The organism is Actinomycetota bacterium (assembly GCA_018333515.1).
In the GTDB taxonomy this organism is placed as follows: domain Bacteria; phylum Actinomycetota; class Aquicultoria; order Aquicultorales; family Aquicultoraceae; genus Aquicultor.
The window spans coordinates 1-57671 of sequence record JAGXSZ010000033.1; the positions used below are offsets into that span (position 1 = coordinate 1).

Sequence of the window (57671 nt, forward strand, 5' to 3'; positions counted from 1 at the left end):
AACAGGCGAGCACGTTTCTCGCTGCACGGCATCAGCGGCTTCTTTCTGCGATCCAAAACAAACACTGCCATCGAAAACTCCTTTTGTTCAGCCCTTACGGGCCCTGTGACGCGCCCCTTGCGAGGCGTCTCCCCTCGGGAATGTCACCAACCGGCTCCTGCTTGTCAGCAGCGACCCGAACCTTCGGCGCTTTACCTTTCGCCAGCATGATCCGGGTCTTGCAGAGCAGCGAACTGAGGAAGCATTCGCTGGTGCGTCTTAACGACCCGTTGGTAACGGAGTTTGATGTGGTTTACATCTCACTCTCCCTGGTCAACTTAAGCTTGCTTTCACAAGCTCCGCCCTTTAGTGCGGGGTGGTTGACTCGACCGATATCTCATCTTTGAGCGCATCGAACTTCTTCTGACCGATGCCGTCGATTTGCATGATGTCCTCGACACGCCTGAAAGGACCATTTTTCGTGCGGTGGTCGATGATTTTCTTGGCGGTCACCTCGCCCACCCCCGGCAAGGAATCGAGCTGCTCGGCGGTGGCCAGGTTTATGTTGACTTTGCCGCCCGCGGATGTCGGGTCACCGATGACGCCGGAATCAGAGCCGGCGCTCACCCCGGCTACAGGCCGCGGTACTTCTCCTTTTTTCGGCACGTAGACCCGTTGTCCATCGATAAGCTCGGCGGCGAGGTTGAGTGCGTCTTCATCGGCATCGGGCGCACCGCCTCCCGCGACCCCAATGGCATCCACGATGCGACTCCCATCTTTGAGCACGTAAACACCGGGTTTGGCGACCGCGCCCGCGACATGGATGTGGAGTTGGACCGGTTCTTTCGCGGACGTCGTCTTCGGCTCCTCTCGTTGCTCTCGGGACGTCGTTCGTTCATCCGCTTTGACTACGACTACCGGCTTCGGCCTGGAGTTTATATAGAACAACGCGCTGCCGACGACCGTCACTATGAGCAATACTATAATCGCGGCCAACTGGCGGTTGTCAATCGAAAACCCGCGGCTCTGGAGCTTATCGCATATGTCTACGACGATTTCTTCCGCTTTACGCTTGTCCCTGGGGTTGTCTGTCGTACCGTTGTGCTTTTGCATAAAAGCGTTATTCGATGGAGTGGAGGCGGTTCCCTGCTGAGAGATTAAGAATTTTTGCTTACGACTGCTCGATCACAATATTGACGAGCTTGCCCGGCACGATGAAGATGTTTTTAATATCCGCGTCCCCGACGTAGGTATTGACCTTGTCCGAGGCGAGCGCTATCTCCTTCATCTCGCCTTCGGCGATGTCGGCGGCGACGGTGATTTTGTCTCTCACCTTGCCGTTTATTTGCACGACAAGAGTCACCTCTTCGGCTTTGGCGAACTCGGGGTCGAACGCCGGCCAGGCCTGCAGGTGGACGCTGTCGGCATTGCCCAACCCCTCCCACAACTCCTCAATGAGATGCGGCGCGAACGGCGCGAGCAGCAGCACCAGACTATCGATAGCTTCGCGCATAACCGCGGGGTTACGCTGAGCGGACTCGTTATATTTATACAGCGTGTTTACCAGCTCCATGACCGCGCTTATCGCGGTATTGAAGCTGAACCGCCCGATGTCTTCGGTCACGCGTTTTATGGTGCGGTGGACCATGAAGCGTACTTCGCGATCGTGCTGACCTAAGCCATCAGCAGAGCCGGCACCCGCCGCAGGTGCATCGTGTGCCTGTCTTGAAAAATTGAAAGTTGCTTCATTGCCGGCTCCTGCCTCTACAACCAGCGCTTTACTATCCTCGACCAGTCGCCACACCCGGTTCAAGAAGCGGTACGAGCCCTCTACGCCCCGGTCGCTCCACTCCAGCTCTTTTTCCGGGGGTGAGGCGAAGAGAATAAAGAGGCGCGCGGTGTCCGCGCCGTAGCGGCTGATGATTTTGCCGGGGTCTACGACATTCCCCTTCGATTTCGACATCTTAGCGCCGTCTTTTATGACCATCCCCTGCGTAAGCAGGTTGGTAAAGGGCTCGATGACGCCGACAAGCCCCATATCGCTCAGAACCTTGGTGAAGAAGCGCGAGTAGAGCAAGTGTAAAACAGCGTGCTCGATGCCTCCGATATACTGGTCGACCGGCATCCAGTAGTCTACCGCATCTTTCGTAAACGGCAGCGTCTCATCGTGAGGGCTGCAGTAGCGCAAGAAGTACCAGGATGAATCGATAAAGGTGTCCATGGTGTCGGTTTCGCGCCGCGCCGCGCCGCCGCATGCCGGGCAAGCTGTGTGAATAAATGACTCGTGGCGCGCGAGCGGGGAACCGCCCGAACCGGTTATCTCCACGTCGTCCGGTAGCTTAATCGGCAGGTCTTCTACTTTTGCGGGCACGACGCCGCAGTTATCGCAGTAGACCATCGGTATCGGGTTGCCCCAGTAGCGCTGGCGCGATATGAGCCAGTCACGCAGGCGGTAGTTGACCGCCGCCTCGCCGAGACCCCGCTCCTTCAGGTACCCGGTGACCCCTGTAACCCCCTGGGCCTGCGGCATGCCGTCGAACGGCCCGGAGTTGACCATAACCCCTTCTCCCTCGTAGGCTTGCGCCATCGTCGAGGAAGCCAGCTGCTCACCTTCCGGCTGGATAACAACTCGGATTGGCAGGTCGTATTTCGTAGCGAACTCGAAGTCGCGCTGGTCGTGCGCGGGCACCGCCATGACCGCGCCGGTCCCGTAACCCATAAGCACGTAATCCGCGAGATAAACCGGGATGTCCTCCCCGTTAACCGGGTTTATAGCATAGGCTCCCGTAAAGAAACCGTTCTTCTCTTTCTCGGCCGAGGTACGGTCGATTTCGGTCTCGGACGCGACTTTATGGCGAAACTCCTTCGCGCCGGCCTCATATTCAGTGCCCGCGACGAGTCTATCGACCAACGGGTGCTCGGGCGCCAGCAGGAAGAAAGTCGAGCCATATAAAGTATCCGGCCTGGTAGTAAAGACAGAGACCTTCTCGCCGCCGCCTTTTATCTCGAAGTCGACATAAGCGCCTTCGCTCCGGCCTATCCAGTTGCGCTGCATTATCTTGACGCGTTCCGGCCATCCGTCGAGGTCGTCCAAATCATATAGCAAACGCTCAGCGTAATCGGTTATCTTAAAGAACCATTGCTCCAACTCGCGCTGCTCGGCAACCGTACCGCAACGCCAGCACCCCCCAGCCTCCACCTGCTCGTTGGCGAGGACAGTCTCGCAGCCCGGGCACCAGTTAACGGTAGCTTTTTTGCGATACGCCAGGCCGCGCTCGTAGAACTTGAGAAAGAGCCACTGGCCCCAGCGGTAGTAGTCGGGGCCGGCCGTGTTTACCTCGCGGCTCCAATCGTAGCTCAAACCCATCTGCTTGAGCTGAACCCGCATGCTTTCGATATTGCCGAAGGTCCATTTCTTCGGGTGGATGCCGCGCGCTATCGCCGCGTTCTCGGCCGGCATGCCGAAGGCGTCGTAGCCTATCGGATGGAGCACGTTATAGCCGTTCATCTTATTATACCTGGCGACGACATCGCCTATCGAATAATTGCGAACATGGCCCATATGGAGCGCGCCCGATGGATAAGGGAACATCTCGAGGATGTATTTCTTGGGTTTTGAGTTGTCCTCATAGGTGCGGTAGATGTCCCGCTCCGCCCATCTATTCCGCCATTTGGCTTCGATTATTTTGTGGTCGTACCGGTCGGCCATCTTCATCCTCCATCTGCATATTCGAAAAAAGCCACCCGCAAAGGGTGGCTTTTCTGTGGAGCCAGAGGGATTTGAACCCTCGACCCCTTGGCTGCCAGCCAAGTGCTCTCCCGCTGAGCTATGGCCCCATTCGTCTACGCGCACTCAATTATTATAGCGAGTTCGCGCCGTTATGCCTAGCCCGCGCATCCTTGCGCATCTCAAATTTTCGTCTATTTAATGTCAACCGAGATTTGTTACTGTTCGAGATGCTCAAACCATTCCGCTACGCTTCATTGAGCATACTAAAGTATTAGCCGGCCGGCCCTTGACATCCCGCCGGCTCTTGTATTATAATCAGTAATAGTTTGCATAATCTTCTATTGTTACTGCTTCGCGCAGCTTACTTCTAAGAAAGGAGCTTTGCATGAAAAAATCTATCTTTTTTGTCGCCTTGCTTTTAGTAGCCGTTTTAGTGTTGGCGGCGTCATCCGGTATGGCATCCACCCCAAAACCATCGATAAGCGTCGATTTAGACGCGCTTACCATCGATGGGGTTGGCTTTGAGCTTTCGACCACCGGCACAGTCGAGCAATTTTCCGGAACACAAGCTACGAAGGAAACCTATGATTTTGAGGTTGATACCGACACTACTTTCTACCTTGAGCTGGTTGGGCTTGAAGAGAACGACACCCTAAGCATTCGCACTGGCGGCAAGCAAATCATTTCCATGAATATTCCTCGTCTTACCGCCAAGGCGGATTATGCGGCCCTAGGTCATGGTGGCCTACGGGACAAAAATATTTATCCCGCACTAAAAATCACAGGTTTTGGCCCGCCCCAGGCGCAACTTATTGTAACTATTGAAGAAGAAGATATCGTTAAGTACCAAGAAAAGATAAAAACGGAAGCAAATGGCGCCTACGCGTTCCTAGTCCCTAAAAGCTGGTCGATAGGTAAAACAGCCACCGGCAAAGTAGCATATGCGCACAGCTCAGGGGGTACAATTACTAAAACTTTCAGTATTCCGCGCTTTCGCGATATTCCGACGGGCTACTGGGCCTTCAAAGAAATAGAAGCGCTTGCCGAGTGGGGCGCAATTTCGGGGCACACGACAGCGCCAAACACCAGGATATTCCAGCCAAATCTTCCGATCAACAGATCACAGCTCGCCAAGATTTTGCTTATAGCGCTCGATGAAACCACAAGTGTTACCCATGAGAAAGCCTTTTCGGACATTCCGGCGACTCATGGGTCTTGGCCCCATGTGGAAGCGGCAAACAAGCTCGGCTTTATACATGGATACCGGGTTGGCTCTAAAAAAGAGTTTCGCCCGGAAAAAGCGGTATCGAGAGCGGAATTAGCAGCCATTTTAGTGAGGGCGGCCGGTTTGCTCGATGAGGCGGAACAAAGTATGAACACAAAAACAGCCTTTAAGGACGATTCAAGTATTCCGAAGTGGGCACGCGGTTATATTGTTATTGCCGCAAAACATGGAATAATCAAAGGCTCTCAGGACAACACTTTCAATGCCGCAAAGTCGACTTCTCGAGCGGAAGCAGCCGTCGCAGTGGCAAGACTGGTGCTGCAAGATGACCGATAAGAAGCTGAAAGGAGCAGGGCTGATGATTGATTCAAAGTTTAAAGGACGCAAATTTGTTTCTTTGATTTTGGTGGCCGCGCTTATCGCGACTATTGTGATAATTCCGGCGACGGCCGGGGTTGCGAATGCCCGCGAAGATAAAGTAGTCCTAAAAGTATGGGCGCCAAAGAGCGTCGATACGCAAAAAAGCGTTAAAGAAGCCGAGTTGCGTTTTCAAAAACAACATCCAAATATTGAAATAGTAAGAGAATCTTTTGAAGACCCCGTTGCGGGTAAAACCAAGTTCCTGGCGGCTATCAAAGCAGGAAACGCACCTGACGTCGGATTCGTCAACCTGTGGTGGCTGCCGGACTTTGCCATGAACGGCTGGCTGGTGCCGCTTGATTCTTTTGCGGACCAGCGATTAAAGGCCGACATTCTGCCTCCGTTCATTCGCTCCGCGTCCCATGGCGGAAAACTTTACGGCCTCTTCTCCGGGACCGATTGCGCGGTTGTCGTCTACCGAAAGGATCTGTTAAAGAAGGCCGGCATAAAGCCCCCGGCTCCGGGAGAAGCCTGGACACAGGCTCAATTTATAGCGGCGGCGAAAAAACTTACAAAGCCCGGCGTCTGGGGTCTTGGCATAAACGCAAAGCGCGAAGGGCCGACGACCTATACGCAACTCCCCTTCTTCTGGATGCAGGGCGGCAAAATATTGGATAAAAACGGAAAACCGGCCTTTAATAGCCCCGCCGCGGTAAAATCATTTCAATTCTATCATGATCTTGTGTATAAACATAAGGTCACACCTCCGGAGATAACCTCATACGGCTTTGATGACGTCGCGAGAGGCGTCGCCGCCGGACGATTTGCCATGGCCTTAATGGGAAGCTGGCAGCCGAGCAACCTCGAAAAGATGGGCAATCTGAAGGGCAAGATCGGCGTCATGCTATATCCTGTGCCAAAGAAGGGCATGCGCCCAACCACGATACACGGCGGCTGGCCCATGGTAATTCTTACCAAGGATAAGAAAAAGCAGGAAGCGGCCTGGAAATATATTAGCTATATGTTTTCTACCAAAGTACAATCCGACATGACTAAGGAACAGGGAAATCTACCGGTAAGGAAATCAATTTATCAGAATGACGCATTTTTCAAAACACGCTGGATGAAGGTATTTCAGGCGCAACTTATGAGCGCCAAGCATAAGCCCGGCGACCCGATCTATATGACGGTTCAGGACGAATATACAATCGCGCTAATCGAAGTTCTAATGAATAAGAAAACGCCCAAACAAGCACTAAGGGACGCCGAGGATAGAGTTGAAAAGAGAGCAAGGGCCGGGGGGCTTTGGCAGTGGTAGGCTGACGACAAATTTCAAGGGTAGCGGCATCTACATCTGGATGCTGCTACCTGTTATCTTATTAGAGACGGCAATCTCACTCTATCCCACGCTTTACACATTTTTTATGAGCCTTACAAACGCGACTCTCAGGTCAAACAATTTTGAATTCGTTGGCTTGTCAAACTATCTAAGGGCTATCGGCGATTCATTCTTTAGGCAATCATTTGTTCTAACGCTAATCTATATGGCGGCGGCTATCGTTCTCAGGCTCATCGCCGGTATTGGCCTGGCGCTCCTCCTAAACAAGAGGGCCGTTAGCGCCACTGTCGCCCGCGGCTCTATTCTCGTCCCCTGGATAATGGGAGAAGTGGTGGTAGCGGCTATTTGGCTGTGGATACTCGACCACCAAACAGGCCTGCTAAACGCGCTGTTACAGGTAGCCCACATCCCGCCGCAGGCCTGGCTGGCTTATCCAACGCTCGCAATTGCCTCGGTAGTATGGGTTGCGCTCTGGAGAAACCTCGCCTTTTCATTTTTTATACAGTTTGCCGCAATACAATCGATACCGCCGGATTTATACGAAGCGGCAAGAGTGGACGGAGCTTCTTATCTTTCAAGCCTTCGCTATATTACGATTCCTCTTATTAAAGTGCCGATTCTAATATCGTTCCTCAACGGCGAGCTGGGATACGGGGCGGCTTTATCCGGCCTAATACTATTAGGAAATTTAGCGCTCTGTCTAATATACTTGGCGGTTTTGCGTATATCGAAGTAGAAGGAGCTAATGTAGGTGCGCAGGCATAGAACAGAAAAAATAAGACAGTTTATAACCTGGGTATTGTCGGTGGCTATAATTACTATAATGCTTTTCCCCGTCGCCTGGACCTTTTTGACCTCTATAAAAGATCCGGCGGAAATCTTTGATTATCCCCCGTCATTACTTAGCGAGAATCCAACCTTGGTAAATTATATTTACGTCCTGACGCAAACAGCTATACCAAAGCAACTTATAAATAGCATCTTTGTCGCGATTGCGGCCATACTGATAACAATTATCGCCTCAAGCCTTGCCGGGTACAGCCTTGCGCGTAGCCGTCTTAAAGGCAAAAACGCCTTATCTCTTGCCATACTAGCTATTCATATGGTATCGGGAATCGGAAATGTTATCGCCTTGTACATAATCGCATACCAACTTAGACTGCTTGACTCACTTCCCTTTCTTGCCCTGATTTACGCATCCGCCGCTACGCCTTTTTCCGTCTGGTTTATGCGGGGATACTTCGAGAAGATTCCGACTGAGCTGGAAGACGCGGCCATGGTCGATGGTTGTAGTAGATGGCAATCATTTTTTAGAATATCTATTCCTCTCGCCGCGCCGGCCCTTGTCACTGTTTCACTCTATAGTTTTGCCATAGCCTGGAATGAATTTATAATCGCCTCTATTCTTTTATCGAGCGAAACTAAGAAAACACTTCCGCTTGGAATTTATTCTTTTGTTACTTTCCATGGTGGGTTTGAATGGGGCTACATAACAGCAACCGCGATTATTGGCGTACTGCCGGTGCTGGTGCTCTTCCTTTCGTTGCAAAAATATTTCCTGGCGGGATTAATGGGCGGCAGCCTGAAAGAATAGTAGAAGAGGGCTTGAATTGGGTGGCGTAAGATTCGATCGGGTAACAAAACTATACGGCCGCATTACCGCGGTCAAGGATGTAGATTTTGATGCGGCGGATGGGGAGTTTCTTGTTCTTCTTGGCCCTTCCGGCTGCGGAAAGACAACGATCCTTAGGCTTGCCGCAGGCCTTGAGCGGCCCACTCACGGAAGAGTCTACATCGATGATGCCGACGTTACTGATATTGAGCCGAAAGATAGAAATATAGCGATGGTTTTTCAGTCATACGCACTCTACCCCCACATGGACGTCGGTGAAAATCTATCTTTCGGTCTTAAGATGCGCGGCATCCCAACCGACGAAAGAGAGAAGCGGGTTAACGGAATTGCCGGCATGCTCGGCATCGAGCACTTGCTTAAGCGAAAACCGAAGGAGCTTTCCGGGGGCGAGAAACAGCGGGTCGCTGTTGGAAGAGCCATTGTTAGAAACCCAAGTGTATTTCTTATGGACGAGCCGCTAAGTAGCCTTGACGCAAAACTACGCGTACAAATGCGCGCCGAACTGCTCAGGCTTCACCGGGAACTCGGAACGACATTTTTGTATGTTACGCATGATCAGACCGAAGCAACCATGCTTGGAAACCGAATTGCCGTAATAAACAACGGTCAAGTACGGCAAATCGGATCGCCTGATGAAATCTATAGAAATCCCGTCAATCTTTTTGTGGCTGGTTTTATCGGCACCCCGCCAATGAATCTTGTCTCGGCAACTTTTTATCAGAAAGAAAAAACTTTCTTTAGTTTAGGAGAAGCACAGGTAGGGATCGATGACCGTGCGCATGAGGCATTGATAAGAAACGGCTTTCATGTAGGTGACAAAGTTGTTATTGGTATACGGCCGGGAGACATAAGCGCCGGGCTAATTGAAACAAAAGACGAGCCCTCTCTGAAAGGGACCATCGAACTAGTTGAAGTGCTCGGAACGGAGGTCTTCGTACACGTACAAACCCAGGTTGGTGTTTTGACCGCAAAACATGTAGGAAATTTATCGTTTAGGGTTGGCGACGCCATCCGGGTAAGCTTAAAACAAAACGCTATTCATATCTTCGACCCCGAAACCGGCAACCGTATATAGCGGGAACATTTGACTGGAGTTCCGCAGCCGATAGGCAAACGGGGCGATGGGGACAGTCAACGCCCCCCGCGCCCTGCCTAGCCCGTCTCCCAGGTGCGCCGCGGAGCGTCCGACCACAACTTCTCGAGCTGATAGAAATTGCGCTGCTCTTGCGTGAATACATGGACGATGACCGCGCCGAAATCGAGCAGTATCCAGCTCTTTTCTTTGTCGCCCTCCAGGCCGATTTTGCGCACCTTCAGCTCGCGCAGCTTGTCCTCGATGTTCTCGGCGATAGTCTGCACCTGGCGGCCGGTTTGGCCGCTACAAATCATGAAATAATCGGTGATGACGAAGATGCCGCTGACGTCGATGATGGATATGTCGGTCGCTAGTTTTTCCGCCGCCGCCTGCGCGGCTATCTCTACTATTTCTTGCGCTTCCAGTTTATGGCCTCCTAGTTAGTTGGTGCTCTTGAAATCCTTACCCACTATTATCGCGATTTCCGCCACATCCTGCGAGATAAGGTGCGTCGCCACCGTGCCGACGCCGAGTATCTGCTGGATGGTCTTGGCTCTCTCTTTATACTCCTCTTTATATACGACTATCTGGGTCTTAGTATAGCTGAAATTGCTGGCGTTCTTGACATCGGTGACCATGAATCCGTTCGAGGTCAGCCGCTGCGAAATCTCGCGCCCTATCCCCGGCGTCCCGGAACCATTCAAGACTATCACGCGGACCGTATCCGATTTGACTACCCTATTTATGCCCCACAGCGCGAAAACCAGCCGGTTTACCTCGTCGTTGTTGGGCTCATAATACGGCTCCCCGTTGATGCTGACAAACTTTACCGGCAACGGGATGATATCGGTATTGGCCGAATTTATCTTGCCTACTTCACGGCTGTAAGCCCGAACCTCGTTTTCGAAGAAACCGGTCTCCACGGATTTGTCGAAGACTACGTTGAAGCGCTTCTCATTGATAAGATATTCGAAATCGCCGTAGTGGAGCACGACATGGTTTTCAATCGGCACCTGCAGCAGGTCCTCAACGGCTTTGCGGGTCGAGTTCAGGCCGACATTGTACGATTGGCTAATCTGGTCGAGCCCGAGCCCCGGAATATTGAGATAGACTTTGTCGGGGATGCTGATCGCTTTAATCGAGCCGTTTTGAAAATCTACCTTGGCTAAGAGCAATCCTTTCGCGCTCTTGCGGCCGGCAGTCTCCTCCACGCCGATGACCAACAGATTCATCAGCTTTCGCGTCGCTGGCTGCCGCGGCTCATCGTCGGTCGAGGCCTGGGCGCTCTCGGACGCCACCTCGGCCTTAGGCTCGACCGCGCTTTGAGCGGCATTCTTGCCCGGTTCCTTCACCTGCGTCGCCGAACGCGCAAACATACCGCTGTAAATACCCCAAGCGATAAAGACGGCAACCGCCAACGACACTACCGCTAAAAAGAATAAAAAGAGGTTTCTCCGACGGCGCCTGCCTTTTTCCTTCTTGAGGCGGTCGGCACGCGAGGTAGCTCTATCGGTTTCCTGTGCTTCAAAGAAGTCGTCCATGTTCTTGCGCAACTAACCTATTCCATACTTCGACCGTTATCGGGTGTATCAATTTTCTCGCCCTAATAAGGTGTGCCAGCGAATGCGCGTACGCCTCGCGAAATACCTCATCCAGCCCTTCCAGCGCCATGTGACGGAGCCTATCCAGCCCGGGATACGCCCGGCCCGGCTCTATCATATCCGCTATATAGATTATCTTATCAAAGTCGGTCATCGAACAAGACCCTATTGTATGATACGCGATAGCATCGAGTATCTCCCGGTCGACTATTCCGAGTTCTTCTTTGACCATACAAGCACCGAGTTCAGAGTGCAAGAGATACGGCGCCTCTCTCTCGACCGGATTGGCCTCGATGCCGAATTTGGCCGCCGCCGCCAGCTGTTCGGCGCCGCTCATCGATTTAGCGTAATCATGGAGCAAGCCCGCGAGGTATGCTTTCTCCTCATCCAAGCCATAGGCGTGGGCCATATCAGCGGCCGTCCGCGCCGTGCCGAGACTATGCTCGAAATGTCGCGGCGTCAACCGTGTTTTTAGCTTTTCTTTTATGAATCCGACATCGTCCATGCTCGACCTTTTCAGTCCTTCCAAAACGCGGACTTCTTAATATAGCTCGCTACGCCTTCGGGAACGAGATATCTGATGGGCTGGTCTTCCCTCACCCGCCGGCGAATGTCGGTAGATGAGATGGCGAGCGCGGGTATCTCCATAATCGACACCCTTGGCCGACCGGGCTCTCTCCCCTCACCTTCGGGTAGAACATGGAGTTTCTTGAACTTCTCGAGGCTGTACCCTGGTCGCGTCGCGGCGATAAATTCGGTTAACTCGACGAGTTCTTCGGCGTTTTTCCAGGTAAGAATCTCCCAGACGGCATCCGCGCCGGTGATGAAGAACACCGTCGTGTCGGGACCGAATATCTGCTGCAGCTGGGCGAGTGTGTCTATCGTATAAGACGGCCCCTTCCGCTCGATTTCAAGGCGCGAGACGACGAAATCGGGGTTGGATGCCGTGGCTATGACGGTGAGAAGATATCGCTCCTCCGGCAAGAGGATTTCCCGGTCGCTCTTGTGCGGCGGGACGCCCGCCGGCATGAACATCACCTTGTCGAGTTTGAACTGCGATAGAGCCTCTTCCGCCGTGACCAGGTGTCCGTAGTGAATCGGGTTAAAAGTACCGCCCATGACCCCGATGCGCGATATTTTCTCTTCCATCGACATCTCTTCCCTTTCTCAAAAACCCGCCGGCGGGTCTTGCGTTTGCGGGCAAGTCCTTCGCTGTCAGTAATTATAGCAGCAAATAGGAGGCGCGAGAATCGCGCGAACTTGCGCGACCCCATGAAGCGGTTAAGGTACAATTAGTCGCTCGAATAAAAGTAGTAGCTAAACCCGTAATCGCCTATGCGAGCCTACAACCGCCTATGCGGACCCGTAATCGCCTCCGCGGGGAAGATGCTTGTTTAAACAGGTCGCTGACGGGGTAGAATTCGAGCATGAAAACAACAAGGTCGCCGACTCGTCACTACGCTGTTTACATCGTCTCGATGGTCGTCCTACTGCTAGCCGGATGTGCCCAACAGACGACGAAAACGACCACGACCACCGCGCCGGGCGACAGCGCCAACGGTGACGCCGCACCGAAATCCGCTTACCCGGCCGAGATAAAAGGCCTCGACTCCCCGACTTCGATGGCGTTCACGCCGGACGGCCGCATTTTCATAACCGAGAGAGTCGGTCGCATCCGCGTCTTCAAAGATGGCGAACTCCAGGATGAGCCCTTCGCCGTAATAAAAGTCCCGCGGATACTCGGGTACCACGAGACGGGACTCCTGGGAATCGCCATATCCTCCAACTATCAAGCTCTTCCTTATGTTTACGTTTACCACACGTACGATAAAGACGGCGCGCTCTTCAATAGGGTCGTAAGGTTTAAAGCCGACGGAGACGCTCAGCCCGGACCCGAAACCATAATGGACGACATCCCGGGCGGCAGAATTCACAATGGCGGCATCCTCGTCTTCGGGCCGAACGAAAGGCTCTTTATCTCGACCGGGGATGCCGGGGATGCCGGCCTCGCTCAGGATATAGAATCGACCGGCGGCAAAGTCTTGCGGGTGAACGCGGATGGTGAAATCCCATCCGACAACCCCTTCCCCGGGTCGCCGGTCTACTCGTATGGGCATCGAAACATCTTCGGGATGGCGATCGAGCCGGTCACAAATACGCTCTTCGTAACGGAGAACGGCCCCGCGGACAACGATGAGATAAACAAAATCGAAGCGGGCAAGAACTATGGCTGGCCCGAGGTGACCGGAGAGGCTCGTGACGCGCGATTCGTAGACCCGGTTGCGGTCTATAGTAAATCTATCGCGCCGACGCAAGCTATCTTCTACACCGGAGATCGCTTCCCCGAAATGCGCGACACCTTCGTTTTTGGCGCCTACAACACGCGCGAGGTGCGCGCTATCGAATTCGCCGGTCCCGATTTCGATACGGTCGTCGCCGATAACGCGGTCGTGAACTTCGATGAACAGGTCATCGGTGTCGCCCAAGCACCCGACGGCTCTTTCTATGTGATCGGCTCGAACACGATCGAGAGAATTGACCGGTTAGAGCGCTAACAACACGTAGGTCAAAGGTTGTTGCTCTTTGCTTCAAAAGTTATTGGATTTTCTCGCGCATGAACACCAGCTTGTCGAGTTCTTCACGCTTCCCGATAAGCTTGGCCGGCTCGGGATGGCCTACGGCGACCACCGCCATCAGCTCGTAGCTTTCGGGGGCGTCGAGACCCTGCCTTACCATCTCGGCCTTGGCGAGTATTTGGCCAAGCCAGCACGCGCCGAGACCCAGCCCATGGGCCTGCAGAAGCATGTTTTGGATGCAAGCACCCACCGCCTGGGCGTCTTTTATCTTATCGTATATGACGAGACGGTCGAGGAATACCGCTATCAGGGTGTCCGCGCTAAGAATTATAGTCGAATATTTTGTCGCGGCCGCGAGCCGTTTTTTCGTCTCCATGCCGCGTATAACCGCGAAACGCCACGGCTGGTTGTTGAGACCCGAGGGGGCCCACCTGCCCGCTTCCAGAAGCGTGTCGATATCCTTATCGCTGACAGGTTCACCCGTATATTTGCGCACACTTCTTCTTGTTTGTATGAGTTCAAGTATGTCCAATTATCCCCTCCCGCGATTAGCCTTATTGGTCTTCTTGTTCACTCTCTATTACTAAATTTATTAAATAACTAACTTAAACGAGCGGTGTTACTTTGAGATTTAGAAGTATCAAGGAGCAAACCATATATTAAATACAGGTCGAGATCTTAAATCGGTTTTTATCATACTGAATGGCTCAGATTAGAAGATATTATACGTTGTTGCCGATAAAACGTCTAGTATGCCTGGCTATAGTATAAGCAAGCGCAAGATCGGCCGGGCGAATCCCGCCGACACCCGCTTTATTGACGCACCGGCGTTATCGGGTCGCCATCGTCCGCACTTTGAATGCCGAGGGACAGACATCATTCAGCAAGCATCTGTCGCAACGAGGCTTTTTCGCATCGCAAACTGCCCGGCCATGCTCTATCATCAGATAGGTAAATCCAAACCAATCGCCGTTTGGGACAACCTCCATCAGGTCACGCTCTATCTTGTCGGGGTTATCATTCTCGGTGAGTCCGAGGCGCCGGGACAGGCGCTTCACGTGGGTGTCGACCGCGATTCCGACGACCACGCCATGAGCGTTCCCGAGGACTATGTTGGCGGTCTTGCGCGCCACGCCGGGCAGCTCTAAAATCTCATCCATCGTCGATGGGATTTTCCCGCCGAATCTATCGAGCACCACCACCGCGGCGCCCTTTATGCTCTTAGCCTTGTTTCTGAAAAAACCGGTCGGCCTAACATCCCGCTCCAACTCCTCGAGGCCGGCCCGCGCATAATCGCCGACATCCCTATATTTCTTGAAGAGTTCCGCGGTGACTTCGTTTACCTTCTTGTCGGTACATTGGGCCGAGAGAATGACCGCCACCAACAGCTCAAAGTCGTTAGAATAATTCAGGACTATGCCCGCATTCTTGTATTCTTCTTTCAATCTCCCGATGATTTCTCCGGCGCGCTCTGCTATTTGGGTTCTCTTCACTTATCACCGCCTCGTCTGTCTATCAATCTATCTATCTGTCTTAGCGATCATGAGCTTGGCACTTGGTTATTTTGAGGCCCGCTTATCGATTAGTTTGATCGCGCCCGTGGGGCACTCCTCCGCCGCCTCTTCACAGCAGCCCTCCTCCTCGCAGTCGGCGCCTTTGATGACGTGCGATATCCCGTCGTTATGGACGGTAAATACGCGCGGGCAAAGCAGTTCGCAGTTTCCGCATCCGATACAAAGACCGGGGTCTACCTTTGGTATCATTCATATCCTCCATTGTTAAAGCGACGCCACTGAAGACAATTGTAGCAAAAACCGTAGGCCATGACCGCCAAACATTTGATGCCGCGACATCGCGCCGAAGGTGTGAGAACCACGCTTTCCGGGTAAAGACGAAGGTAAATCGCACCTATGCGCCCGTTCAGGTTGTAAGGGGCAAGACTTAAGGAGGAATAATCATGGCCGCAGTGGAACGCAAAGAATATTTCGAAGAAGGCATCGAGAAGTGGCTTAGGCTCGAAGACGATACGATAGCGAGCTGTGAAAAGATCATCGACGCGAGCGATAACGCCATGGTGAAGTTGATGGCCGGACTCGTAAAGACCGACTCCCGGAAACACATCGAGATTCTCAACTTCATCAAGGAAGCGCTCGACGGAACCATTACGCTGACTCCGGAGGAACTCGGAGATATCTCGGAGCTGCTGGATGCGCACATCCAAATCGAAAAAGACTCGATAACCCTTGGGGAAGCCGAGTACGAGGAGAGCCGGCACTTCGTCGTCCGCCACCTTCTCTCATACTTAATCATGGATGAAACGAAGCACTTCAAGATATTTAACCAGCTGCGGGACTACAAGAGAAAGCTCTACCCGTACGTTTAGGCTATCGGCATGCCGGTTTCGTCGGCGCTATCTCGCGCGCGCCCTGTATCGTTGCACTCGCCTGCCCTATCCGGTTGGCCCTGCTCGGCACGGGGGGCAAATTAGCCGAGCGCTTGGTATAATATCTAATGATCTTCGTCGAACTTAATCTTTAGGTCGATTTCATAGGGGTCTTAAGAAAGGAATGATGTTAGTGGAACGAGCGTACTGTGACGCGCTGCGCGTAGCTTTCGAATTCGAGCACAACGGTGAGTTGTTTTACCGTCAACTTATCGACAAGGTAACCGATCCTTTTGCGAAGAAAGTCCTTATTTTTCTCGCGGACGAAGAGGTCGAGCACGTACGGAAAATCACGGCGTTCAACGACCACCTCTTGGGGAACGGAGACTTCGACATCGCGACCGAGTGCCGCCTAGACCTCACCGACCGCATTCAAGGACTCGTCGCGGAGCGGATGAAAAGCACCGAAAAAGGTGTCGAACCGTTGGCCGACGATATCGACATATACGATATCGCGCTCACGATGGAGACGCGTAGCTACGAACTCTATGAGAAGGCGCTGGAGGAAGCCGAAGATGAGCGCGTGGAGACTTTCTTCCGCTTCATGGTCGCCGAAGAGCAGCAACACTACGACCTCCTCGCCAACTCCAAAAAATACCTTACCGACCCCGCCTATTATTTCGAAGAGTACGGCGGCTGGATTTTCGGCTAACCAAGCGTTGTCAAAGGGCTCGACACGAGCCCTTTTTATTTTGCCCGCGCCTCGGGCCAAGCACGTCCGAAAATTGACATAACAGCACTTTAGCGATAGGATATAGAACCAGACAATATAAGCAATCAGACTAATCGGGGCGAGAACCCGGTTTTTAAGTTGAGCCTGATTTTTACGAGAAAGGATTCGATTATGCTTATCAAAAAAGGGTCGACGGTGACATTCGCATACAAGCTTTTCCACGATGAGACCCTGATGGATGAGACCCTCGACGGCAAGCCCATGACCTACACGCAAGGCGAAGGCAGCCTTATAGTCGGCCTCGAAAAGGAGATGGACGGCCTAAAGCGGGGTGACAAGAGATCGATAACCGTCACTCCCGAAGACGCCTATGGGATGCACACGGAGGAAAGAATAATCCGCGTGCCGCGCAAAGAAATCCCCAAAGAAGCGGACGTACACGTCGGCGACAAGGTTCCCGGCAAGGACCCGGAAGGTGAAATGCTCGTCGGCACTATCGTCGAGATAAACGATGAGTTCGTCAGCATCGATTTCAACCACGAGCTGGCAGGTAAAGAGTTGCGCTTCGAGGTGGAGGTAATAGAGGTCGCGAACTAGCCGAAGACATACTTGGGAGCACGGCATGATTTGGCCGCGGAATCATGCCGTTAAAAAGACAGCGACTCGTGTGAGCCGCTGTCTTTTGTGTTTTATTAAAGCCTATCGAGTGCCTACTTCTGCGTATCTTCAGCGCTAGCCTTCGCCGGCTCGGTAGATGTTATCTTTTGGCTGGTCACTTGTCCCTGATGGTTCGCCTTGCTGAGAGCTTCGATAATTTTGTCCTCGCTCACCTTGCTCCCGTCATATTGTACTTCACATAGCTGGTTATCGTAATCGGCCCTTACTTGGCCGATGCCGCCGGTAGTCCCAAACTGGGCCGCGATGGTCTCCAAACAATCGGTACCCGCCAACTCGACCAGTTTAAACGTGGCCACTTTTGCCTTCGACGCGTCGATTGTGCCGACCGTCTTTACCTCCACGCCCGTCATCGGCGGCGATAGCGGCTGATTCGAATTGACAGGAGCCACTTCGGCATTGTTCGCCGCCTGATTCGTGTTACCCGGTTGGAGCGCGTAATACACCAATACCGCCAGCGACATAACGATAACCGCTATCGCGGCCACCTGATTCGTGTTCGGACCGGTCTTAACATTAGCTTGTGGTTGAGGTTTTGCGGACGGTCTTCCCTTTACTTTCCGTTTAGCCATCAAATCACTCCTTACAGTAAATCCTTATCCTGATTTTCTCAAGAAATGAGCATCAAGTAAAGAGAGTATCCTAGCCCTGCTTCGAGCGGCGAACCAATGAGGCTATCTCTCTCGGGTAAAACGACATCAGAGTCCCAACAGTAATGAGCGCGGTCGAAAACCAGAAGATACCGAGATGGCGCCGGATATCGGCGACGAGCACCAGGTCGAAAACGAATACTACGAAACCGAGATGGAGCAGGGCCGAGCCGATCTGAACGAGCGCGCCCTCCCGTTCGAATACGAGCGTGCCTGTGCGCGCGCCTGTCAGCACGACCACCACCAGCTGGAGCAGGGCCGATATCAGCAATAAAAAACCCAGCCCCCAAGCGAAACCCCACAATATCCCGACCATCGCGCTCAAGGCCAGGATAACGAAGCTCGACTGGAGCAGATATGTTCGCGGGATAAACCTCTTCGGTATGCACATACACAAAGCGAGCACGAGCGCGACGACAAACGGATAAGCATACGCGTTCATCCGGCCGAGATAATCGGCGTAAAGCGGGCCTCTCGTCCAATTCGGGTTGTTTATGCTATTATTCCAACTCTCCAGGGTCCCGTAGATAAAGACCGCGGAGAGCGCGGTGAGGATTGCGACCGTCGCAAGCGCCAACACATAGTCGTATACGCCCGGTTTTGTCACCTTCAACATGCCGTCGGCACCTCCCTATCGACTCTTAACCATACGAATGAACACCCGGAATCAGATATGTCGTAATATAAGTCAGGACTAAGGCCACGAAGCAGAGAACCCCCAGGGACGCGGTGACCGCCCACATCCCACGCCTCTGCAAATGAAGGCGCGAGTGGAGATAAGCCGTATATAGCATCCACATCAGAATGGACATATTTACCTTCGGAGACCACCACCACGGCTCGTTGGGCCAAGCCTTCAGCGCCCACGGGTAGCTCACGAGCATACCGAAGGTCAACAGGGTATAACCGAGCCGTGCATAACGATACGCGATGTTATCGAAAGCCGTCTCTCCCCTCTTTATCAGCATGAAGACCGACGCGAGAAACGAGACAATCAGCGCGGCATACGATATAAACAAGAGCGGCGGATGTATCCACATATAGGTCGAGTTATAGAAATAGACGACTTTGCCGTAAAACATCTGGAAGAACCGCATCTGTGTGGCGGGGTCCCCGCTATTCATCGCCATCTGATAATTCATGATTTCCCCATGGAGACCGGGCAGCGGCTCGGTAAAAGGGTTCGACGTGAGCATTGTTAAGTAGACGAACCCGGCAAAGACGACATTTAGCCAACAGCTAAAGGTCTTGTTCTCGGCGCGTCGATAGACGAAATAGGTAAATAGCCCCAAGAATATCGCCCAGAAATAGAGCTTCTCGCTCTCGATCCAGAGCGGGGCCGTCAATTTGCCGACAACGAGCGCGTTCGATGGATTGATAATTTGCACGCTCGTATATATTTGATAGTGAAACCACACCAGCACCGCGAAACCGAGAAGCAGCGAGGCAACGGTCGCGATCAACACGCGGCCGGCATGCGCGCTCCCGGCCACGCTCAAGGCCGCCAGCACCGTCGCTAAGGTGACGAGAAGTATTAACAGGTAGAGGTCGAGCCCTTGCAGAAACTCTCTCGCCTGAAGATAGGTTGCTATATCCACATCTCCCCCACATTTCGGTTTGCCGCCGGCACGGAAATTTAACCGGCCGACTAAAAAGCCTTTCAGCGACAGGCTTGCTTACCAAAGTCTATTTTACCAGCTATACTGTCAATTAGGGAGAATTGATTGAATGAACCAACCAGAAAAGCGCGCTCACATACAGATAAACCTCGGCAGCATCGATGGTTTTCCGCTCGTAACATTGGATGGCGAGTGCGATGCCTTCACGGCGCCGTTCATTCACGGCGCGGTCGGCGCCCTCATCGACGCCGGTTATACCGGAATAATCATCGACATCACCGACCTGCGATATATGGACGGGGCCGGATTCGAGGCGCTCGATAGTTGTTGCACGAAAATTAAAGCGGTCGACGGCATGCTTCTCATAGTAAATCCCGGAAAGAACGTCGAGAATATCTACGAAATGTTGCGGGAGAAAGAGAGCTGTGAGATAGAGCGGGATGTCGAGAGCGCGCTTGCAAGATTAAGGGAGACCAAGTGCCGAAAATAAACAATGGAAAATAAATAATGGGCACGACCACATCGTGCCCATTATTTACCGCGTATCGGCCCCGGACATCCGGCGCCCTCAACGACCAACTTTAGATAAACCAGTTGATCTGCGAATCTAATGCTTCCGAGATAGCTTTAGAAGCGCCCGCCGGCTCTCCCATTCCATCTATCAGGTCTTCACGCTTTAATCCAAAAGCGTCCATGGTCATTTGTCACGGGATGAACTCTACGTCGGATAAGAGAGCCATTTCGATAAGCTCGTCGAGGCTAGCGACCCTTTCATGTTTGAATATCTTCTTCATCATCCAAGTGCCCATTCCGCCCATGTTCAACCTGGATATCTTAAGCTTGTCTGTGCCGCCTTTGCGCATTACCGCGAGCATCTTTGTCATCAAACTCTTGCCCGTAATGCCCTTTTTGTTCTTTTTGAACGCCAATAGGCCCCAGAACGTGACGAAGACCGTCACCTTTACATCATAGGCCGCCGCGGTTGTGGCAAGAATTAATTGCGGATAAACTTTGTCTAGATCGTCGCTCCATGCGATAATGGTAGCTTTTTTGGGTTTTTCGGCTTCGCTCACGTTGCCTCCTTAATACATTACATTATTCACGCGCGCTCAAATCGGAAAATCATCGTATCGCGCGCGCATAGTGTATCTATTACCATTTGTCGGGTAGCTCGCGGTGAAAGATAATACCATACGGGGTATATTATATAACAATCCACAACGAATAGCTAGTATTGTTCTGCTTTCGTCACACCGAAATCAGCCGGGGTATACAGTACCTCTAGATTATAGCCTTTGCCCCGTATTATCTCGCTGCCGCCCTGCTCGCGGTCGACCAGACAGACGACTTTTAAGACCCGGTGCCCCTCGGCTTCGACAGCCTCTATCGCCTCGACTACCGAGCCGCCTTTGGTTATCACATCGTCGACAATGACGACGCTCGAGTTCGGCCGGATGGGTCCTTCTATCCGCTTCATCATACCGTGAGACTTCATGCCCTTCCTGACCAAAAATGCCGATACCGGTCTCCCCTTTTCGTAACTGCGCATAGAGACCGCGGTCGCGATAGGGTCGGCGCCGAGTGTAAGTCCGCCGACCGCGTCGGCGTCTTCGAGCATATCGGAGAGTACCTCCCCGATTAAAAAAGCGCCCTTGGCATCGAGCGTGACCTTCCGGCAGTCTATATAATAATTGCTCTTTTCGCCCGACGAGAGCGTGACCTCACCAATTACGACCGCTTTCTCCTTCAAATAATCCCGTAGTTCGTCTTTGTAGCCGCTCATCAAGTCCCTCCTATTTTTTACTTCGAACAGTGTAGCACAAATATCGCCTGCTATCACTTCGATAATCCGGCGGCGCGGCGCGCACGTCGCCGACATTATGCTACGATACACAGAACACGTCTAAGATGTAGAATCATAAGACGCGGGTCGCGAAAGTGATATCGGCTCGCTCGAAGGAGGCGACAAGTGGAAGAAGTGAAAACCCATATCGCAAACATCAACGATTTAGTCGAGTTTGCCAAAGAAGGCACGGTCAGTAAGACCCTGGTCGACAACGCAAAGAGCAAGATCGTTCTCTTTATGATGTCTAAGGGGCAATCGCTCTCGGAGCACACCGCCGGCACGCCGGCCATAATTCATATTTTGAGCGGTACGGCCAAGGTGCGGCTCGACAAAGAGGCGCATGAGGCGACGCCGGGCTCGTTGATATTTATGCCGCCAAAACTCGTTCACGCGGTCGATGCCGAAGACGACCTGGTCTTTTTGCTGACGCTGGTGCGAGGTAGTTAGAAAAACGGTTTGGGCTAAAGGTTAAAACTTGCAACTAGTCCGTCAAGCTCTTGCGACATTCCCGCAAGCGCCTGCACCTGAGCCGCGATTTGCTCGACAGAAGCGGCCTGCTCTTCAGTGGAAGCCGAGACCTCTTCGGCTGAGGCCGCGGCTTCTTCAGCCGCCGCGGCGACGGAGTTGACCGAGTGCGCTACCTGATCGGCTGAGGCCGCGACTTCTTGGGTCGCCGCCGTGTTTTGTTCGGTGATAGCCGCGATTTGGTCCATCGCCTGGCTTACCTGGGTTGACGCGGCCGCCATTTGAGCGGCCGCGTCTGTGACTTCGCTGATTTGGCTGACGACTTCGTTGATGGCGGTCATCATCTCGGCTATAGCGCCGCCGGCGGCCTCGGCAAGCTCGGAGCCCTGCTCGACCTCGGCCATACCGGCCTCCATCGCGCTTACCGCATGCATCGTCTCGTCTTGGATGCCCTTGATAAGATTGGCTATCTCACCGGTGGCCTTGGCGCTTCGCTCAGCTAATTTTCTGACCTCGTCGGCTACGACCGCGAAGCCCTTTCCATGCTCGCCGGCTCTTGCCGCCTCTATCGCGGCGTTTAGCGCGAGCAAGTTGGTCTGCTCGGCGATATCGTCGATTACTTCGATTATCTCGCCTATCTGCTTGGATTTCTCGCCAAGCTCCTGTATTTTGGCGGCGCTTACCTCAACCGTTCTTTTGGTTTTACCCATACCGTCTATCGCTTTACCGACGGTCTCTTTGCCCTGCATAGCCGTCTCTTTTGTGGTGGTAGCCACCTCTGATACCGCATGCGCTTTGCTCGATACCATGTCTATAGCCTCGGCGAGTTTGCCTACGCCGTTGACGCTATCGGAAACCGACCTCGCCTGTGACTGGGCACCCTGGGCCACCTGCTCGATGGCCGCCTTTATCTGCTCGGCTATGACCAGCGACTCGCTGGTCGCCCTGCTTTGGTCCGCCGAGCCGGACGCCACCTGAGAAATCGCGCCGGCCACCTGGTTGGCGGCGTCGTTTACCTGTTCGGAATTTCTACTTATATCGCCAATCGACACGACGATGCGTCGCACCGCTTCGGATATATGTAAAAAGCTATCGCGGAGCGGGCTGATTACCTTCCTGAGAACGAAGAATACCGCACCGGCACTAACACCGAGGTTGAGCAATATGAAAAAGATTTGAAGTCGCTTCGAGGTCGCTTCGGTGGCCGCCGATGCCTCCATGGAGTCCGCCGCCTCCTTGCCCAACAATTCACGCAACTTCTCGGCGCGGACCGAGGCCTCGATTGCGCTAAGATCGTAGTCTTCCATCAACGCACCGGCTTCTTTAGAGGTGTACGCGTCAAAGACCTTCTGGGCTTTCTGATCGGCCGTAGCCAGGCTTGCGTTTATCTCGGCCAAAATGCTCTTTGCTTCCTCGGAAGTCATCACGCGCTCGAGTTCTTCAGCCCGCTGGTCGACTTCCGCTCTCAGTTCGGCATACTCGTCCATCGCGGCTACTTCATGCGTGATGATGATGACGTTTACCGGCATCGCCGTGCGCTCGATAGTTAGGCGCAGGTCCGCGACCTTCTCGAGTTTTTCAGATCCGGCCTCTAACTTATTAGCTTGTGTGCTCAGCGAATTTATCGACGTATAGCCGATAATGGACGCCGCAACGCCGATAACCGCAATGACAACGACCAAGGCAACGATCTGTGTTCCCGCTCTCTGGTTCTTCAATGATAACTGTAGATTCATAACGCCTCCCGTATATCTGAGGGCCTTCCCCATAATGTGCTCCACTCTGTATCGGCGTATGTATACCCGCCTTTAATAACTAAGTTTATATACGTTGACTTAGTAAATTCTTTAGAGGCTCAATGCGGGAATCATGGCGCAAACCGGCTTGTGATCAACGGCGATCAACGGCGATTTAAGGGTTGCCGAACATTGTGCCGCGCGGAAGATGTCCCCGCGGGGTGTTTCGTCAAAGGGGCTTAAATACTCGGTTGGTTCGAAGGACTCTTTGTTGGGCCGACCGGCCTACTGTTTGGGCGGAGGTCAAGCATTGCACTCTTCGGCCGACTTTACCTCGAGCGTGCTCTTGGCGACCGCGGTCCGCCCATCGATAGACTTGGCTGTCACCAATATGGGGTAGGCGCCATAAGGCACCGATGGGTCGACAGTCCAAGTCCACGAAACCATGCCGCTCGCGTTGGCCTGTTTCGGGTCTAAAGCGCCTTCTTCGTTTTGGCCGCCCCGATATCCAAGTTCGATTTGACTAATCGCCCCGGGTTCGGTCTTCACGAAGACGGTTACAGGGTTGCCGCCCGGACTCACGGGGGAGGTGGCCGATATAACTTCGACAAACATGGGCTTCTCTGTTGTCGTCGTGCTTGCCGGCAATTCCTGGTTAGCTTCGGCTTCGAGCGCACCTTGTGCCCGCTCATCGCCTATAGCTATCCCGGCGTTCTCTTTGGTATCCGCCCCCGATGTGAAACACCCAGTTGCGACGATAGTTAAAGCAACAAGACTTAATATCAAAAGGAATGGCTTCGCGCTCGTTCTCAGCATTCAAACTCCTTTAGTCCACTTCTTACCGAAAAGGCCGCCTTATACCCCCTCGGGGTACTTTACAATATAGTACCTTTTTAGCCAAGCCGTGTCGAGGCTAAAACGAAACAACCGGCGCATGATATAAACACCGGTTGTCTTAGAGTATTGTCTTCGCTCTCTTCGCGCTAACCCAACTTCGCTTCGTCTTCCTCGAAGTGCTGGACAAATTGGCCTATCTGAACTCCGAGATAGACACACTTTATACCATTCATACAATCGTCGGCGTCCTGCTTCTCGAGGTGTGTCGTCAGCTCGTGCTTACCTTTGGTCAAACCGATTACCCATGCGTTTTTCTCATCGTTAAAATCGAGGGCCAGGTCCATATTGTGGTCGTCTATCTCTTTATACATCTCGCGCAACTTCACCGCCAGCTCTTCTTTGGTAAATCCCATACTTATGCCTCCCTATTCAAAATCGATATGCCTCATCTTCGGGTCGAATAAAGCCGTTCGCGCACGGTTAACCAAGCCTGGCTTGCGCGGCGTTATAGTCGACGTTTTTGAAGAACGCCTCGATGTAGTCGGGCCGCTTGATGCCGTAATCGGTCATATACGCGTGCTCGAAGACATCCATTACGAGAATCGGCGTGCAGCCGGCCGGATGGCCGACGTCGTGCTCGTTTATCCAGAAATTGATGAGATTGCCGTTCGCGTTATCCGCGTAAAGAACGGCCCAGCCTATGCCTCGCATGGCGGCGACCGCCCTGAATTCTTTCTCCCACGCCTCCACGCCGCCGAAAACCTCGGCCAGTTGCCGCGCTAGTTTGCCCCCCGCCTCTATCGAGCCGTTGCCCCCAAGGTTTTCGAAATAATATTCATGGAGGCGCATCCCGTTAAACTCCCAACCAAGCCTTCTTTTGAGTTCCGCGAACTCGGGCGCGCCCGTCTGGCCGTCGTTTAACATCCGACCCAATATGTCGAGCGCTTTGTTGGTGTTGGTCACATATCCCTGATAGAGCGTAAAATGATTGTTCAGAAGCGCTTCGCTAAATCCCTCCATCCCGACCAATCCGCTGTAGTCTTTCGCCACGTAAGCCATATCGTTCTCCTCTCCGACTTCCTGCCTTAGGGGGTGCACGCGTTAAAGAACGCGGTAACCTCGAATCTTACGACTACTTATACCCAGGATTATATAGTCCAAAACGCTTGCCGACATATTTTACGGTACCTTATGGTACAAACGCTCGCTTGTTAGCGCTACGCGGATTACCTGCGCGGTACGGGTTTGCTATGTCCGGAAATCATCTCGATAAAGAGCGCTGTAACGGGCGGTATTACGCATCTTTCGACTGGTGGAGATAGACCGTCCTCACCGGGAACGGGATATCGATGCCGGCGTCGTCGAGGGCGGCTTTTACCAGCTTGAGAGCCTCGGACTGCGCCTGGATATAGCCGTGCTCTTTCCAGTCGACCCATATCCGCACGCGGAGCATGATGGCGCTATCGCCGAATTCCGTCACTATCACATCGGGTATGGGCTGCTCGACAAAGCCGGGCAACCGGGCGGCGGCCTCAAGACAAGCCTTAACGGCGCGGTTGATGTCGCTGCTATACGGGATGCCCGCGTCCACGTCTACGCGGCGCAAGGGAAGCGCCGTCAGGTTTATGATATTACTCGTCGACATAGTGTTGTTCGGGACATATATAAGGCGACCGTCATTAGTGGTAAGCTGGGTGTCGCGGACGCGAATATTGGTCACGGTGCCCTCGACATCGCCGATTTTGATATAGTCGTCGATGGTAAACGGCCGTTGAATCAACAAGATGATGCCGGCGAGAAAGTTGCCCAGGATATCCTTCATAGCGAAACCGACGGCAAAGCCAGCGAGGCCGAGGCCTGTGAAGAGCGCGGAAAGGTTGATCGGCAAGATGCCGAGCGACATAATGATACCCAGCGCGAGCGCCCCTATATAGGCCAGCTGGGCGACGAGAATGTCGATGTGGCCTTCGGTGCTGGTCTTGGCCATGGCTCGCCTGGCCATATTCCGTATCATCTTTGCTACGAAAATGGAGATGACCAAGGCAACGATTGCTATGATGATGTTCGGCACCCATCTTGCAAATTCAAGGTAGAGGTCTTGGAAGCCGCCGCTGATGGAGACGATACGTCCTTCGATGGTCGCCGTGTCTTCGTTCACTCACTCTCTCCTTATATTAGACCCTAAGACTCTACCTTGGAAGCGTTTGTTTAGGGCAATCATGTGTCATTCTAGTAGATTTCACAAACAAGCGCAAATACATAAGACACAAAAAGAAAGGGGTCAGGTCTTTATTTTTTAGCCTAACGCCGCCCGCGCGCATAGACTTAGAGAGCAGGTATCCGTAACAGCCGTAGCAACGTCCCCTATTTGATAAACCTTTGCCCATATGGGTAATAACCTTTAAGATCGTTTAAGCCGTGCAGTATGACAAACGCGATTTTCACAAGTGAGGTATTCGTTGGTGACACCCATTCCTGAAGAGCTGTTTCCTCAACCACATACCGATACATCGCCGGGTTTTGGAGAGAAGATGTCGTCGCTCGTCTCCATTATGGTCGACATCTCCTCGGAACTCGAACTCGACGAACTCTTCAAAAAGATCGTCCACCATGCGACGCATCTCTGCGAGGGAGACGGCGGTCTCATCGCGCTCGTTGCGGAGGACGGTTCGGTAACTAAGCGATACGCATACAACGTCCCCGACGCCGTCATGGTTGAAAAGATACCCCGTGGCCGGGGCACGCTATATGAGGTACTTCGAGAGCGGCGCACGATCATCGTCGATGACTACGCGACCTATCCGATGAAAATCGAGGCCTTTGCCGCACAGGGAATTAAGAGTGTCTTGGCGACCCCGATAATGCGCAAGAACCGCCTTACCGGCGTTATCGAAATATTTAGCATGACGAATAAGGGGCGAATTAAGCGCTATGGGGCAAACTTGCTGGAGACAGTCGCGGCTCAGGCAGCCGTCGCCCTTGAAAATGCGAGCTTGTACGACACGCAGCGGCAGCATGAGGAAGAGCTGGCGGAGACGCTCCGCATCGCAAACATACTTATTGAAGCGGCTAACGTCATCGGCTCGACCCTCGATACCGAGCAGGTTCTGAAGAGATTTTCCGACCTGGTCGCGGAGATAACCAAGCTCAAGCGCAATGTCATATTCCTCTATGACCCGGTTGAAAACACGCACGAAGTCATCGCCGAGCACAACGGCGGCGTGGCGGTGGGCGCCGGCTTCACAGTCGCCGATTTCGGCGCGGAGTTCTTCGAAATATACCGGAGCGGACTGACGACGGTTTTAGACTACGAAGACCCCGGTCTCTCCCCTGCCGCTAAACGTACGATGGATGGATTCAACGCAAAAACCGGGCTGTTCGTTCCACTAACAATCGGCGACCGGGTCATAGGAAGTATCGGTATAGACAATCCCGGACAGTCGCATAAATTCACCGACCGCGAAATCGAACTCGCGAGCGGCCTCGCGAAGCAGGCCGCGGTCGCCATTGAGAACGCGCGGCTCTTCGAACGTGTCAAGAACACATCGAGCGAGCTTGAGGAGCGCGGCAAAGATCTCCAGACTCTCCTCGACGTCACACTCGACATAACAGGCGGTCTTAAGCTCGAAGAACTCATGTACAAGATTGCCAAGAACGCGACCGAACTCATCGGCGCGGACGTCGGCGCCGTAGGTCTCTTCGATAAAAAAAGGGGCGTTGTCACATACCCGTTCGTATACAACCTGCCCGAAGTGCTGACAAAAGTGGATGTCCCACTGACCAGCAGCATGACAGGCCTCGTCATCGAAGAGAGCGAACCGTTGATAATCGATGATTACCAGCAATTGAAAGAGCGAGTGCCGGTCTTCGCGGAAGCGGGCTTGCGAGCCATCGCGATGGTTCCCCTCACCTACCGCGGCGAGATAACCGGCACCCTCTGGGTCTCGAGCCGGCGGCCCGAGAAACACTTCGACGAGCACGATATCTCGATTCTCGACGGTATCGCGCTCCACGCCGCCATAGCGCTTGAGAACTCGCGACTATACGAGAGCGTCAGGCAATCCGAAGAGGCGGCAAAACGGCGCACAAGGGAACTGTCGATTCTCAATGACCTCTCAAACGTGCTCTCGCAAACGCTCGACCTCGATACGATGCTCAAGGCTGCCATCGATAGCATGATGGAATTACTCGAAGCCGACGGGGCTGCCATTTATATCTTGGATGAGGAAAAGAATTCCCTGAGACTGGGAGCCCACAAGGGTCTCAGCGAGAATTTTGTCGCCAACAGCAGGATAATACCTGTCGGGGAGCGCTTACCGGGCCGGGTGGTGGAAACCGGTCATTCGCTCATCATCGAAAACCTCGCCGATTCCGCTGATTTTGAGGCGACGGTAGTCAACGAGGCCTTCGCCAGTTTGATTGGCGCGCCTATTAAATCGAAAGGAAAGACTATCGGCTCATTCCCTTTAGGCAGCCGCCATCCCGGCAAGTTCAGCAAGGGTGACGCCACGCTGCTCGAGTCGATCGGAAACGAACTCGGCGTCGCGATGGAAAACTCGAGACTATACGCCGCGCAGCTCAATATCGCCGAATCTCTCCAGCGCAGCATGCTCCCCGCGTTTATCCCATCGATACCGGGCGCGGAGATAGGCGTGATGTATTCGTCGGCGACTGAAGAGGCAAAGGTCGGGGGCGATTTCTACGATATCTTCGATATCGACGGGCGCTTCGCCCTCATCATCGGGGACGTCTCCGGCAAGGGTATCGCGGCGGCCGCCTATACCTCGATGGTGAAGTACGCCTTGCGCGCTTACCTCTATCAAGACCCCTCGCCCGCCCATGCTATCTCCCAAGTCAACGGATTTGTGCGACGGCAGGTCGATCACGCGGTTTTCATAACGGCGTTCTGCGCCATATATGAACCCGAAACCGGGGTTCTCGCCTACGTAAACGCCGGTCACCCTTATCCGTGCCTGCTCGACAACACCGCCGAGAAATGCACCTTCTTGACGACCAACGATCCCGCCATCGGCATTATCGCGGACTACGCGTACCGGGAGAAGTCCATCCAAGTGCGGCTCGGCAACCTTCTTGTCGCTTATACCGACGGCGTCCTCGAGGCGCGGGCGGATTCGGAATTTTTCGGAGAGGGCCGCCTCGAAGAGACACTCTTGGAAACCATCGGAAAGCACGCCCAGGAGACCGCTAACAGCATCATCGACGCCTGCCTCGCGTTTTCACGCGGGCGCCTGACCGACGATATCGCGCTCCTGGTTATGAAAAGGACTATCTAGCTCGACATTTCCGGCCACATCCTCTCCCTAATCCGGCGCTTTAGAGATAGGAACGAGCTGCCGATATTAGGCCTAGCGACCAACGACAGATAAGCCGGGGTTTTAAAATGGACAAATACGAATTTCTCAGACATTGGGAATCCTACAGCGGGCTGCGCCTTATAGGTGATAAGCGCATGCGTTTCTTGGGCGAGTGCGAACTCATCCTCTATCTCGACGACGATATCCTGGACATGTCGCTCAAAGTCGCGGCGCAGAAACACAACTTCGACCTCAAATATATCGAGACAGTCGGCCTTCACCTTCGTCAATATCTCAATCGCGTCCAATACGCGACCGTCGAAGGCGACGGCGCCGATACGCATAAGACACCCATCGACCGCGACCGGACCTTTTTGACCGTTATTCCCGGCGGCAAAAACTTTTAAGAGGCCGTTTGAAAATTATCTCGCGGCCATACCTTTGACAGCCCGAAGTCCTACGGCGTCGGATCAATCACTTGTCTTCACCAGAGACCCTCTCTTTCTCGCCGGCGACCATCGGGTTGACGAGGGCCCCCTCGGTCGCCATGTACGCCATTCGCTGTGAGAGCCGAATCCGGTCGAACATTACGAGCACGATGAAGACGACGAGCAATAGATTGAGAACTAAAATACCCGCCGGTGTCTTCGTGTATGCGAGCGCCCGACCAGCCGACGGAATAACCGCCAGAGCTTTCCCCATCAAATTATCTTCGCTTACGAGCAGCTCGTCGCCGCGGTGATTGCTGTCGCCTTTTGTCCTTAAAAGAAATTCGCCTTCCTCATATGCCTTTTCGACTACCCGGTGCGTGACGAGCGAGTTTGTCGCTGAGCCCTCCCGAAAGACTGCCGTATCCCCTATCTCCACCTGGTCGATACCGGCTCTTGCGAAGACCAGAAGCGAGCCTGCCGGCATCGACGGGCTCATGCTGTCGCTTTTGACTATGAGCAGCCCTAAGCCGCCTTGCGCGATGAGGGCGAAGAGCGCGAGAAATAAAACGACTATCGCCATGGTCGCCATGGACATCGCCTTGTCGATAAATCCGGTCCGCCCCCACCAACCTTTGACTCTTGAAAATATATAAACCATCGTCCCCACCTTCTTAAGATTCGGCCTGCGCCCCGCATATCACTGGAAACTCGGTCGTATTGGCCGGGGACCTTATGGCGAATGGCCGGCCCCCGGCCAAGAGTATGGCGAGTTCTTCAGCGACGTTCTAGCCGCCGAATTTGGTAATCACTATATTGCCGGTCGCCACTGCTCGGCGTCGAATCTGAACATGATCGTGGCTGTGGTCTCCTCATCGACATCCGCTTCTTGCGGTATCCAGACCTTGAAATTGATTTTGCGTCCGTTGCTCGGGCCGCCCCCGGAGACACCGCTCTCCCTCGCAAGCCATCCGGTCTGGAGACCGTTTAGGTTGCCCGTCCACACCTCGCCCGTCACACTGTCGGTAATCCGCACCATGACGGCATTCCAGAGCTTAGTGCTCGTCCCCACCTGCCTCACGGATTTGACCTTGTAGAAGAATTTCGTGGGAGTGTTCGTAAAAACGGTGACCGTCGACTCATAGGCCGGACCGCCGGGCATGGCTCCGTTTACCGTTAGAAACGGCTCCGGGTCGGTTCCTATGCACATAGTGCCTGTCGTGACCGTGTTGTCCATATTTTCGGCCTGCGCCGTCATGTAGGCGAATGTCCCACCCGTAAGCATAGCCAGGACAAGCGTGATGCCGAGCAAGGCCGTCATCAGCTTTTTCATAGTTCCCCCTCCTTATGTAGTTTCCGTCTGAAGAGATCTCTCGCGAAACTGCGCCAATATAAGCGCATACTTGTATTTGTGCAATTGCACTTCTGAATATAGCAATACAAGCGTCCTTTGGTCAAGGGCTAATTAATAATTTTTCGCTAAAATCCCGGCAAAAGTTTTTTCAAAAAACTTCGCTGAGTGGTTACAATATTTTTATTCCGCGAGGATTGGATGCGGCTAGAGGATTTCCCGGATATGCTCGTAGAGGTTTTCGATGTCGGCGTAGACCCGTTCGGCTCCGGCGTCGCGAAGGATGGACTCTGTATTACCGCCGGTAAGGACGCCAACCGGGGTCATCCCGGCCCGCACCGCCGCCTCTATGTCATGCGCGCTGTCGCCGACGACGACCGCTTCTTCCGGGGCGACGCCGAGGAGGGCGGCGGCTTTCAGAAATATCTCGGGGTGCGGCTTCGAGTGCTCGGTGTCTTCGGCGGCGACCACCGCCTTGAGGTATGGTCCCGCCGAGAGGAGTTCTACATAAAACTCGGCGTCTTGGCGCTTGGCCGATGTGGCGAGCGCAAGCTCTAATCCCTTGTCGTGTAGGTATGCGAAGAGTTCTTTTGTCTTCGGAAAGACCTTGATATCGGCGTAGGCGTCGCGAAACGCCCGCCATTTCTTATCGAGGACATCGGCTCGCAGTTCAGGCCGGTCTTCGGGGATAAAGTCCTCGATGATGTCGACCGCCCTGCGACCGAGCTGCCCTTGGATTGCCTCGGCGCTCAGCTCTATGCCGACCGCGGCAAGCGCCTTTTTCCAGGCGTTAGTATGGATATCTCTGGTATCGACGAGGGTGCCGTCGACGTCGAAGATAAACGCTCTTATCATTTAGAGATGCTTGCCGAGGATATCCTGAATCTCGGCAACGCGTTTTTCGCTCTCACCGTTAGGCGCTTGTGTCTTGATTGGCGGATATTCGCCCTCAGCCTCCACACCCTTATCTTCGGCCTTGACCGGCTCAGCCGCTTGGGTCTCTTGGGTCGCTTGGGTCTCTTGGGCCGCTTCGGCCTCGATAGTTACTTCCGGCTCTTTCGCTTTCTCGGCTTCTTTCGGCTCCGCGACCACCGCCGGTCGCGGCGCCTGGGCTGGTGCCGCCCCCGGTTTTGCCGCTGCCTGCGCGGGTTTCGGCATTGCCGTCATGATTGCGCGCGGTGCGGCTGGTGATCGCTCTGCTTGTTCCTCTTTGCCCTCGCGAATGTAGTTCTTTATCGCGCGAAAGATCACATAAAGAGCGAGCAAGGATATTATGCCGAACAATACAGCGGTGACAATAAATCCATCCATAGCCAAATCTCCCCTCTTCCTGTTTTTCCCACATTAATGTTAACCGCAAGCAGCGGTTTTAGCAAGATATAAGCCTATCAATTGATATATCGGCCCGATTCTCGCCTTTTTAATATCGGCAAAAAGTGGGAATACCAAAATAAGCCACATAAGACACGAAAGTGTTTGGAACGGAGGTGTTTGGAATGAAGATTAAAGATCTGATGACAAAAGACCCGAAGACGGTCCAGACCACGAGTAACCTGGTGGAGACGGCGCGTAAGATGAAGGAACTCAATGTCGGGTTTATGCCGGTCATGGATGGCAACGCGCTGGTCGGCGTGGTGACCGACCGGGACATCGCTATGCGAGCGGTCGCCGAGGAGATGCTGCCCCTTGAGACCAACGCGGAAGACATAATGAGCACCGATGTCCACGTCGTTTCACCCGAAACCAGCCTGGAGGAAGCCGGCGAAATCATGGAGAAGTTCCGGATTCGCAGGCTTCCGGTTGTCGATGAGTTCGGCGCGCTCGTCGGTGTCTGCGCGCTCGGCGACATCGCGGTACGCGGCGGCAACCTTGAGGGGGCCGGCGAGATTCTCGAAGAGATATCGGAGCCGAGCCGTCCCGAGATGGCGGCGTAAGGTGATTCACGCATGTTCGATGCGAGGCCCGGCGCTCATGCCGGGCCTCGCGCTCTTACTCTTCCTTCGCGGATGTCGATTCTTTATATGCCCAGACGGCAAAGAGCAGTATTAACAGAAGAACGACTAATGTGACGATTTGTTCTATGGTCAAGATATCCTCCTATAGCCTGATTTGACCGTTTCCCTCTATAACGTATTTCGTAGACGTCAACGCTGTCAAGCCCAACGGCCCGCGCGCGTGTAATTTCTGCGTGCTGATACCGATTTCAGCGCCCATCCCGAACTGTCCGCCATCGGTAAAGCGCGTCGAGGCGTTGACATAGACCGCCGCCGAATCTACTTCTCGCGTAAATTTGCGCGCCGCGTCGTGGTCCCGGGTGATGATGGACTCCGAGTGCATGGTGCCGTATTTGTTGATATGCGCGACCGCCTCGTCTATCGAGTCGACGACGCGCACCGCTATTTTGAGTTCTAGATACTCCGTATACCAGTCCTTCTCGGTAGCTTCTTGTGCCTCGGGGACGAGGCCGCGTACGGTTTCGTCTCCGATGATGGTAACGCCCTGCTCGATTAGGTCCGCACAGGCTTTCGGGACAAATTCGGCTGCGACCGCTCTATGTACCAGAAGCGTCTCCGCCGCGTTGCAGACACTCGGGCGCCCGCATTTGGCGTTGACTACTATCTTAGCCGCCATATCCGGGTCGCCGGTCTCATCGACGTAGATGTGGCAGTTACCCGCGCCGGCCCACAAGACCGGAACGGTCGCGTGCGAGACGACCGCGTGGATAAGCTCCGGACCTCCCCTGGGCACGAGCAGGTCGACGTACCGGTCGAGACGGATCAGCTCATTCGCGGATTCGCGGCTGGGGTCGGCCAACGCCTGAATCGCGGCGGCCGGCAGACCCGCATCCGCGGCGGCTTTCGCTATGACCTCGGTCAGCGCTATGTTCGAGTGGTTCGCCATCGAGCCGCCCCGCAGGATTATCGCGTTGCCGCTCTTTACGCAGAGCGCCGCCGCCTCGACAGTGACGTTCGGTCGGGCCTCATAGATTATGCCGACTACTCCGAGCGGCACTCTGACTTGGCGAATCTCCAGCCCGTTCGGCACCCGCCATCCTTTGACGGTCTCCCCGACCGGGTCGGTGAGGATCGCCACGTCGAAAAGGCTCTCGGCCATCTCTTTGACGCGCGCCGAGTTGAGCATCAGGCGGTCGATTAGCGATGAGCCGATACCTCTGGCGGCGGCTTCTACCATATCTTTTTCATTTGCCGCGAGAATCTTGTCGGCGTTGGCTACCAGTGCTTCGGCCATGCTGGTCAGCGCGTTGTTTTTCTCGGCTGTACTAAGCGTCGCCATTATCCGGGATGCGGCTTTCGCCCGCGCGCCCAGCTCTAAAATTTCGGTCTTTATCTCCCCCGACTCTGCCATCGTCCGACCCCCTAGCGTAATATTACCAAACAGTTCCTGTGGATTATCTCTTCACTGGCGCTGTCGCTAAATTTCTCCAGCACCTGTGAACTTTTGAGTCCCTTTATCTCATCGACTTCGCTAGAGGAAAAATTCGTCAGCCCTTTCGCGAAGACATTGCCCTGCAAATCTTTGACCGTTATCGCGTCGCCCGCCTGAAACCTGCCCTCGCAGCCGACTACGCCTGCGGGAAGAAGGCTCTTGCCCGCCGATATCAACGCGTTCGCGGCGCCGTCGTCGACGACGACGCTGCCCCGAGGCGACTTGCCAAACGCTATCCATAACTTCATCGCGCTCAGACGTTTCTTGCGCGGCGCGAAAAACGTGCCGACACGCTCATCGTTCATTATATCGATAAGAACGTTCGCCCTCCGGCCATGAGCTATGACCATACCGACTTGCGCGAAGATAGCGATGCGCGCCGCCTGTATCTTTGTGACCATTCCCCCCGAGCTAAACGACGAGCCGCCTCCACCGGCCAGCGACTCTATCTCGGTCGTGATATCTTCGACCATCTCTATCAGCTTCGCGTCCCCGCCGTCGCGAGGGTCACCGGTGTAGAGCCCTTCGATATCCGAGAGCAAAATCAGCAGGTCGGCGCGGATAAGATTCGAAACGAGCGCGGCGAGCGTGTCGTTGTCGCCGAAACGAATCTCGTCGACCGCCGTCGCGTCGTTCTCGTTGACGATAGGGACGACGCCGAGCGCGAGCAGGGTCTTTAAGGCATTGCGCGAGTTGAGATATTGTTGGCGGTGGATAACATCGTACTGCGTCAACAATACCTGGCCGACCTTAATACCGTGCTTACTGAATAGGCTCGCGTATTCGTGGAGAAGAAGTCCCTGGCCGACCGATGCGGCGGCCTGAAGCTCCGGGATGGTCGAAGGCCGCGCCTTAAGGCCGAGGCCTTCGACACCCGCCGCAATCGCGCCCGAAGAGACGATTACCACATCGTAACCGTCCTTTTTCAATTGCGCGACCTGTTCGACTATGCTCTTCAGTTGGACGTGGTCGATACCGCCCGTCTCTTTAGCGACCGTGCTCGTCCCGAGTTTTACGACAATCCGGCGAGCGTTACGGAAGACATTCAGTCCTTTGCAAGGCAAACACCTCTAATTAGATTTTAAGACTAACTTCTATTTTATCACTTTTATGCGGCGCCGTGATAGCCGCCTAAAAAGGATAAAACTCGAAGACCATCGCGCCTATGCTGACAGTATCGCCCTCATGGGCGCCGGCCGCGACGAGCTTGTCCTCGACGCCGATGCTTTTCATGCGCTTTTGCAGATGGATAACGGCATATTCGTTCTCGAAATCGGTCATGATAACCATGCGCTCAAGATCGATACCCCTTACCACCCACACATCATTATCCCTGCTCACCGTAATCTCGGTGGGGTCGTGTTCTTCGACGGTAACAGCGACTTTCTCTTTTTTGACCGGCTCGCGCTCGACTTTATCGAGGATGTCCGCGACCGCGTAAAGGAGCCGTTCGACGCCGGTTCCGACCGCCGCCGATATCCCGAAGAACGGGATTTCGCGCTCGGCCATGTAATCCCGGACCCGCCGCAGTCTATCGTCCTCACCGTAAATATCGAGCTTGTTGCCCGCCACTACCTGCGGCCGCGCCGCAAGCTCAGGGTTATATAGCGCTAACTCCCGGTTGATGGCTTCGAAATCCTCCAGGGGGTCTCGCCCTTCGAGCGACGCCATATCGAGGATGTGGATGATGACCGCGGTCCGCTCGACGTGGCGCAGAAACTCATAGCCGAGCCCTTTCCCGGTATGCGCCCCTTCGATGATGCCGGGTATGTCGGCGGCGATGAAACTTCGGCCATCGGGCAGGCCGACCACACCCAGGTTTGGTGTGAGGGTCGTAAACGGGTAACCCGCTATCTTAGGCTTCGCCGAGGATATCCTGCTGATAAGGGTGGATTTACCGACATTCGGGAAACCGACCAGGCCCACATCGGCAAGGAGTTTAAGCTCAAGCATTATCCAGCGCTCCTCGGCCGGCTCACCCTTCTCCGCAAACGATGGGGAGCGCCTGGTGGGCGTCGCGAACCGCGCATTACCCCGGCCCCCTATGCCGCCTCGCGCGACGACGAACCGCTCGCCGGGTTCGGTCAGGTCGGCCATGACATTGCCGTCACCGTCTTTGACCACCGTCCCCGGCGGAATCTTTAAGATAATGTCGTCGCCGTTGGCCCCGGACTTATTGCTCCCCTGTCCGTGTTGGCCGCGCTTGGCTTTGAATTGCCGGTGGTAATGGAAGTCGATGAGCGTGCGCAAACCCTCATCGACTTCGAGAATGACACTTCCGCCGCGTCCGGCGTCACCGCCGTCCGGACCGCCTTTCGGTATATATTTAGCGCGAAAGAAGCTGACGACGCCGTTTCCGCCGTCTCCCGCTTTGACGAATATTCTCGCTTCATCTATGAACGAACTCATATCTCTATCCCTCGCCCCGACTGGGACGCTAACGCGCCCCGTCGCGCACTAAACAAAAAAAGCCACAGTCTCCTGTGGCTTCTATCGACCTTTAAAATCTACGCTTCCGCAACGGCTTCGCTTAAGATGCTTACCTTGCGTCCGCTCTTAGTGTGGCCGCCAAAAGCCACGTACCCATCGATAAGAGCGAAGATGGTGTAGTCGCGTCCGAGACCGACGTTCTTGCCGGGCTTAATCTTGGTGCCGCGCTGGCGCACAATGATACTGCCGGCGCTGACATGCTGGCCGCCAAAAGCTTTAACGCCCAACCTCTTAGATTGGCTGTCGCGACCGTTCCTGGTACTTCCCATTCCTTTTTTGTGTGCCATCTATATCACCTCAATCAAGACAAAATAATCAGCATTGATTTACACCCAACTAAGTATATGGGTCTAGAAATGTTTTGTCAAACATAAAACAGGTCGGGGGACACATCCAAAATTATGTGGGCGCCGAGAACCCCGCTGGCTTATCGGGTTTGCGACCGATAAATTACCGCTGTCTCGAAGATTTAGCGAAGAGCATCGCCGCAACACCTATCTTATGCCGCGGATATCGAGAACTGTGCGCCGTAAAATGCGGGCACAACTACGACAGGCGGGGTCTTCAAAGACCCCGCCTCCGCCTTGTCAAATGCCGTAGAGTCTGCGGACATCATGGCGTGTCGTCAACGATTAGACTGCCTTATCTACGCGGCTCTTCCAATCGTAAAATCCTTATAAGCCGAGAAAATTACATCTTCTTCCCTGCGTGCGAACGCGCTCATTATTATAGCGAGCCGGCTGATGTCCCCGGCATAATCGCTCTGGGATCCGCCCTGGGAATATTTATCCAGGAACTCGATGAAAACGGTCGCAAGACGGACGATGTCGCGCGCGAAAAGGTCGAGTGTCTGTTGAAGCCGCGGGTTGTTAAATGATTCCTCGCGTAGCTTCGGGTAGATCGTCTCGTTCTCTTTTTTCAAGTGCGCGAGCAGAGCCGTCTTTATGGACTGCAGCAGCACCGGGGCGCCGTCTGAATTAATTTCGAGTCTCTTTATCTTGTTGAACGAGTCGACGAGAGACGCGTGTTCGGATTCTAGCCGGCGGATCAAGTCTGACATATGTTTCCTCCTTGAATGCATATGATGTAGAACTGGCTAGATTATTCATCGGCGACGCCCATGAAAGCTAAAGAATGATTTCGATATGATTAGGGATGATTTTGTCCGTGAAAATAGTTGAAACGCTCCGGGCATCCATGATGAAATAGCCTAGCCTTCCGGGGTCGACACTAGTTAGGCTGAACCTCCCGGTTGACAAGGTCGTCGTAGGTCAAACCGGCTTTGATGATGTCTTTCTTGACCATCCAGTCGAGGAGACGCTCGACATCGTCCTCGGTTGGGAGCTGCACCTGCGGGTAGAGATTTACCTGATACGATTCGGCAATCGCCTCGGGGAGTTCGGCTTTCTCGATAAGGAGGCCGCGATACGAATCGGGCTTGACATTGATGAGAATGACCGCGTCATTGACGGCCTCGAGCATGTCCCCAACCGCGTCCCGGTTCTCGCTGAGGAATTCATCCCCGAAGAGCAGAATCGTCTGGGAGAGGTTCGCGCCTTTGGTATCGTCTACTATTAAACGAGCACCCCGTGCTTGGGCAAGCGACAGCAACGGGTCCGGCAAAGCCGCGGCTTGTGTTTGCCCGCTCATCAGCGCCTCCAGGCGCACGGGAATCTTCTTGATCTCGATTTTCTCGATGTCGGCATCGGCAAACCCGTTCCCGGTCAAGATGCCGTCGACGACATATTCGATGATTGTGTTGCCGGAGACGGCAATCGGCACGCCCTTGAGGTCTTCGATTGCCTTGATTTCGGATTTCGGCGAGGCCAGAATGCCGAACCGGCCCTCGGTCGGCTGCGAGCCGAGCAAGACACTGACTATGGAGACCGGAACCCCGCCCCGCTCAAGCACCGCGGCCGCTAGGATATCCCCCGTAAGCCCGTCTATCCGGCCTGCTTGAAGCGCCGCGTCGCGCTCTTGCGCGCTGTTGAAAACGATGACTTCGACATCGACGCCGACCTCGCTAAAGAGTTCTTTTTGCTTCGCCACGTAAATCGGGAGTGCGTCTTCGGTGGGGAGTGTGCCTATCTTTATTTTGACGGCTTCTTTCTTGACAGTGGTCTCCGTGGTCTTAGTGTCGGTTGCGCCCGTGTTCGAGCAGCCTACCGCCAAAACGACCAATAGTGCGACGAGTATGCCGGCGATGGTCTTCTTCATGAGTCTCCTCCGTAGGGTCATTGGTCTCCTCCGTAGGGTGCCGCGCCGCCTAAGTGTGTTGGTATGAGTGCGAGTGTGCGGCAAAACAGTCCGGTCCGCAAAGACCGACCTGAAAAGTATAGTAGCACAAAACAGGGGTATCCGACAGCGCTTGGACGGCAAGACTTAGGCTCTCAACAGCCTCGCGTTTATAGCGACGATAACAGTGCTAATGGACATGAAGACGGCGCCTATTGCCGGGCTCAACACGACTCCATAACTATATAACACGCCCGCGGCGAGCGGGAGCGCGAAAACATTGTAGCCGGTCGCCCAGGCAAGATTCTGCAGCATCTTACGGTATGTCGCTTTTGAGAGCCCGACTATAGAGACGGCGTCGAGCGGGTTACTCTTGACCAGGATGATATCGGCCGTCTCGACCGCCACGTCGGTTCCCGCCCCTATCGCGATACCGATATCGGCCTGCGCGAGCGCCGGTGCGTCGTTGACACCATCGCCGACCATCGCAACGGTGAGCCCTCTGGCCTGCACCTCTTTGACCTTGGCCGATTTCTCATGCGGCAGCACCTCGGCAAAGTAATCGTCGAGACCCAGCTCGCCCGCTACCCATTTGGCGACTTGGCGGTTGTCGCCGGTGAGCATCATCACCCGCACACCCATCTCCTTGAGCTTGGCGACCGCCTCACGCGACTCGGGCCGGATGATATCGGCAAGCCCTATGGCACCGTTAAGCTCGCCGTCGATGAGGACGAAGACGACCGTTTTCCCCTGCTCGGCTATCTTTCCGATGCGGGCATCGTCATACGGAATATTTTTCTCTCTGAGATAACCGGGGCTAACCACTTTCACATCGCGGCCGTTAACCTTAGCCTCGGCCCCCTTGCCGGGGATAGAGTTAAAGCCGGTCGTCTCAAAGGTCTCAACGACCGAGCCGGCTATGCTCTTGGCGATAGGATGCTCGGAGTACGCCTCGACAGACGCCGCATATTTGACGAGTTCGTCTTCGCTCAACACGTCCGCAAGGATGACCTTATCGGTGACGCCGAATTTGCCCTGGGTGAGCGTCCCCGTCTTGTCGAAGATGACGGCCTGGATATTTCTCGCCCGCTCGAACGCCGCGCGATCTCTAATCAGAAGACCTTTGCTCGCGGAAAGCGCGGTCGAAATCGCGACGACCAACGGTATGGCAAGCCCCAGCGCGTGCGGACAGGCTATGACCATCACGGTCACCGCCCGCTCGATGGCGAAAGAGAGTTCGGAGTTTAAGACAACAAACCAGACCAACCATGTGATAGAACCACCGGTAAGCGCTATGATAGTCAACCACAGCGCGGCGCGATCCGCCAAATCCTGCGTCCTCGACTTGCTCTCCTGAGCCTCGCGTACCAAGTCGATGACTTGCGAGAGAAATGAGTCCCTACCGGTCTTATCGATTACTATGGTAACCGAGCCCTCGCCGTTTATCGAGCCGCCGATTACCATCGAGCCTGGCGTCTTCGATACCGGTTTCGACTCACCGGTAAGCATCGACTCGTTGACGCTGGTCGCTCCATCGACGACTTCGCCGTCGGCGGGCACTTTCTCCCCCGGCTTGACAATCACCCTGTCGCCGAGGATAAGGGCGCTTAAGGGTACGTCTTTGACGCTTCCGTCCGGCGTCACCTTGTGAGCGTCCTGAGGCATCAGACGCGCCAGTTCTTCGAGCGCGCGCGAGGCCCCCATTATCGAGCGCATCTCAACCCAGTGACCGAGAAGCATGATATCTATCAATGTCGCGAGTTCCCAGAAGAAGTCGATTCCGGGCAGGCCGAAAACGGTCGCGCTGCTGTAGAAATACGCGGTCGAGGTGGCCACGCCGATGAGCGTCATCATCCCCGGCGTGCGCTTGCGCACCTCGTCGATGAGGCCCGCCAGGAAGGGATAGCCCCCATAGAAGAAGATGACCGATGAGAGCCCGAAGAGGACTAACTGGTCGCCCGCGAAGCGCAGCGACTCCCCAAACCCGGCAAACATCTGTAGCATCGGGGACAATATGAGGACCGGGATGGTTATAGCGAGCGAAATCCAGAAACGTTTCCTGAAATCGGCGACCATCATCTCGTGGTGGCCCGCCCGGCCCATTCCGCCGCCGTGGTCCATCCCTTCCATCCCTTGCATATCGTGCCCTGTCTTATCGTCTTGCGGGTTTTGTTCATCCGGCTCGCGCCGCGGGTATTCGCTATGGTCCATGGCAGCCTCCTGCTATCGTCCGCATTGCTCAATAAACAAGCGTATGTCTAATAGATAACCATTTCTATTTTAATACCGCACTTCTGTGATTTATACACACGTGAATTATCGGGGTTTTCACACGGTCTGCCGTCCCCCTCTTTCTTTTTAGAAAGTCTTTAAGGTAAAGGAGCGACGTATAAGCGCGCTTATGCTGTCGACCACAAACACCATCATAAATACAGCCGCCATCAGTGTAAGCAGTTCGTTATAGCGAAATAGCCTCATAGCCAAATCAATACTTTGACCGATACCGCCCGCGCCGACAAAGCCGAGAATAGTCGCCGTGCGAATGTTGCACTCCCATAGATATAGAGTATAAGATACAATACCGTTTAACGCCTGAGGAACTAACGCGAAAGCCGCGATCTTAAACCGGTTGCCCCCCATCACCCGCGCCGCTTCCACCGGTCCCACGAGAACACCCTCCATGGTCTCCGAGTAAATCTTGCCCATCAGCCCGGCGTTATGCACAGCGAGCGCTAGTACGCCGGCAAAGCTCCCTAAGCCCACTGCCGTAATAAAAATCAGCGCCCAGACTAACTCCGGTATCGTGCGCAGGAAGTTAAGGACATTTCTGGCGACGAGATATGGGAGGTGTCCGCCAACCCATCGCGATAATAATCCCACACCAGGCACTTGTGCGCGACTAAGTGTACGGGTTGCGGCAAACGCGAAGGGAATCGATATGACAAGGCCTAGCACTATGCCCATAATCGATATCTGAATTGTTTCAAGGATTGGGGTTACGAGCGAAAGCAGGAAGTTCGACGATATTTCCGGGGGGAAAAGACTCAGGACAAACTTCTTCATGTTCGCCCGACCCGCATCACCAAAGAGCATGGCAAAATCTATCTTAGCTCCTTTTGCGCTCCATGAGACGGCAAACGCAAATGCGGCCATAACAAGAAGAGTCTTCAGCGACTTCTTTTGCACGATAACGTTGAGCGCGCCATTTCTGTCTGTTCCCTTGCCTGTTCCGGGCTTGTTTTGCATTACCCGCACGGCCCCCCTCGCTCCTTTCGGACACATGAATGCCTGTCGTTGTCCTGTTCCATCGAGGGCTCGCGGGCGGAATTGATGCTCGCCGCACTCTTGCCGTGGTCGTTAACGTACCAGCCTTTAAGCATATCGTCTTCGTTCCCCTCGTAAATCGAAGCAAGCAACTCGGCACTGAATTCCCTGGGCGAACCATCAAACACAAGTTGTCCGCGTCGCATGGCGATAACGCGCGTGAAATACCTGCGAGCGATGTCGATGTTGTGGATATTGCAGATCAGGGTTTTACCGCGCATAGCCGCCATCGCTATTAGCGCATCCATGATGCGCTCCGCCGAGATAGGATCAACAGAAGCGATCGGCTCGTCAGCGAGGATGATGTCCGGGTCTTGCATTAGCAAACGTGCGACCGCCACTCTCTGCTGCTCACCACCGCTTAAGTTTCCGGCGCGCATACGGAGCTTATTCTGAATTCCCACTTCATCAAGGTACATAGCGGCTTTCTGGTACGAAAATGGTGTTGGGCCAAATAGGAGTAGACGCAATACCGCCGGCGTTGAAAGCCGGCCTAGAAGCCCGGCAACCACATTTGTCGCGACCGAAAGCTCCCTCACCAGGTTGTGCTGCTGGTAAATGACGCCAATCGTACCGCGGACTTTCTTGAGTCGCGCATATGGCAGCGAATACAAATCAAGGCCATTGAGAGCGATAGCGCCTTTGTCGATATGAATAGAGCGGGTAAGCGCTCGAAACAGCGTCGTCTTACCCGCTCCGCTTGGCCCTATAATCGCGACGGTTTCGCCCTTGTCGACCGATAACGACAGGTCGTTAAGGGCGACAGCGCCGCCCGGAAATGTTTTTGTAAGGCTCTCGACTTGGATACTCATATAAAGCTACAATCCAATAATTCAGACATCGCGTGCCGGACTTAGTTTGTTAGTATGTTAAACTTTCGGCGAAATCAGGCCAAGCTCGATACCCTTGTCAAGAGCTTCCTTATACGCGTCGGCATTGATTTCGACATATCTCTCAGCCCTAAGAAGGTCGAGAAGCTCAGGGTCGTCTATCGTTACGAATATTTCCACTAGTTTTTTCTTGAGTTCCGGGTCGAGATTTGACGGCACACACCACGGGTAACCCTCGACTTCTTGCTTCGCTATCGTTTTGAGCTTGCCGCCATCCACCTTGCCGTCTTTGATGAGTTTCCTCAAGATGCGACCCTCCACGCCGCCCGCGTCAACGGTGCCGTTGAGAACAGCCTGGGCCGTTGCATCATGACCGCCAGAGAAGATAGCAAGCGAAAGCGGCGCGAACTTCTCTTTCCAATCATAACCGGCCTCGACAAGCATCATGCGCGGATACAGCGAGCCCGATGTAGAGCTAGGGTCACCAAACGCAAAGGTCTTGCCTTTGAGGTCATCGAGCGTGTTTACGCCGCTATCGGTACGGGCGATTATCTCGCTGTAATACTTGGTCGTGCCCGTCTCCTTGTCAATCTCCGTGACTATTGGCTCAAGTTCTGTCTGCTGCAATGCCTGAGCATATGTAAGCGCACCAAAATAGGCCAGGTCAAGCTTTTCGGCAACCATCGCCTGAACAACTCCTGTATAGTTGGTAGCCACAAACAGCTCCACCGGCATCCCCAGTTTTTCTTCCAAATATTTTTCGAGCGGCTCGTACTTTGCCAGTTGCTTCTCGGGAGAAATGTTCGGGATCAAGCCTACGCGCAGGGTCTCCGGCTTGTAGTACTTTGATTCTTTCGCTTCAGGCAGATTGTTAGCGCTCACCGTCTCCTTTGGCCCCTGCGCACCGCAGCCCGCGGCGAGAAGCACTACAAACGCAACCGTCACGGCCATGACTACCTTTAACAACTTACCCACCGGCAATCCCTCCTAATAATCGTAAATACATACCTTAAGCGAACCTTATTAGCGATTATACGTGCTTGCTTGCTACGCTGTCAATATATTTACAGTTGTTAATCGATTAGCAACTGTATTCATAAGTATTGCTTATGGTATGAGGACTTTGGCTATCGATGGCCCGAATTGCCGATTACCGGAAATAAAATCGGGACTAATCTAATCCGCCGGCGCGACGAGGGCTTGCCTAAGCCGGGAATCGGTATCGGAATGTCGGCTCTAACCCGCCGACGCGAGGATGGCGCGGACATAGTTTTTCGTCTCTTGATACGGGGGGATGCCGCCGTAGCGCAGAACCGCGCCGGGGCCGGCATTGTACGCGGCGAGCGCCAAGTCCCACCGGTCGAAGGTCTTGAATTGCCGGCTCAAGTATCTCGCGCCCGCTTCGAGCTGGTCGGATGGAGATTCCTTGAAACTTTCGATATCATAGCCCATAGCGATGACATTAAACGGCATCACCTGGGTCAACCCGAGCGCGCCGGAGCGCGATACGGCGCCATAGTCCCACCCCGACTCCTGGGTGATGAGCGCAAAGAAGAGCTTCTCCGGGATATCGTATTTCTCGGCGGTCGCCGCCGCGAGCGGCCTTAAATCCTTCGGTATATTTGCCGCATTGGACGTGGCGGACGCGGCTCCCCCAAGCGCGCGAATCCGCGCGGCTATCTTGACCGAGCTGGACCTGAGGTTGTCCTCGGCCTGCGCGAGTTGCCGCTGTTCTTCTTCGATTTGGGCATAGAGCTGCTGCTGCTTTCCTACCTCTGTCTCCAGCCGCTCCTGCTGCGCGATGACGCTCGCCATCTTCTCGTCCATCCGCTTCTTATCCGCGACCAGGCGCCGGTGTTGCTCGTCGATAACCTTTTTCATAGTCCTGACTTGAGTGACCTCGCCTGAAATATCGGTGGTGAGCTGCTTGAGGTCTAAGACAAGCCGTCCGCCGTGCTCGGCTATCATGCGCAAAAACGCCAAGCGCGACATAAAATCGCCGAAGTCTTCGGACTTAAGAAGGATGGTCAGCGTGTTCTCGGTGCCGCGTTTATATGTGTTTACCAGGCGCTTGTCGAAAGCTCCGCGCCGCAACGAGAGCCCTGTGCGCGCATCGGAAAGCCTGGTCTCCGCTTCGCCGAGCTTCTTTTTCGTATCGTCTAGCTTGGTCTCGGTCGCCTTCGTGCGCTCGATTAGCTCGTTGAGTTCTGTCTGCAGCGCATTGAGTCGCGTCTGCATCTGAACGAGTTTTTGGCTGCTCTCCTCAATCTGCCCGCGGATATCCGCTTGGCGTCGCTCAGCAGACGCTTGCTTGCTCTTATTCACCTTGATTTGCGCGTCGATACTCTTTAGCTCGGAGCGCTTAGAATCGAGCGGAGATGCGTAAGCCGCCGGTGAGAGTAGTATAAACGCCGTGACGATCAATGCCGCGATTTTTGTTCGGTCAAGCGTGCGAAAGAGTCTCATACAAGGTTTCAATCTACCAGTAACGGCGGGATGGGTCAACTTCTGGGGGGGGCAGAATAATAAAATGTCTCTTATCTTGCGAGCGGACGCAAAAAGAGCCCCAATCGCTCGAGGCTCTTTAAAGTTGGACTATTCAATGCACCGGCGGTGATTCGCACGGCGACCGACAACTATGCGGTTTTCTAAAAATCCCCATTTATGCCATTCAGCTCGGCCAGCGTAAAGACCGGGCCGTCCTTGCAGATGAAGAGGCTGCCGATGTTGCAGCGCCCGCAGAGGCCGACGCAACACTGCATCTTGCCCTCTAGCGTGGTCACTATCTGCTCGGGGCTAAAGTTCATCTCGGCCAAATCTTGGAGGACGAACTTGATCATAATCGGCGGCCCGCAGGTTAAGGCGATCGCGTTCTCCGGCGATGGGGCGACCTCTTTTAGGATGGTCGGCACGAAGCCTACCTTGCCGCTCCATTTGTCGTCGCCGCAGTCTACGGTGATATTCATATCGAGGTCTTTGACCGCCCCCCAGCGCTCGTACTCCCATTTGAAGACGAGGTCTTCGGGGCTTCTCGCGCCGTAGACGAGCGTTATGTGCCCGAAATCGTCGCGGTTGTCGATGGCGTAGTTCAAAACGCTGCGAACCGGGGCCAGGCCGATACCGCCGCCGATGATTATTAAGTTCTTGCCCTTCCAGGCATCGACGGGAAAACCGTTTCCGTAGGGGCCGCGGATGCCGAGTTTATCCCCCGCGCCCATGGTGTGGATGTAGTCGGTGACCACGCCGCAGCGCTTGATGGAGAACTCGAGGTACTCGGTCTGCGTCGGAGACGAGGTTATAGAGATAACGCTCTCGCCCGCGCCGAAGACCGACAACTCGGCGACTTGACCCGGTCTTTGCTTGAAGTTCTCCCAGGCCTGCTCGTCGTCTATTCTGACCCGAAATGTCTTTACATCCGGCGTCTCGTCGAACGCCTCGATGATGGTGGCGATTGTCGGTACTAATGTTTTGACTGCGCTAGTCATCTAAACCCCTCCCGTCTTGACGGTCTCATCGGCCGGCTTTACTTCGCATGTGCGAACTTTTTCGTCTTCGCTTGGCAGCTCTTTCTCGAAGCCTACCGGCGCGGCGCCGGTAGCCGCAAGCGAGCCCTCTAAAAAGTCGCGGAGGTCATAGGAGACAGGGCAGCTTCTGATGCAGCGCCCGCAACCGACACAGTCGATGTCGCCGTATTTCTCCGGGAAGTAGCTGAATTTGTGGAGCATTCTCTGGCGCATGCGCTTCCAGTGGAACTCCCTGGGGTTGTGGCCGCCGGCCGCCCGGTTGTACTGGTAGAACATGCATGAATCCCAGCCACGATAGCGCTCGCCTTTTCTGGTGTTGCCCTCGTCGCGCACGTCGAAACAGTAGCACGTCGGGCAGACAAAGGTACACGCGCCGCAGCTTAAGCACTTGTCGGTCAGCTTCCGCCAGAAAGCATCGTCGTTGAAGAGCGCGTCGAGCGTTTTGGCGTCGGCGATATCGAGCTTCGGCATCGAGTTTGCGACCTCTTCACCGACGCGCTTGGCCGCCGCTTCGTCGTCGGCGCTCGCGTCGCTGAAGAGACCTTCGTTTGCCCTGATAAGCTCCTCGCCCTTCTCGGTGAGCGACTCGACGAGATACTTATCACCGATGTCCATCATCCAGACGTCGCCGGTCTTCTCGTCGGGCGCGCCCCCTATCGAGGTACAAAAACACGTGCGGCAAGCGCTGGTACACGCCGTTGTGACAAGCGCCGACGCGTTACGATGCCCCATATATTGGTTCTCGGGCAGCTCGGGGTCGAAGAAGGGTTTGTCGGTCAAGGTAAACGACCTGCTGTCGCAAGGGCGGATACCGAAGACCACCTTTTTCGTCCCGTTCTCATCCCCGGGTGTGACGGTGATGCCGTCCGGGTTTACCTCGAACGAAAGGATTTTCTCGACTTGCTTGAATATCAAGCCTTTCGGCGGGGTGTCTGTGCGAATATCCATCGCGGGCATCCGCCCTTTATCGATTTTCTTAAACGATGAGGCGCCCTCACCCTCCACCGGGGCGTAGACCTCGTAGGCCGCGACCAGCGAATCAAGCCAGGCTTGCAGGTTGCCGGCTGGTAATATCTTAGTGACCACTTTCCAACTCCTCCTTACGGAAGACTTCCAGCGGCGGACGCGCATCCGCTTTCTCCCCCACGTTGAAATCGAAGAGTTTGCGCACCGCGTCGCCGACCTGCTTGTGCAGCAGGCTCAACGGTATGCCTACCGGGCACGCCCGCTCGCACGAGCCGCACTCGGTACAGCGCCCCGCCACGTGCATGGCGCGTTGGGCATGGAACATGAGTGCTTCTTTCGCGTCGAGTTTGGCGCCCGTCCAGCGCTCGCGCAGCGCTTGGACCGCGCAGTTATCGCGGCAGTAGCAGGCCGGGCACGCCTCGCGGCACGCGTAGCAGCGTATGCAACGGTCGAACTCTTTGGCCCAGAAATCGCGCCACCAGGCCGAATCGGCGTCTTCGGGGACGATTGAGACCGCCTCACCGGTGACTTTGGTGACGCCTTCGTCTATGACGATGTCGCCGAACGCGTTCTCCTGGTTACACAGGTAACACCTATCGAGCGCGACCTGTGCGAACGGCACCCGTTTAGCCTCGCCGTCTACCTCGACGACTATAGTGTCGCCATCGAGATAGGCCGCTGTGGCGTCGTCCAGCGAGCCGACAGCCGCCTCGAGCTTGGCCGGATTGACCGTCCCCGGACACTTAATACTTATAACCTTGACGTTTTCGCGATCTATCTTGCCCTCCGCGATAAGGGCGACTACCGAGCCCGCGTCGCACGGCTTGGTTATGACCGCCGCTTTCTCATTTAACCTCGGAAGGTAAACCGCCAGGTTATTCTGGCAAAACGGATTAAAGACCAGCTTGCCCGCATCTTGCGCGTCGCGCGCGAAGAGCGGTGAGGCTTTCGCCGGGTTCCAACCCGCGCCCCAGCCGATGACCGTGGTCACCTCTTCCTTCTCGAGAAGCTCTTTCGCTTTTTCTCGCAGCTCCGCTTCGAGTTTTTCCATCTTTAAGCCTCAACCTTCTCTCCCGCGTTCTCTATCTCGGCAACCGTATCCGGAGCGAGCATAGAGAAAACGTCTGGGTTGAATTTACCTACTTTTTGGAGCGCGACTATAAAGTCCTCGACTTCCTCTTTGAGTTCCTTGCCCTCGGACGCCGCGATCCAGGTATACCTGAACCTCTCCGGCTCGATGCCGAGAACCGGTAGTATTTCGTTGAACAGCGCCAGGCGCCGCCTGGCATAGTAATTGCCCTCACGATAGTGGCAATCACCCGGGTGTCAGCCGGACACCATGACCCCGTCCGCGCCGTCGAGCAAAGCTTTAAGGGCGAACAAGGGGTCCATCCGGCCGGTACAAGGGATTCTTGCGATCCTCAAGTCCGCCGGATAGGCGAGTCGTAAATTGCCCGCCAAATCCGCACCGGCGTAGCTACACCAGTTGCAGAAAAACCCGATAATCTTGAACTCTTGATTATCTACCACTGTAATACCGCCTCTATCGATTTTAATATCTGCTCATCGGTCTGACCTCTGAGCTGCGCGGCGCCCGGACGGCACGCGGCCGAACAGGTTCCGCAACCCTGACACATCGCCTCGTTTACCTTGGCGAATTTCTTGCCTCTGAACTCTTCCATCGTGATCGCCGAGTACGGGCAGACCTCGACGCAGGCGCCGCAGGCCACACATATCATCGGGTCGACATTGGCGACCATCGGGTCGCTCATCAATATATCATTCGAGAAGAGCACGCCGACTTTGGCGGCTACCGCACCGGCGGTCGCGACCGTGTCGGGAATATCTCTCGGCGATAGCGCCGCGCCGCAGGCGAAGACGCCTTCGCGCGGAACCTCGACCGGTTTCAGCTTCGGATGAACCTCGCTGATAAAGCCGTAAGCATCGGTGGTGATGCCGATTGTGTTTGCGAGAGCGACGCTGTCCTCGCGGGCGATCGAGCCGGTCGCTAGAATGATCATGTCGGCCTCCATCTCAAGCGGCATGCCGAGAATGGTGTCCGCGGCCTTCAGCACCAGGTGGCCGTCGTGCTCGTAGATGCGCGAAACGCGACCGCGCACGTAATTGGCGCCGTATTCGCGCTGGGCGCGCAGGACAAACTCCTCGTAACCTTTACCGGCCGCGCGGATGTCCATGTAGAAGACGTATATCTCGGCGTCGGGCAACTTTTCGCGCACCAAAATCGCCTGCTTCGCCGTGTACATGCAGCAGATGCGCGAACAATACGGGACGCCCTTGGCCTCATCGCGCGAGCCGACGCACTGGATAAAGGCGACTTTCTTCGGCTTCTCGCCGTTTGACGGCCTCACGATTTTGCCTTCGGTCGGGCCGGATGAGTTGACCATGCGCTCGAAGTCGAGCCCGGTGATGACATCGGGTATTTCGCCCGCGCCGTACTCGCCGTATTTCTTCTGGTCGAAGAGGTTAAAGCCGGTCGCGAGTACAATCGCGCCGAACTTCTCGTTGATAAGTTCGTCTTCCATATCGAAGTCGATTGCGCCCGGCTCGCATTTCTTGGCGCAGACGCCACATTTGCGCTTCGGCTTCTTCTCGCCTTCCGCGACCTCGATGGTGTCGGGGTCCGGCGACAGCAGCCATTGGCAATACTCCTTGTCTATGACCGGGACTTTTGGAACGGCCTGCGCGAACGGCACATAGATAGCGCCGCGCGGCGCTTTGCCGTTCTCGAACTCGTTCGGGATTTTCTTCCTGAGCGGACACTTGGTCACGCACTCGAGACATCCGGTGCAGGTGCTCTCATCGACGAACTTGGCTTTCTTTCGGATAGTCACGTTAAAATTACCGACGTAACCGTTGACGTTCTCGACCTCCGAATAGGTCAGCAACCGTATCTTCGGGTGCTGCGCCACATCGACCATTCTCGGCGAGAGAATACACGCCGAGCAGTCGAGCGTCGGGAAGGTCTTATCGAGCTGCGCCATGCGCCCGCCGATAGACGGTTCCTTCTCGACCATGACGACCTCGTATCCCATGTTGGCTATATCGAGCGCCGCCTGAATTCCCGCTATTCCTCCCCCGATTACCAACGCGCGCTTCTCGACCGTGACCCGGCCCGGCGTAAGCGGTTTGGCGAAGGAGACCTTGCCGACCGCCGCCTTTACCAAGTCGAAGGCTTTGCGCGTCGCGCTGTCCTTGTCCGCCGTCACCCACGAGACATGCTCGCGCAGGTTGGCGATTTCGAGCATGTACGGGTTGAGACCCGCCTGTTCGATAGTCTTTCTAAAAGTATTCTCATGCATCTTCGGCGAGCAAGAACCGATGACGACCTTGTCGATGCGGTTTTCCTTTATCGCGTCGATTATCACTTTTTGCCCGGCCTCAGAGCAGGAATACTTCTGGTGGCTCGAATACACTACGCCGGGTATATCGATAGCGTCGTCAGAGACTTTCGCCACGTCTACCTTGCCCGCGATGTTCGTACCACAATGACAGATAAATACACCGACTCTTGACATACTAACCGACTTCCTTTGCTTCGTCGGCTCCTTGCCGACGTTTATCGATAAGCCTCATCACTTCTCCGTCGATCTCCAAATCCTGCTCGTCGGCGTTGAGCGCCACACCGAGAAGTTGGGAGAAATAGACGACTGGTATTTCGCTTTTCAACCCATATTTCCGCATCATAAGCGGTTGGCGCATCACCAAGTTCATGTGGCAGAGCGGGCACGCCGCCGCGACGAGATCCGCGCCGGCGGAGACCGCCGCGTTGAGGATGTTGCGAACCAAGTTGAGCGTCATATCCTTGTCGACCATTATGTAGGCGTTGCCGCAGCACTCGGTCTTGTGCGACCACTTGACCGGTGTGGCTCCCGCCGCTTCCATCAATCTATCCATAGACATAGGGTTTTCGACGTCGTCGAATTGCGCGATTTTCGGCGGGCGAACCAGCAGGCAGCCATAGTACGAGGCCACTTTGAGGTTTTTGAGCGGTTTAGTTACTTTGCCCTCGAACACGCCCTTCTCCAGGGCGTTGTGCGCGGCCTCGACCGTCGAGACGACGCGGACGCTGCCCGGAAGATACTCGAGACCCGCCTCTTTGAGGGTGTCGCGTACCTCACTGTCATGCTCAAGCTCGACGGCGGCCTCTTTGAGGCTCATAAAACATGAGGCGCACGGCGCGACGATGTCGCCGATTTCGCTCGCCAAGACCAGGTTGCGCCCGGCGATTGCCGCGGCCATCTCCCGGTCGACTTTGTGCGCCTGCGACGAGCCGCAGCACGACCAATCCGGCACCTCTTTTAGCCCGATGCCGAGTTTATCGAAGACGGCCCGGGTCGAGGTATCATATTCTTTAGCGCTCGTCTCAAGCGAGCACCCTGGGAAATAAGCGTAAGTCCGCATTACTTATCCCCTTCCTTCTTCGCTTTTTTACCGTTGAAGAGCTTCTGGAAATTGTTGAGGTCTTTTATCTGGTGACCGAAGAGGGGAAACTTGCCCTGGAAAAACATCGGGATGCCTACGTCGAGGTCACCGAGGTAGTCCTTGGTCGCCACCTTCATGGCCATAGCCAAAGGCAACTCGTGGACACGTCCGTTGCTCTTGACCGACTCGACGAATTTCTCACGCAGCGCGGACGCGGCGGGGTCGGCTACGATCCCTTCGCGCTTCGCGATTTGCGTTATCGCCTCACAGACCTTCGCTACATCCACGTCGTTTGGACAACGCGTGTAACACGTTGCGCAAGCAACACAATTCCAAATCATCTTCGACTCCAGTACCTTACTACTCCCCCACTGCGCCAGACGTAAGACGATATGCGGTGGGATATCCTGGTACGGAGCGACCGGGCAGCCTGCCGTGCACTTACCGCAAAGGTAGCACATGTCGACTTTCTGCCCCGACAACCTGTCAATCTCTTTCTTTAAATCCGCGTCGATGGACTTAAATCTCGCGGCCGCGCCCAAAACCATACCCTTCCTTCCGGTCGATATCTCGCAACGAAGATTGTGAAGCAATCCACAATCGGCATACAATATTAAAGCAGACTTTTCAAGGTCTGCTTTATCCTCTTGTCTATTAACTTACGCTCGTCTCTTGGCTTACCAGTCAAGTCATCCGCATGCTATTTTACTATAGCCGCATAGCCATAAGTATTCAACAATGAGCTGCAAAAATCAACACATTTTACTAATTCTTTATCAAGCTTTGTGTCCAATGTTACGTAGTCTATCGCGTTATCCACGTTTCTTCCAATATTATACATCGTTATTGGTAGGTTTTGAAGACTAAGCGTCGTTCGCCGTGCCGAGATTCTCGCGGTTATGAGGGTCACAACCTAATCGCGCGCTTCGCGTGCCCGGTTGAGGGCTATTGCGAAAGCGCGGACAGCATCCGTCCAGCCCTCCCCCTTGCTTGCGCTCGCGTCACGGATATCTACCCGCCGACCCCATCCCATAGAGCTGCTTAAACATAAAACGCCGTTTCACGCCGGGTTTGCCCCATCCGGCTTGCGGGAAAAGGAACGCTGCGAGCACGCAAAGAGAGGTGGCGATGAGCCCTGAGAAGACGAGTAGTTATAGCGCTCGCGGTGCTGGTTATCCTTGTAATCGCCGGGTACGCGAGCCTCGAGATAACAGCTCTGCCCGCGTTCTGTAAACTCTGCCACCAGATGACCCCTTTCTATCTCTCCTGGCAAGAAGCTCCCCATAAGGACTTCGCTTGCATCGATTGCCATGAGGGAGAAGGCGTCGCGGGCTTTGTCTACCATCTCCTCGACTCCTCGGTTTCGATAGTCGGATGGGTCACCGGCGATTACGAGGAACCCATAGTCGGCTTTCTGCCGGATGTCTGGTGCTTAAAATGCCACGAGGAGGTTGTAGGGCAGCCGGTCGTGACCGCGAACGGTATCCGAATGAGCCATAGTGAGCCCAAAGCCGACGCCTGGAACTGCATCGACTGCCATAGCGGGGTCGGCCATCCCAAAGGGACCGCCTGGCCCACCTTCCCCAGAATGGAGGATTGTTTCTACTGCCACGACGGCAAACGCGCCTCGTTCGCGTGCGGCGTGTGCCACACGCGAGACGTCACCGGCCTGCCGTCCGGTTCGCACGGGGCCCCGAATTTCAGGCAAGAGACCCACGTCGTGCTCGGACGCGGGTCGCTCTTTAACTGCCGTCCGTGCCACGGCGCGCAGGCCGGCGCCGACCCGTGTTTTGAATGCCACCGGCTCTCCCTTCCCCATGCGGCGGATTTTGTGACCGCCCATGGCGAACTGGTCCGCACCGACAAGGTCGACTGCTCGGACTGCCATAAGGACGAAGGGTTTTGCGGCAACTGCCACGGGCTCGAGATGCCGCACCGGGAGGGATTCGTCGTCGACCATATCGATATCGCGCAGGAGCGCGAGGATGAGCTTTGCCTGCGCTGCCATACGCAAAAAGATTGTATTGATTGCCACGGGCAACACCCCGAGAACACCGGGCACAAGACAATAGAGGGCAAAGATGAGCGATAAGCCGGGGGCGCCGGACAACCTTAATAGCGGTAGCGAAGATGTTGGCGGGCAACGCGCCGGACTCTGGACTCGCCTGCGCGGATATCTCCGGACGCCTTCCGGAAAGCGGCTTCTCTTGTGGGTCTTGACCGCTTTCGCGGTCGTCTTCGTCCTGGCCGTCGCGCTGGAGGTCGCCCGGGAGCCCTTCGTCTGCCAATACTGCCATATGGTGCGCGGCGAATGGGAGGCCTGGCGGGCCGGCCCTCACAAAGAGGTCGGCTGCGAGTCGTGCCACATAGGGCCGGGGGTGCTCGGTTATCTCTTCTTCCTCACCGACGCCTCGGTCGGGTTGTACGAAACGATAACCGGCGATTATCCCGACCCTATAACATCGAATGTGCCGCGCCGGGAGTGTCTCGCCTGCCACGAGGAGACCAACAAGAAGACGCTTACCGTAGGCGGCATAAAAGTGAGTCACAAAGAGATGTTTTCGGCCGGGCTTCGCTGCACGAACTGCCACGCCGCCACCGGGCACCCGGCCAAAAGCAACGTCTTTTTTCAGCAAGCGACCCCGCAAATGGAGAGCTGCGCCCAGCGCGACTGCCACAACGGCAAAGACGCCCCGAACGGCTGCGGAACGTGCCATACGCAAAACCCGCAGGCTCGCGCCGGTCTGGATAAGCCGGTCGCCGGCTCGCACGATATCGAGGTCGATTTCGGCACTATCGAGAATGTCGCGGCCTGCGGCACCTGTCATAAGCGCCGATTTTGCGCCGACTGCCACGGTCTCGAGTTGCCGCATCCCGCCGCCTTTATCGCGACCCATTTCAACTTCATCGACCGGCTCGGCCCCGCGCTCTGCGCAAAGTGCCATGATAACGATCCGGCGACACCAAGGGGGTGCTTCGAGGGTGAATGTCATCCGCGGGAACCGTCTCGATAGCTGCGGGAGTATATACATTAGCAGAGCCGGGGAACGGTGGCCTCGATGCTAGCCCCAGAGCGAATCTCGTCGACCATGCGAACACCGGTCTTGCTTGTCGCGATAACCATCGTTGGATTACTCGCGGCCGTATGGCTCCTCTGGCCAACGCAGCAGGCGGCCGCGCTGCCGGAGTGGGGTGTCCACGCGGGCGGCGACTGCTCGGCCTGCCACGTCCATCCCGACCGGTTCGCGTGCCCCGATTGTCACAAGCCGGCACAGGCAAACCTCGCCTGCGGCCGCCTCGATGGCTGCCACACCGGCACCACCAGCCCGACCGAATTCTGCTGGAATTGTCACATCCAAGAGAACAGCCATGTCGACGCGCTGACAAAAGGCGGCGATGAACGGGGCGGGACGGTTCCCCTCTGCACTGCGTGCCATGGCGACGCGCACGGCTTTCCGGCGGGTTGCCGGGGTTGTCACTCGGTGGCCACTCACAACACGCACACCGGCCAGGCGAGCGTCTTCGACACACTCGCCCAGGTAGACCTTACCGCCTGCGGTGCCTGCCATCCGGGAAAAAACCCGCATGGGCCGCAACAGATAGATTGTCTCGTCTGTCACCCGGCGAAACACACGCCTGAGACCCGCGCGACGCTCCAATGCGCGACCTGCCACCCGCTGCAGCCGCACGACGGGCTCGATTGCATCGATTGCCATATCGGACTCGACAGCATCGAAGATACGTCGACGCAGCACAATATCGAGATACGGATTCCGGATTGCCGTGATTGCCACGGACTGGAGCTCCACCCGGGGGCTGTTAACTGCGGCACCTGCCACGGGGCGAACATCCAACATGAGACGCTGCCCACCATTCCCGGACTTACTGTATGCCTCACCTGCCATCCGGCGCAAGCCGAGCATGCGGGCGGCGCTCCGTGTACGAGCTGCCACACCGATACCGTCCACAGCACGACGCCGCAGACCCCGGCGCCGCAGTTTAGCGGCTGCTTCCAGTGTCACCCGAGACAGTCGACTGCCGGCAACTGTTTTGAGTGCCACCCCAGAGAGGGAGCGCATGACTTCGATAGGGTGCAACGCCCCTGCGGCGGGTGCCACAACCAGGAGTTTCACGCGGGGACGATTCCGTGCGGCGGGTGCCATGTTATGGACCACCACGACAACCGGCTGGTCATAACGCGGGACGAGTGTGAGGATTGTCATGAGTTGGAACTCCACCCGGGAACCGACGAGTGCGAGGACTGTCACGGGCAGACGAATGTGCACAAAGCAGAGCCGTTCATCCCGGGCTTCGACGTCTGCCTCACCTGCCATCCGGCGCAAGCCGAGCATGCGGGCGGCGCTCCGTGTACGAGCTGCCACACCGATACCGTCCACAGCACGACGCCGCAGACCCCGGCGCCGCAGTTTAGCGGCTGCTTCCAGTGTCACCCGAGACAGTCGACTGCCGGCAACTGTTTTGAGTGCCACCCCAGAGAGGGAGCGCATGACTTCGATAGGGTGCAACGCCCCTGCGGCGATTGCCATAACCAACAATTTCATGCCGGAACAGTCGCGTGCGCTCAATGCCATGCGCTCGACCATCACGACAACAGGCTGGTGGTGACAAAAGATGATTGCCGGGACTGCCATGCCCTCGCGCTCCATCCGGGGGCCGTCAATTGCGATACCTGCCACGGCGAAGGCAACCAGCACAAATCGATGCCAACCGTCCCGAGCCTCGATATCTGCCTCGATTGCCATCCGCTCGCCCGCGGCAACTGCTTAGGCAGGTGCCACGGCAGCCAGATCCACGAGAGCAATCCGTCCGTCCCCTTCTGCACCGGTTGCCACGCG

At 55.1% G+C, this 57671-nt stretch carries 59 protein-coding genes and 1 tRNA gene (1 of these 60 running past the window's edge); 17 read left to right on the forward strand and 43 right to left on the reverse strand.

Going from position 1 to position 57671, the window contains the following annotated elements; translation table 11 throughout:
* Positions 1-345: 345 nt before the first annotated feature.
* The 3 genes from KGZ93_09390 to KGZ93_09400 form a co-directional block, all read right to left on the reverse strand.
* Positions 346-1092 carry a helix-hairpin-helix domain-containing protein gene (locus KGZ93_09390; GenBank protein MBS3909813.1) on the reverse strand — a complete coding sequence of 249 codons (747 nt, stop codon included), beginning with the start codon at positions 1090-1092 and terminating at the stop codon, positions 346-348.
* A 58-nt stretch (positions 1093-1150) separates the two neighbouring features.
* The gene (gene leuS / locus KGZ93_09395) at positions 1151-3688 is read right to left on the reverse strand and encodes a leucine--tRNA ligase (protein MBS3909814.1); all 2538 of its coding nucleotides are present in this window, start codon (positions 3686-3688) and stop codon (positions 1151-1153) included.
* A gap of 56 nt (positions 3689-3744) precedes the next feature.
* Positions 3745-3816 (reverse strand) — tRNA-Ala (locus tag KGZ93_09400).
* Positions 3817-4094: 278 nt separating this feature from the next.
* Here KGZ93_09400 and KGZ93_09405 point away from each other — a divergent pair.
* Genes KGZ93_09405 through KGZ93_09425 form a run of 5 tightly spaced genes read left to right on the forward strand, consistent with a single transcriptional unit; the run spans position 4095 to position 9341 of the window.
* Positions 4095-5270 carry an S-layer homology domain-containing protein gene (locus KGZ93_09405; GenBank protein MBS3909815.1) on the forward strand — a complete coding sequence of 392 codons (1176 nt, stop codon included), beginning with the start codon at positions 4095-4097 and terminating at the stop codon, positions 5268-5270.
* A gap of 22 nt (positions 5271-5292) precedes the next feature.
* Positions 5293-6612, forward strand: coding sequence for an ABC transporter substrate-binding protein (locus KGZ93_09410; protein ID MBS3909816.1), 1320 nt, complete (start codon positions 5293-5295; stop codon positions 6610-6612).
* Positions 6572-7369, forward strand: a complete 798-nt coding sequence (locus KGZ93_09415) for a sugar ABC transporter permease (GenBank protein ID MBS3909817.1) — start codon at positions 6572-6574, stop codon at positions 7367-7369. The genes KGZ93_09410 and KGZ93_09415 overlap by 41 nt, the downstream gene beginning before the upstream one ends.
* A 15-nt stretch (positions 7370-7384) precedes the next feature.
* Positions 7385-8227, forward strand: a complete 843-nt coding sequence (locus KGZ93_09420; protein ID MBS3909818.1) for a carbohydrate ABC transporter permease — start codon at positions 7385-7387, stop codon at positions 8225-8227.
* A gap of 16 nt (positions 8228-8243) precedes the next feature.
* The gene (locus KGZ93_09425) at positions 8244-9341 is read left to right on the forward strand and encodes an ABC transporter ATP-binding protein (protein MBS3909819.1); all 1098 of its coding nucleotides are present in this window, start codon (positions 8244-8246) and stop codon (positions 9339-9341) included.
* A gap of 77 nt (positions 9342-9418) precedes the next feature.
* Here KGZ93_09425 and rsfS read toward each other — a convergent pair whose 3' ends face one another.
* From rsfS to nadD, 4 genes are read right to left on the reverse strand one after another with little or no spacing between them, the layout of a single operon-like run.
* Positions 9419-9766: a ribosome silencing factor gene (gene rsfS, locus KGZ93_09430; protein MBS3909820.1), complete on the reverse strand. Its 348-nt coding sequence runs from the start codon at positions 9764-9766 to the stop codon at positions 9419-9421.
* 15 nt (positions 9767-9781) lie between these two features.
* Entirely contained in the window at positions 9782-10894 is a 1113-nt protein-coding gene (locus tag KGZ93_09435) for an LCP family protein (GenBank protein MBS3909821.1), read from the reverse strand.
* Positions 10866-11471, reverse strand: a complete 606-nt coding sequence (gene yqeK, locus KGZ93_09440) for a bis(5'-nucleosyl)-tetraphosphatase (symmetrical) YqeK (protein MBS3909822.1) — start codon at positions 11469-11471, stop codon at positions 10866-10868. The genes KGZ93_09435 and yqeK overlap by 29 nt, the downstream gene beginning before the upstream one ends.
* The gene (nadD, locus tag KGZ93_09445; GenBank protein ID MBS3909823.1) at positions 11459-12097 is read right to left on the reverse strand and encodes a nicotinate-nucleotide adenylyltransferase; all 639 of its coding nucleotides are present in this window, start codon (positions 12095-12097) and stop codon (positions 11459-11461) included. The genes yqeK and nadD overlap by 13 nt, the downstream gene beginning before the upstream one ends.
* Before the next feature lie 272 nt (positions 12098-12369).
* Between nadD and KGZ93_09450 the strand changes: the two genes are divergently transcribed.
* The gene (locus tag KGZ93_09450; GenBank protein MBS3909824.1) at positions 12370-13497 is read left to right on the forward strand and encodes a PQQ-dependent sugar dehydrogenase; all 1128 of its coding nucleotides are present in this window, start codon (positions 12370-12372) and stop codon (positions 13495-13497) included.
* A gap of 40 nt (positions 13498-13537) precedes the next feature.
* Here KGZ93_09450 and KGZ93_09455 read toward each other — a convergent pair whose 3' ends face one another.
* The 3 genes from KGZ93_09455 to KGZ93_09465 all read right to left on the reverse strand — a co-directional run bounded on the left by KGZ93_09455 (position 13538) and on the right by KGZ93_09465 (position 15281).
* Positions 13538-14050 (reverse strand): nitroreductase, encoded by a 513-nt coding sequence (locus KGZ93_09455; GenBank protein MBS3909825.1) that lies wholly within the window; start codon positions 14048-14050, stop codon positions 13538-13540.
* Between the two features lie 298 nt (positions 14051-14348).
* Positions 14349-15011, reverse strand: coding sequence for an endonuclease III (gene nth, locus KGZ93_09460; GenBank protein ID MBS3909826.1), 663 nt, complete (start codon positions 15009-15011; stop codon positions 14349-14351).
* Positions 15012-15077: 66 nt separating this feature from the next.
* Positions 15078-15281, reverse strand: coding sequence for a ferredoxin (locus tag KGZ93_09465; GenBank protein ID MBS3909827.1), 204 nt, complete (start codon positions 15279-15281; stop codon positions 15078-15080).
* Positions 15282-15475: 194 nt separating this feature from the next.
* Here KGZ93_09465 and KGZ93_09470 point away from each other — a divergent pair, with 194 nt between their 5' ends.
* From KGZ93_09470 to KGZ93_09480, 3 genes are all read left to right on the forward strand, one after another.
* The gene (locus tag KGZ93_09470) at positions 15476-15901 is read left to right on the forward strand and encodes a hypothetical protein (protein ID MBS3909828.1); all 426 of its coding nucleotides are present in this window, start codon (positions 15476-15478) and stop codon (positions 15899-15901) included.
* A gap of 184 nt (positions 15902-16085) precedes the next feature.
* Positions 16086-16613 carry a ferritin family protein gene (locus KGZ93_09475; protein ID MBS3909829.1) on the forward strand — a complete coding sequence of 176 codons (528 nt, stop codon included), beginning with the start codon at positions 16086-16088 and terminating at the stop codon, positions 16611-16613.
* Positions 16614-16805: 192 nt separating this feature from the next.
* Positions 16806-17231, forward strand: coding sequence for an FKBP-type peptidyl-prolyl cis-trans isomerase (locus KGZ93_09480; GenBank protein MBS3909830.1), 426 nt, complete (start codon positions 16806-16808; stop codon positions 17229-17231).
* Between the two features lie 113 nt (positions 17232-17344).
* Here the strand turns inward: KGZ93_09480 and KGZ93_09485 are convergent, their stop codons facing one another.
* From KGZ93_09485 to ccsA, 3 genes are all read right to left on the reverse strand, one after another.
* Complete coding sequence (locus KGZ93_09485) at positions 17345-17881, reverse strand: heavy-metal-associated domain-containing protein (protein MBS3909831.1); 537 nt, start codon at positions 17879-17881, stop codon at positions 17345-17347.
* 70 nt (positions 17882-17951) lie between these two features.
* The gene (locus KGZ93_09490; protein ID MBS3909832.1) at positions 17952-18575 is read right to left on the reverse strand and encodes a hypothetical protein; all 624 of its coding nucleotides are present in this window, start codon (positions 18573-18575) and stop codon (positions 17952-17954) included.
* Between the two features lie 25 nt (positions 18576-18600).
* Entirely contained in the window at positions 18601-19557 is a 957-nt protein-coding gene (gene ccsA / locus KGZ93_09495) for a cytochrome c biogenesis protein CcsA (GenBank protein ID MBS3909833.1), read from the reverse strand.
* Between the two features lie 130 nt (positions 19558-19687).
* Between ccsA and KGZ93_09500 the strand changes: the two genes are divergently transcribed.
* Positions 19688-20068, forward strand: coding sequence for an STAS domain-containing protein (locus KGZ93_09500; protein ID MBS3909834.1), 381 nt, complete (start codon positions 19688-19690; stop codon positions 20066-20068).
* A gap of 91 nt (positions 20069-20159) precedes the next feature.
* Here KGZ93_09500 and KGZ93_09505 read toward each other — a convergent pair whose 3' ends face one another.
* The 3 genes from KGZ93_09505 to pyrE form a co-directional block, all read right to left on the reverse strand.
* Positions 20160-20273, reverse strand: coding sequence for a DsrE/DsrF/DrsH-like family protein (locus KGZ93_09505; protein MBS3909835.1), 114 nt, complete (start codon positions 20271-20273; stop codon positions 20160-20162).
* A 9-nt stretch (positions 20274-20282) separates the two neighbouring features.
* The gene (locus KGZ93_09510; GenBank protein MBS3909836.1) at positions 20283-20651 is read right to left on the reverse strand and encodes a DsrE/DsrF/DrsH-like family protein; all 369 of its coding nucleotides are present in this window, start codon (positions 20649-20651) and stop codon (positions 20283-20285) included.
* A 155-nt stretch (positions 20652-20806) separates the two neighbouring features.
* Positions 20807-21361, reverse strand: coding sequence for an orotate phosphoribosyltransferase (pyrE, locus tag KGZ93_09515; GenBank protein MBS3909837.1), 555 nt, complete (start codon positions 21359-21361; stop codon positions 20807-20809).
* A 186-nt stretch (positions 21362-21547) separates the two neighbouring features.
* Here pyrE and KGZ93_09520 point away from each other — a divergent pair, with 186 nt between their 5' ends.
* Positions 21548-21871 (forward strand): cupin domain-containing protein, encoded by a 324-nt coding sequence (locus KGZ93_09520; protein MBS3909838.1) that lies wholly within the window; start codon positions 21548-21550, stop codon positions 21869-21871.
* A 14-nt stretch (positions 21872-21885) separates the two neighbouring features.
* Here KGZ93_09520 and KGZ93_09525 read toward each other — a convergent pair whose 3' ends face one another.
* The 5 genes from KGZ93_09525 to KGZ93_09545 form a co-directional block, all read right to left on the reverse strand.
* Positions 21886-23625: a hypothetical protein gene (locus tag KGZ93_09525; protein ID MBS3909839.1), complete on the reverse strand. Its 1740-nt coding sequence runs from the start codon at positions 23623-23625 to the stop codon at positions 21886-21888.
* Positions 23626-23928: 303 nt separating this feature from the next.
* A complete protein-coding gene (locus KGZ93_09530) occupies positions 23929-24441 on the reverse strand; it encodes a hypothetical protein (protein ID MBS3909840.1) in 513 nt (170 codons plus the stop codon).
* A gap of 167 nt (positions 24442-24608) precedes the next feature.
* Positions 24609-24875 (reverse strand): hypothetical protein, encoded by a 267-nt coding sequence (locus tag KGZ93_09535; GenBank protein ID MBS3909841.1) that lies wholly within the window; start codon positions 24873-24875, stop codon positions 24609-24611.
* 67 nt (positions 24876-24942) lie between these two features.
* The gene (locus KGZ93_09540) at positions 24943-25521 is read right to left on the reverse strand and encodes a superoxide dismutase (protein MBS3909842.1); all 579 of its coding nucleotides are present in this window, start codon (positions 25519-25521) and stop codon (positions 24943-24945) included.
* A gap of 235 nt (positions 25522-25756) precedes the next feature.
* The gene (locus KGZ93_09545; GenBank protein MBS3909843.1) at positions 25757-26620 is read right to left on the reverse strand and encodes a mechanosensitive ion channel family protein; all 864 of its coding nucleotides are present in this window, start codon (positions 26618-26620) and stop codon (positions 25757-25759) included.
* 301 nt (positions 26621-26921) lie between these two features.
* On the opposite strand from KGZ93_09545, the gene KGZ93_09550 reads away from it, so the two are divergent.
* Positions 26922-29756: a GAF domain-containing protein gene (locus KGZ93_09550; GenBank protein ID MBS3909844.1), complete on the forward strand. Its 2835-nt coding sequence runs from the start codon at positions 26922-26924 to the stop codon at positions 29754-29756.
* 107 nt (positions 29757-29863) lie between these two features.
* Positions 29864-30184 carry a hypothetical protein gene (locus tag KGZ93_09555; GenBank protein MBS3909845.1) on the forward strand — a complete coding sequence of 107 codons (321 nt, stop codon included), beginning with the start codon at positions 29864-29866 and terminating at the stop codon, positions 30182-30184.
* A 67-nt stretch (positions 30185-30251) separates the two neighbouring features.
* On the opposite strand, the gene KGZ93_09560 is transcribed toward KGZ93_09555, so the two are convergent.
* The 4 genes from KGZ93_09560 to KGZ93_09575 all read right to left on the reverse strand — a co-directional run bounded on the left by KGZ93_09560 (position 30252) and on the right by KGZ93_09575 (position 32867).
* A complete protein-coding gene (locus KGZ93_09560; GenBank protein MBS3909846.1) occupies positions 30252-30866 on the reverse strand; it encodes a signal peptidase I in 615 nt (204 codons plus the stop codon).
* A gap of 150 nt (positions 30867-31016) precedes the next feature.
* Positions 31017-31538: a SipW-dependent-type signal peptide-containing protein gene (locus KGZ93_09565; protein ID MBS3909847.1), complete on the reverse strand. Its 522-nt coding sequence runs from the start codon at positions 31536-31538 to the stop codon at positions 31017-31019.
* Between the two features lie 225 nt (positions 31539-31763).
* The gene (locus tag KGZ93_09570) at positions 31764-32411 is read right to left on the reverse strand and encodes an HAD family phosphatase (protein MBS3909848.1); all 648 of its coding nucleotides are present in this window, start codon (positions 32409-32411) and stop codon (positions 31764-31766) included.
* Complete coding sequence (locus KGZ93_09575; GenBank protein MBS3909849.1) at positions 32412-32867, reverse strand: hypothetical protein; 456 nt, start codon at positions 32865-32867, stop codon at positions 32412-32414. It abuts the gene before it with no gap.
* A 185-nt stretch (positions 32868-33052) separates the two neighbouring features.
* On the opposite strand from KGZ93_09575, the gene KGZ93_09580 reads away from it, so the two are divergent.
* The gene (locus tag KGZ93_09580; protein ID MBS3909850.1) at positions 33053-33490 is read left to right on the forward strand and encodes a CBS domain-containing protein; all 438 of its coding nucleotides are present in this window, start codon (positions 33053-33055) and stop codon (positions 33488-33490) included.
* Between the two features lie 163 nt (positions 33491-33653).
* On the opposite strand, the gene KGZ93_09585 is transcribed toward KGZ93_09580, so the two are convergent.
* From KGZ93_09585 to KGZ93_09670, 18 genes are all read right to left on the reverse strand, one after another.
* Complete coding sequence (locus KGZ93_09585; protein ID MBS3909851.1) at positions 33654-34922, reverse strand: glutamate-5-semialdehyde dehydrogenase; 1269 nt, start codon at positions 34920-34922, stop codon at positions 33654-33656.
* 11 nt (positions 34923-34933) lie between these two features.
* On the reverse strand, positions 34934-36052 hold the full coding sequence (gene proB / locus KGZ93_09590) for a glutamate 5-kinase (GenBank protein ID MBS3909852.1): 1119 nt from the start codon (positions 36050-36052) through the stop codon (positions 34934-34936).
* A gap of 82 nt (positions 36053-36134) precedes the next feature.
* Complete coding sequence (gene obgE / locus KGZ93_09595; protein ID MBS3909853.1) at positions 36135-37412, reverse strand: GTPase ObgE; 1278 nt, start codon at positions 37410-37412, stop codon at positions 36135-36137.
* A gap of 98 nt (positions 37413-37510) precedes the next feature.
* Positions 37511-37780 carry a 50S ribosomal protein L27 gene (gene rpmA / locus KGZ93_09600; protein ID MBS3909854.1) on the reverse strand — a complete coding sequence of 90 codons (270 nt, stop codon included), beginning with the start codon at positions 37778-37780 and terminating at the stop codon, positions 37511-37513.
* 359 nt (positions 37781-38139) lie between these two features.
* Positions 38140-38553 (reverse strand): hemerythrin domain-containing protein, encoded by a 414-nt coding sequence (locus tag KGZ93_09605; GenBank protein MBS3909855.1) that lies wholly within the window; start codon positions 38551-38553, stop codon positions 38140-38142.
* A gap of 170 nt (positions 38554-38723) precedes the next feature.
* The gene (locus KGZ93_09610) at positions 38724-39710 is read right to left on the reverse strand and encodes an ABC transporter substrate-binding protein (protein MBS3909856.1); all 987 of its coding nucleotides are present in this window, start codon (positions 39708-39710) and stop codon (positions 38724-38726) included.
* Between the two features lie 165 nt (positions 39711-39875).
* Positions 39876-41939, reverse strand: coding sequence for a copper-translocating P-type ATPase (locus KGZ93_09615; protein MBS3909857.1), 2064 nt, complete (start codon positions 41937-41939; stop codon positions 39876-39878).
* A 147-nt stretch (positions 41940-42086) separates the two neighbouring features.
* Positions 42087-42974: a phosphonate ABC transporter, permease protein PhnE gene (gene phnE, locus KGZ93_09620; protein ID MBS3909858.1), complete on the reverse strand. Its 888-nt coding sequence runs from the start codon at positions 42972-42974 to the stop codon at positions 42087-42089.
* Positions 42974-43864 (reverse strand): phosphonate ABC transporter ATP-binding protein, encoded by an 891-nt coding sequence (locus KGZ93_09625; protein MBS3909859.1) that lies wholly within the window; start codon positions 43862-43864, stop codon positions 42974-42976. Before KGZ93_09625 ends, phnE begins: the two co-directional genes overlap by 1 nt.
* 57 nt (positions 43865-43921) lie before the next feature.
* Positions 43922-44857, reverse strand: coding sequence for a phosphate/phosphite/phosphonate ABC transporter substrate-binding protein (phnD, locus tag KGZ93_09630; protein MBS3909860.1), 936 nt, complete (start codon positions 44855-44857; stop codon positions 43922-43924).
* Positions 44858-45118: 261 nt separating this feature from the next.
* The gene (locus KGZ93_09635) at positions 45119-46348 is read right to left on the reverse strand and encodes a transglycosylase SLT domain-containing protein (GenBank protein MBS3909861.1); all 1230 of its coding nucleotides are present in this window, start codon (positions 46346-46348) and stop codon (positions 45119-45121) included.
* Positions 46349-46530: 182 nt separating this feature from the next.
* Positions 46531-47367: an FAD/NAD(P)-binding protein gene (locus tag KGZ93_09640; GenBank protein ID MBS3909862.1), complete on the reverse strand. Its 837-nt coding sequence runs from the start codon at positions 47365-47367 to the stop codon at positions 46531-46533.
* Positions 47368-48492 (reverse strand): 4Fe-4S dicluster domain-containing protein, encoded by a 1125-nt coding sequence (locus KGZ93_09645; GenBank protein MBS3909863.1) that lies wholly within the window; start codon positions 48490-48492, stop codon positions 47368-47370.
* The gene (locus KGZ93_09650) at positions 48482-49423 is read right to left on the reverse strand and encodes a 4Fe-4S dicluster domain-containing protein (protein MBS3909864.1); all 942 of its coding nucleotides are present in this window, start codon (positions 49421-49423) and stop codon (positions 48482-48484) included. Before KGZ93_09650 ends, KGZ93_09645 begins: the two co-directional genes overlap by 11 nt.
* Positions 49424-49425: 2 nt before the next feature.
* Entirely contained in the window at positions 49426-49908 is a 483-nt protein-coding gene (locus tag KGZ93_09655; GenBank protein ID MBS3909865.1) for a hydrogenase iron-sulfur subunit, read from the reverse strand.
* Positions 49896-51908, reverse strand: coding sequence for a CoB--CoM heterodisulfide reductase iron-sulfur subunit A family protein (locus KGZ93_09660; GenBank protein ID MBS3909866.1), 2013 nt, complete (start codon positions 51906-51908; stop codon positions 49896-49898). Before KGZ93_09660 ends, KGZ93_09655 begins: the two co-directional genes overlap by 13 nt.
* Position 51909: 1 nt before the next feature.
* Positions 51910-52794, reverse strand: coding sequence for a CoB--CoM heterodisulfide reductase iron-sulfur subunit B family protein (locus KGZ93_09665; protein MBS3909867.1), 885 nt, complete (start codon positions 52792-52794; stop codon positions 51910-51912).
* Complete coding sequence (locus tag KGZ93_09670; GenBank protein MBS3909868.1) at positions 52794-53363, reverse strand: 4Fe-4S dicluster domain-containing protein; 570 nt, start codon at positions 53361-53363, stop codon at positions 52794-52796. Before KGZ93_09670 ends, KGZ93_09665 begins: the two co-directional genes overlap by 1 nt.
* 617 nt (positions 53364-53980) lie before the next feature.
* Here KGZ93_09670 and KGZ93_09675 point away from each other — a divergent pair.
* The 3 genes in view from KGZ93_09675 to KGZ93_09685 are tightly spaced (at most 45 nt apart) and all read left to right on the forward strand, a layout consistent with a single transcriptional unit that may run on beyond the window.
* Entirely contained in the window at positions 53981-54907 is a 927-nt protein-coding gene (locus KGZ93_09675) for a NapC/NirT family cytochrome c (protein ID MBS3909869.1), read from the forward strand.
* The gene (locus KGZ93_09680; protein ID MBS3909870.1) at positions 54897-55829 is read left to right on the forward strand and encodes a NapC/NirT family cytochrome c; all 933 of its coding nucleotides are present in this window, start codon (positions 54897-54899) and stop codon (positions 55827-55829) included. The genes KGZ93_09675 and KGZ93_09680 overlap by 11 nt, the downstream gene beginning before the upstream one ends.
* 45 nt (positions 55830-55874) lie before the next feature.
* Positions 55875-57671: the 5' portion of a hypothetical protein gene (locus tag KGZ93_09685; GenBank protein ID MBS3909871.1), read on the forward strand. 579 nt of this gene lie beyond the right edge of the window; only the first 1797 of its 2376 coding nucleotides appear in the window; its start codon is at positions 55875-55877; its stop codon lies off the right edge, out of view.

What these genes read in the sequence shown, in the direction of transcription:
- KGZ93_09390 (MBS3909813.1), bottom strand. Translation starts at nt 1,092, where the DNA reads ATGCAAAAGCACAACGGTACGACAGACAACCCCAGGGACAAGCGTAAA.
- leuS (MBS3909814.1), bottom strand. Translation starts at nt 3,688, where the DNA reads ATGGCCGACCGGTACGACCACAAAATAATCGAAGCCAAATGGCGGAAT.
- KGZ93_09405 (MBS3909815.1), top strand. Translation starts at nt 4,095, where the DNA reads ATGAAAAAATCTATCTTTTTTGTCGCCTTGCTTTTAGTAGCCGTTTTA.
- KGZ93_09410 (MBS3909816.1), top strand. Translation starts at nt 5,293, where the DNA reads ATGATTGATTCAAAGTTTAAAGGACGCAAATTTGTTTCTTTGATTTTG.
- nadD (MBS3909823.1), bottom strand. Translation starts at nt 12,097, where the DNA reads ATGTCGATGGAAGAGAAAATATCGCGCATCGGGGTCATGGGCGGTACT.
- KGZ93_09450 (MBS3909824.1), top strand. Translation starts at nt 12,370, where the DNA reads ATGAAAACAACAAGGTCGCCGACTCGTCACTACGCTGTTTACATCGTC.
- KGZ93_09465 (MBS3909827.1), bottom strand. Translation starts at nt 15,281, where the DNA reads ATGATACCAAAGGTAGACCCCGGTCTTTGTATCGGATGCGGAAACTGC.
- KGZ93_09470 (MBS3909828.1), top strand. Translation starts at nt 15,476, where the DNA reads ATGGCCGCAGTGGAACGCAAAGAATATTTCGAAGAAGGCATCGAGAAG.
- KGZ93_09475 (MBS3909829.1), top strand. Translation starts at nt 16,086, where the DNA reads ATGATGTTAGTGGAACGAGCGTACTGTGACGCGCTGCGCGTAGCTTTC.
- KGZ93_09480 (MBS3909830.1), top strand. Translation starts at nt 16,806, where the DNA reads ATGCTTATCAAAAAAGGGTCGACGGTGACATTCGCATACAAGCTTTTC.
- KGZ93_09485 (MBS3909831.1), bottom strand. Translation starts at nt 17,881, where the DNA reads ATGGCTAAACGGAAAGTAAAGGGAAGACCGTCCGCAAAACCTCAACCA.
- KGZ93_09490 (MBS3909832.1), bottom strand. Translation starts at nt 18,575, where the DNA reads ATGTTGAAGGTGACAAAACCGGGCGTATACGACTATGTGTTGGCGCTT.
- KGZ93_09500 (MBS3909834.1), top strand. Translation starts at nt 19,688, where the DNA reads ATGAACCAACCAGAAAAGCGCGCTCACATACAGATAAACCTCGGCAGC.
- KGZ93_09505 (MBS3909835.1), bottom strand. Translation starts at nt 20,273, where the DNA reads ATGGACGCTTTTGGATTAAAGCGTGAAGACCTGATAGATGGAATGGGA.
- pyrE (MBS3909837.1), bottom strand. Translation starts at nt 21,361, where the DNA reads ATGAGCGGCTACAAAGACGAACTACGGGATTATTTGAAGGAGAAAGCG.
- KGZ93_09525 (MBS3909839.1), bottom strand. Translation starts at nt 23,625, where the DNA reads ATGAATCTACAGTTATCATTGAAGAACCAGAGAGCGGGAACACAGATC.
- KGZ93_09530 (MBS3909840.1), bottom strand. Translation starts at nt 24,441, where the DNA reads ATGCTGAGAACGAGCGCGAAGCCATTCCTTTTGATATTAAGTCTTGTT.
- KGZ93_09535 (MBS3909841.1), bottom strand. Translation starts at nt 24,875, where the DNA reads ATGGGATTTACCAAAGAAGAGCTGGCGGTGAAGTTGCGCGAGATGTAT.
- KGZ93_09540 (MBS3909842.1), bottom strand. Translation starts at nt 25,521, where the DNA reads ATGGCTTACGTGGCGAAAGACTACAGCGGATTGGTCGGGATGGAGGGA.
- KGZ93_09555 (MBS3909845.1), top strand. Translation starts at nt 29,864, where the DNA reads ATGGACAAATACGAATTTCTCAGACATTGGGAATCCTACAGCGGGCTG.
- KGZ93_09560 (MBS3909846.1), bottom strand. Translation starts at nt 30,866, where the DNA reads ATGGTTTATATATTTTCAAGAGTCAAAGGTTGGTGGGGGCGGACCGGA.
- KGZ93_09565 (MBS3909847.1), bottom strand. Translation starts at nt 31,538, where the DNA reads ATGAAAAAGCTGATGACGGCCTTGCTCGGCATCACGCTTGTCCTGGCT.
- KGZ93_09570 (MBS3909848.1), bottom strand. Translation starts at nt 32,411, where the DNA reads ATGATAAGAGCGTTTATCTTCGACGTCGACGGCACCCTCGTCGATACC.
- KGZ93_09575 (MBS3909849.1), bottom strand. Translation starts at nt 32,867, where the DNA reads ATGGATGGATTTATTGTCACCGCTGTATTGTTCGGCATAATATCCTTG.
- KGZ93_09580 (MBS3909850.1), top strand. Translation starts at nt 33,053, where the DNA reads ATGAAGATTAAAGATCTGATGACAAAAGACCCGAAGACGGTCCAGACC.
- KGZ93_09585 (MBS3909851.1), bottom strand. Translation starts at nt 34,922, where the DNA reads ATGGCAGAGTCGGGGGAGATAAAGACCGAAATTTTAGAGCTGGGCGCG.
- obgE (MBS3909853.1), bottom strand. Translation starts at nt 37,412, where the DNA reads ATGAGTTCGTTCATAGATGAAGCGAGAATATTCGTCAAAGCGGGAGAC.
- rpmA (MBS3909854.1), bottom strand. Translation starts at nt 37,780, where the DNA reads ATGGCACACAAAAAAGGAATGGGAAGTACCAGGAACGGTCGCGACAGC.
- KGZ93_09605 (MBS3909855.1), bottom strand. Translation starts at nt 38,553, where the DNA reads ATGTCAGACTTGATCCGCCGGCTAGAATCCGAACACGCGTCTCTCGTC.
- KGZ93_09610 (MBS3909856.1), bottom strand. Translation starts at nt 39,710, where the DNA reads ATGAAGAAGACCATCGCCGGCATACTCGTCGCACTATTGGTCGTTTTG.
- KGZ93_09615 (MBS3909857.1), bottom strand. Translation starts at nt 41,939, where the DNA reads ATGGACCATAGCGAATACCCGCGGCGCGAGCCGGATGAACAAAACCCG.
- phnE (MBS3909858.1), bottom strand. Translation starts at nt 42,974, where the DNA reads ATGCAAAACAAGCCCGGAACAGGCAAGGGAACAGACAGAAATGGCGCG.
- KGZ93_09625 (MBS3909859.1), bottom strand. Translation starts at nt 43,864, where the DNA reads ATGAGTATCCAAGTCGAGAGCCTTACAAAAACATTTCCGGGCGGCGCT.
- KGZ93_09635 (MBS3909861.1), bottom strand. Translation starts at nt 46,348, where the DNA reads ATGAGACTCTTTCGCACGCTTGACCGAACAAAAATCGCGGCATTGATC.
- KGZ93_09640 (MBS3909862.1), bottom strand. Translation starts at nt 47,367, where the DNA reads ATGACTAGCGCAGTCAAAACATTAGTACCGACAATCGCCACCATCATC.
- KGZ93_09650 (MBS3909864.1), bottom strand. Translation starts at nt 49,423, where the DNA reads ATGGAAAAACTCGAAGCGGAGCTGCGAGAAAAAGCGAAAGAGCTTCTC.
- KGZ93_09660 (MBS3909866.1), bottom strand. Translation starts at nt 51,908, where the DNA reads ATGTCAAGAGTCGGTGTATTTATCTGTCATTGTGGTACGAACATCGCG.
- KGZ93_09665 (MBS3909867.1), bottom strand. Translation starts at nt 52,794, where the DNA reads ATGCGGACTTACGCTTATTTCCCAGGGTGCTCGCTTGAGACGAGCGCT.
- KGZ93_09670 (MBS3909868.1), bottom strand. Translation starts at nt 53,363, where the DNA reads ATGGTTTTGGGCGCGGCCGCGAGATTTAAGTCCATCGACGCGGATTTA.
- KGZ93_09680 (MBS3909870.1), top strand. Translation starts at nt 54,897, where the DNA reads ATGAGCGATAAGCCGGGGGCGCCGGACAACCTTAATAGCGGTAGCGAA.